General features: G+C 71.3%; 57 protein-coding genes and 4 pseudogenes (2 of these 61 cut by a window edge). 17 read left to right on the plus strand and 44 right to left on the minus strand.

All coding sequences use genetic code 11. From position 1 onward, the window contains the following. Positions 1-898, plus strand: partial view of a wax ester/triacylglycerol synthase family O-acyltransferase gene (locus tag AB0F52_RS38650; RefSeq protein WP_360181841.1) — the 3' portion only. The gene continues 533 nt to the left of window position 1, outside the view; the window shows 898 of its 1,431 coding nt (coding positions 534-1,431); its start codon lies off the left edge, out of view; it ends in the stop codon at positions 896-898. Between the two features lie 12 nt (positions 899-910). On the opposite strand, the pseudogene AB0F52_RS38655 reads toward AB0F52_RS38650, so the two are convergent. The 7 genes and pseudogenes from AB0F52_RS38655 to AB0F52_RS38685 all read right to left on the minus strand — a co-directional run. Beyond that, positions 911-1,942: pseudogene (locus AB0F52_RS38655) on the minus strand (CocE/NonD family hydrolase); the annotation flags it as partial. A gap of 118 nt (positions 1,943-2,060) precedes the next feature. Further along, entirely contained in the window at positions 2,061-2,615 is a 555-nt protein-coding gene (locus tag AB0F52_RS38660) for a CocE/NonD family hydrolase (RefSeq protein ID WP_360181844.1), read from the minus strand. 26 nt (positions 2,616-2,641) lie between these two features. Further along, a complete protein-coding gene (locus tag AB0F52_RS38665; RefSeq protein WP_360181847.1) occupies positions 2,642-3,760 on the minus strand; it encodes a hypothetical protein in 1,119 nt (372 codons plus the stop codon). Between the two features lie 69 nt (positions 3,761-3,829). Further along, a pseudogene (locus AB0F52_RS38670) lies at positions 3,830-4,184 on the minus strand (hypothetical protein). Then, positions 4,153-4,974, minus strand: a complete 822-nt coding sequence (locus tag AB0F52_RS38675; RefSeq protein ID WP_360181850.1) for a DUF4158 domain-containing protein — start codon at positions 4,972-4,974, stop codon at positions 4,153-4,155. Before AB0F52_RS38675 ends, AB0F52_RS38670 begins: the two are co-directional and overlap by 32 nt. A 467-nt stretch (positions 4,975-5,441) precedes the next feature. Then, positions 5,442-6,965: a WS/DGAT domain-containing protein gene (locus AB0F52_RS38680; protein WP_360181853.1), complete on the minus strand. Its 1,524-nt coding sequence runs from the start codon at positions 6,963-6,965 to the stop codon at positions 5,442-5,444. A gap of 164 nt (positions 6,966-7,129) precedes the next feature. Beyond that, positions 7,130-8,074: a hypothetical protein gene (locus AB0F52_RS38685; RefSeq protein WP_360181856.1), complete on the minus strand. Its 945-nt coding sequence runs from the start codon at positions 8,072-8,074 to the stop codon at positions 7,130-7,132. On the opposite strand from AB0F52_RS38685, the gene AB0F52_RS38690 reads away from it, so the two are divergent. Together AB0F52_RS38690 and gap are read left to right on the plus strand one after the other, a co-directional pair. After that, on the plus strand, positions 8,064-8,315 hold the full coding sequence (locus AB0F52_RS38690) for a hypothetical protein (RefSeq protein WP_360181859.1): 252 nt from the start codon (positions 8,064-8,066) through the stop codon (positions 8,313-8,315). The two genes, AB0F52_RS38685 and AB0F52_RS38690, sit on opposite strands and share 11 nt — an antisense overlap. Positions 8,316-8,524: 209 nt before the next feature. After that, on the plus strand, positions 8,525-9,535 hold the full coding sequence (gene gap / locus AB0F52_RS38695; RefSeq protein WP_360181862.1) for a type I glyceraldehyde-3-phosphate dehydrogenase: 1,011 nt from the start codon (positions 8,525-8,527) through the stop codon (positions 9,533-9,535). Between the two features lie 54 nt (positions 9,536-9,589). Here the strand turns inward: gap and AB0F52_RS38700 are convergent, their stop codons facing one another. From AB0F52_RS38700 to AB0F52_RS38720, 5 genes are all read right to left on the minus strand, one after another. Beyond that, complete coding sequence (locus AB0F52_RS38700; RefSeq protein WP_360181865.1) at positions 9,590-9,949, minus strand: group 1 truncated hemoglobin; 360 nt, start codon at positions 9,947-9,949, stop codon at positions 9,590-9,592. Between the two features lie 110 nt (positions 9,950-10,059). Next, positions 10,060-10,410, minus strand: coding sequence for a hypothetical protein (locus tag AB0F52_RS38705; protein ID WP_360181868.1), 351 nt, complete (start codon positions 10,408-10,410; stop codon positions 10,060-10,062). Continuing rightward, complete coding sequence (locus AB0F52_RS38710) at positions 10,407-11,306, minus strand: FAD/NAD(P)-binding oxidoreductase (protein WP_360181871.1); 900 nt, start codon at positions 11,304-11,306, stop codon at positions 10,407-10,409. Before AB0F52_RS38710 ends, AB0F52_RS38705 begins: the two co-directional genes overlap by 4 nt. A 25-nt stretch (positions 11,307-11,331) precedes the next feature. Beyond that, on the minus strand, positions 11,332-11,457 hold the full coding sequence (locus AB0F52_RS38715; protein WP_360181874.1) for a hypothetical protein: 126 nt from the start codon (positions 11,455-11,457) through the stop codon (positions 11,332-11,334). Next, the gene (locus AB0F52_RS38720) at positions 11,454-11,813 is read right to left on the minus strand and encodes a CBS domain-containing protein (RefSeq protein WP_360181877.1); all 360 of its coding nucleotides are present in this window, start codon (positions 11,811-11,813) and stop codon (positions 11,454-11,456) included. Before AB0F52_RS38720 ends, AB0F52_RS38715 begins: the two co-directional genes overlap by 4 nt. A gap of 237 nt (positions 11,814-12,050) precedes the next feature. Here AB0F52_RS38720 and AB0F52_RS38725 point away from each other — a divergent pair, with 237 nt between their 5' ends. Next, on the plus strand, positions 12,051-12,227 hold the full coding sequence (locus AB0F52_RS38725; RefSeq protein WP_360181880.1) for a PLDc N-terminal domain-containing protein: 177 nt from the start codon (positions 12,051-12,053) through the stop codon (positions 12,225-12,227). On the opposite strand, the gene AB0F52_RS38730 is transcribed toward AB0F52_RS38725, so the two are convergent. Further along, complete coding sequence (locus tag AB0F52_RS38730) at positions 12,173-13,066, minus strand: universal stress protein (protein WP_360181883.1); 894 nt, start codon at positions 13,064-13,066, stop codon at positions 12,173-12,175. The two genes, AB0F52_RS38725 and AB0F52_RS38730, sit on opposite strands and share 55 nt — an antisense overlap. 216 nt (positions 13,067-13,282) lie before the next feature. On the opposite strand from AB0F52_RS38730, the gene AB0F52_RS38735 reads away from it, so the two are divergent. Together AB0F52_RS38735 and AB0F52_RS38740 are read left to right on the plus strand one after the other, a co-directional pair. After that, on the plus strand, positions 13,283-13,891 hold the full coding sequence (locus AB0F52_RS38735) for a DoxX family membrane protein (RefSeq protein WP_360181886.1): 609 nt from the start codon (positions 13,283-13,285) through the stop codon (positions 13,889-13,891). Positions 13,892-13,961: 70 nt separating this feature from the next. Next, positions 13,962-14,999: a zinc-dependent alcohol dehydrogenase family protein gene (locus AB0F52_RS38740; RefSeq protein WP_360181889.1), complete on the plus strand. Its 1,038-nt coding sequence runs from the start codon at positions 13,962-13,964 to the stop codon at positions 14,997-14,999. Positions 15,000-15,054: 55 nt separating this feature from the next. On the opposite strand, the gene AB0F52_RS38745 is transcribed toward AB0F52_RS38740, so the two are convergent. The 3 genes from AB0F52_RS38745 to AB0F52_RS38755 are packed head-to-tail and all read right to left on the minus strand — an operon-like array spanning position 15,055 to position 16,901. Further along, on the minus strand, positions 15,055-15,723 hold the full coding sequence (locus AB0F52_RS38745) for a CBS domain-containing protein (protein ID WP_360181892.1): 669 nt from the start codon (positions 15,721-15,723) through the stop codon (positions 15,055-15,057). A 41-nt stretch (positions 15,724-15,764) separates the two neighbouring features. Then, on the minus strand, positions 15,765-16,277 hold the full coding sequence (locus AB0F52_RS38750) for a universal stress protein (protein ID WP_360181895.1): 513 nt from the start codon (positions 16,275-16,277) through the stop codon (positions 15,765-15,767). A gap of 24 nt (positions 16,278-16,301) precedes the next feature. After that, positions 16,302-16,901: a hypothetical protein gene (locus tag AB0F52_RS38755; protein ID WP_360181898.1), complete on the minus strand. Its 600-nt coding sequence runs from the start codon at positions 16,899-16,901 to the stop codon at positions 16,302-16,304. 207 nt (positions 16,902-17,108) lie between these two features. Between AB0F52_RS38755 and AB0F52_RS38760 the strand changes: the two genes are divergently transcribed. After that, a complete protein-coding gene (locus AB0F52_RS38760; protein WP_360181901.1) occupies positions 17,109-17,510 on the plus strand; it encodes a CBS domain-containing protein in 402 nt (133 codons plus the stop codon). Between the two features lie 3 nt (positions 17,511-17,513). Here AB0F52_RS38760 and AB0F52_RS38765 read toward each other — a convergent pair whose 3' ends face one another. Together AB0F52_RS38765 and AB0F52_RS38770 are read right to left on the minus strand one after the other, a co-directional pair. Then, complete coding sequence (locus tag AB0F52_RS38765) at positions 17,514-17,822, minus strand: hypothetical protein (protein WP_360181904.1); 309 nt, start codon at positions 17,820-17,822, stop codon at positions 17,514-17,516. A 45-nt stretch (positions 17,823-17,867) separates the two neighbouring features. Then, complete coding sequence (locus AB0F52_RS38770; protein ID WP_360181907.1) at positions 17,868-18,302, minus strand: hypothetical protein; 435 nt, start codon at positions 18,300-18,302, stop codon at positions 17,868-17,870. Positions 18,303-18,483: 181 nt separating this feature from the next. On the opposite strand from AB0F52_RS38770, the gene AB0F52_RS38775 reads away from it, so the two are divergent. After that, positions 18,484-18,996: a DinB family protein gene (locus AB0F52_RS38775; RefSeq protein WP_360181910.1), complete on the plus strand. Its 513-nt coding sequence runs from the start codon at positions 18,484-18,486 to the stop codon at positions 18,994-18,996. Position 18,997: 1 nt separating this feature from the next. On the opposite strand, the gene AB0F52_RS38780 is transcribed toward AB0F52_RS38775, so the two are convergent. The 4 genes from AB0F52_RS38780 to AB0F52_RS38795 are packed head-to-tail and all read right to left on the minus strand — an operon-like array spanning position 18,998 to position 23,912. Further along, positions 18,998-20,419 carry an MBL fold metallo-hydrolase gene (locus AB0F52_RS38780; protein WP_360181913.1) on the minus strand — a complete coding sequence of 474 codons (1,422 nt, stop codon included), beginning with the start codon at positions 20,417-20,419 and terminating at the stop codon, positions 18,998-19,000. Positions 20,420-20,434: 15 nt separating this feature from the next. Further along, on the minus strand, positions 20,435-22,027 hold the full coding sequence (locus AB0F52_RS38785) for an ABC transporter permease (RefSeq protein ID WP_360181916.1): 1,593 nt from the start codon (positions 22,025-22,027) through the stop codon (positions 20,435-20,437). Next, positions 22,024-22,926, minus strand: coding sequence for an ABC transporter ATP-binding protein (locus tag AB0F52_RS38790; RefSeq protein ID WP_360181919.1), 903 nt, complete (start codon positions 22,924-22,926; stop codon positions 22,024-22,026). Before AB0F52_RS38790 ends, AB0F52_RS38785 begins: the two co-directional genes overlap by 4 nt. Next, complete coding sequence (locus AB0F52_RS38795) at positions 22,923-23,912, minus strand: nitroreductase (protein ID WP_360181922.1); 990 nt, start codon at positions 23,910-23,912, stop codon at positions 22,923-22,925. The genes AB0F52_RS38790 and AB0F52_RS38795 overlap by 4 nt, the downstream gene beginning before the upstream one ends. 170 nt (positions 23,913-24,082) lie before the next feature. Here AB0F52_RS38795 and AB0F52_RS38800 point away from each other — a divergent pair, with 170 nt between their 5' ends. Then, on the plus strand, positions 24,083-24,538 hold the full coding sequence (locus AB0F52_RS38800; RefSeq protein ID WP_360181925.1) for a universal stress protein: 456 nt from the start codon (positions 24,083-24,085) through the stop codon (positions 24,536-24,538). Positions 24,539-24,548: 10 nt separating this feature from the next. Here AB0F52_RS38800 and AB0F52_RS38805 read toward each other — a convergent pair whose 3' ends face one another. The 8 genes and pseudogenes from AB0F52_RS38805 to AB0F52_RS38840 form a co-directional block, all read right to left on the minus strand. After that, a complete protein-coding gene (locus AB0F52_RS38805; protein ID WP_360181927.1) occupies positions 24,549-24,701 on the minus strand; it encodes a hypothetical protein in 153 nt (50 codons plus the stop codon). Positions 24,702-24,774: 73 nt separating this feature from the next. Next, positions 24,775-24,882 (minus strand): annotated as a pseudogene (locus AB0F52_RS38810) (hypothetical protein); the annotation flags it as partial. After that, entirely contained in the window at positions 24,879-25,616 is a 738-nt protein-coding gene (locus AB0F52_RS38815; protein WP_360181930.1) for a hypothetical protein, read from the minus strand. The gene AB0F52_RS38815 and the pseudogene AB0F52_RS38810, both read right to left, overlap by 4 nt. Beyond that, entirely contained in the window at positions 25,613-26,002 is a 390-nt protein-coding gene (locus AB0F52_RS38820) for a hypothetical protein (RefSeq protein ID WP_360181933.1), read from the minus strand. The genes AB0F52_RS38815 and AB0F52_RS38820 overlap by 4 nt, the downstream gene beginning before the upstream one ends. A gap of 4 nt (positions 26,003-26,006) precedes the next feature. After that, positions 26,007-27,001 (minus strand): annotated as a pseudogene (locus AB0F52_RS38825) (acetate kinase). Between the two features lie 15 nt (positions 27,002-27,016). After that, positions 27,017-29,647 (minus strand): GNAT family N-acetyltransferase, encoded by a 2,631-nt coding sequence (locus AB0F52_RS38830; RefSeq protein WP_360181936.1) that lies wholly within the window; start codon positions 29,645-29,647, stop codon positions 27,017-27,019. 68 nt (positions 29,648-29,715) lie between these two features. Next, positions 29,716-30,123 (minus strand): Hsp20/alpha crystallin family protein, encoded by a 408-nt coding sequence (locus AB0F52_RS38835; protein ID WP_360181939.1) that lies wholly within the window; start codon positions 30,121-30,123, stop codon positions 29,716-29,718. 388 nt (positions 30,124-30,511) lie between these two features. Continuing rightward, entirely contained in the window at positions 30,512-32,206 is a 1,695-nt protein-coding gene (locus AB0F52_RS38840) for a GAF domain-containing protein (protein WP_360182257.1), read from the minus strand. 194 nt (positions 32,207-32,400) lie between these two features. On the opposite strand from AB0F52_RS38840, the gene AB0F52_RS38845 reads away from it, so the two are divergent. Further along, positions 32,401-33,390 (plus strand): nitroreductase family protein, encoded by a 990-nt coding sequence (locus tag AB0F52_RS38845; protein ID WP_360181942.1) that lies wholly within the window; start codon positions 32,401-32,403, stop codon positions 33,388-33,390. 123 nt (positions 33,391-33,513) lie between these two features. On the opposite strand, the gene AB0F52_RS38850 is transcribed toward AB0F52_RS38845, so the two are convergent. Together AB0F52_RS38850 and AB0F52_RS38855 are read right to left on the minus strand one after the other, a co-directional pair. Next, complete coding sequence (locus AB0F52_RS38850) at positions 33,514-34,551, minus strand: DUF3644 domain-containing protein (protein ID WP_360181945.1); 1,038 nt, start codon at positions 34,549-34,551, stop codon at positions 33,514-33,516. A gap of 77 nt (positions 34,552-34,628) precedes the next feature. Further along, on the minus strand, positions 34,629-35,267 hold the full coding sequence (locus tag AB0F52_RS38855; protein ID WP_360181948.1) for a response regulator transcription factor: 639 nt from the start codon (positions 35,265-35,267) through the stop codon (positions 34,629-34,631). A gap of 167 nt (positions 35,268-35,434) precedes the next feature. Between AB0F52_RS38855 and AB0F52_RS38860 the strand changes: the two genes are divergently transcribed. The 4 genes from AB0F52_RS38860 (at position 35,435) to AB0F52_RS38875 (ending at position 42,275) form a co-directional block, all read left to right on the plus strand. Beyond that, complete coding sequence (locus tag AB0F52_RS38860; RefSeq protein ID WP_360181951.1) at positions 35,435-36,832, plus strand: cytochrome ubiquinol oxidase subunit I; 1,398 nt, start codon at positions 35,435-35,437, stop codon at positions 36,830-36,832. 12 nt (positions 36,833-36,844) lie between these two features. Beyond that, the gene (gene cydB / locus AB0F52_RS38865) at positions 36,845-37,864 is read left to right on the plus strand and encodes a cytochrome d ubiquinol oxidase subunit II (protein WP_360181954.1); all 1,020 of its coding nucleotides are present in this window, start codon (positions 36,845-36,847) and stop codon (positions 37,862-37,864) included. Beyond that, positions 37,861-41,259: a thiol reductant ABC exporter subunit CydD gene (cydD, locus tag AB0F52_RS38870; RefSeq protein ID WP_360181957.1), complete on the plus strand. Its 3,399-nt coding sequence runs from the start codon at positions 37,861-37,863 to the stop codon at positions 41,257-41,259. Before cydB ends, cydD begins: the two co-directional genes overlap by 4 nt. Before the next feature lie 185 nt (positions 41,260-41,444). Beyond that, a complete protein-coding gene (locus tag AB0F52_RS38875; RefSeq protein ID WP_360181960.1) occupies positions 41,445-42,275 on the plus strand; it encodes a MerR family transcriptional regulator in 831 nt (276 codons plus the stop codon). Between the two features lie 152 nt (positions 42,276-42,427). Here AB0F52_RS38875 and AB0F52_RS38880 read toward each other — a convergent pair whose 3' ends face one another. From AB0F52_RS38880 to AB0F52_RS38925, 10 genes are all read right to left on the minus strand, one after another. Further along, complete coding sequence (locus AB0F52_RS38880) at positions 42,428-44,788, minus strand: phosphoketolase family protein (RefSeq protein ID WP_360181963.1); 2,361 nt, start codon at positions 44,786-44,788, stop codon at positions 42,428-42,430. After that, a complete protein-coding gene (locus tag AB0F52_RS38885) occupies positions 44,785-45,687 on the minus strand; it encodes a universal stress protein (protein ID WP_360181966.1) in 903 nt (300 codons plus the stop codon). The genes AB0F52_RS38880 and AB0F52_RS38885 overlap by 4 nt, the downstream gene beginning before the upstream one ends. Then, entirely contained in the window at positions 45,684-46,295 is a 612-nt protein-coding gene (locus tag AB0F52_RS38890) for a CBS domain-containing protein (protein WP_360181969.1), read from the minus strand. Before AB0F52_RS38890 ends, AB0F52_RS38885 begins: the two co-directional genes overlap by 4 nt. Positions 46,296-46,360: 65 nt before the next feature. Continuing rightward, positions 46,361-46,831 (minus strand): hypothetical protein, encoded by a 471-nt coding sequence (locus AB0F52_RS38895; protein WP_360181972.1) that lies wholly within the window; start codon positions 46,829-46,831, stop codon positions 46,361-46,363. Then, a complete protein-coding gene (locus AB0F52_RS38900) occupies positions 46,828-47,739 on the minus strand; it encodes a universal stress protein (protein ID WP_360181975.1) in 912 nt (303 codons plus the stop codon). Before AB0F52_RS38900 ends, AB0F52_RS38895 begins: the two co-directional genes overlap by 4 nt. Then, on the minus strand, positions 47,723-48,001 hold the full coding sequence (locus AB0F52_RS38905) for a DUF1918 domain-containing protein (RefSeq protein WP_360181978.1): 279 nt from the start codon (positions 47,999-48,001) through the stop codon (positions 47,723-47,725). The genes AB0F52_RS38900 and AB0F52_RS38905 overlap by 17 nt, the downstream gene beginning before the upstream one ends. 13 nt (positions 48,002-48,014) lie before the next feature. Continuing rightward, positions 48,015-49,412 carry a DUF4389 domain-containing protein gene (locus AB0F52_RS38910; RefSeq protein ID WP_360181981.1) on the minus strand — a complete coding sequence of 466 codons (1,398 nt, stop codon included), beginning with the start codon at positions 49,410-49,412 and terminating at the stop codon, positions 48,015-48,017. Then, on the minus strand, positions 49,409-49,696 hold the full coding sequence (locus AB0F52_RS38915; protein WP_360181984.1) for a hypothetical protein: 288 nt from the start codon (positions 49,694-49,696) through the stop codon (positions 49,409-49,411). Before AB0F52_RS38915 ends, AB0F52_RS38910 begins: the two co-directional genes overlap by 4 nt. Before the next feature lie 22 nt (positions 49,697-49,718). Then, on the minus strand, positions 49,719-50,303 hold the full coding sequence (locus AB0F52_RS38920) for a CBS domain-containing protein (RefSeq protein WP_360181987.1): 585 nt from the start codon (positions 50,301-50,303) through the stop codon (positions 49,719-49,721). Between the two features lie 20 nt (positions 50,304-50,323). Further along, entirely contained in the window at positions 50,324-51,166 is an 843-nt protein-coding gene (locus AB0F52_RS38925) for a universal stress protein (RefSeq protein ID WP_360181990.1), read from the minus strand. A 126-nt stretch (positions 51,167-51,292) separates the two neighbouring features. On the opposite strand from AB0F52_RS38925, the gene AB0F52_RS38930 reads away from it, so the two are divergent. Next, entirely contained in the window at positions 51,293-51,910 is a 618-nt protein-coding gene (locus AB0F52_RS38930) for a hypothetical protein (RefSeq protein ID WP_360181993.1), read from the plus strand. On the opposite strand, the gene AB0F52_RS38935 is transcribed toward AB0F52_RS38930, so the two are convergent. Both AB0F52_RS38935 and ppk2 read right to left on the minus strand, forming a co-directional pair. Further along, the gene (locus tag AB0F52_RS38935; protein ID WP_360181996.1) at positions 51,901-52,092 is read right to left on the minus strand and encodes a hypothetical protein; all 192 of its coding nucleotides are present in this window, start codon (positions 52,090-52,092) and stop codon (positions 51,901-51,903) included. The genes AB0F52_RS38930 and AB0F52_RS38935 overlap by 10 nt on opposite strands. Positions 52,093-52,110: 18 nt before the next feature. After that, the gene (ppk2, locus tag AB0F52_RS38940; protein WP_360181999.1) at positions 52,111-52,923 is read right to left on the minus strand and encodes a polyphosphate kinase 2; all 813 of its coding nucleotides are present in this window, start codon (positions 52,921-52,923) and stop codon (positions 52,111-52,113) included. Positions 52,924-53,053: 130 nt separating this feature from the next. Here ppk2 and AB0F52_RS38945 point away from each other — a divergent pair, with 130 nt between their 5' ends. Continuing rightward, positions 53,054-54,196, plus strand: a complete 1,143-nt coding sequence (locus tag AB0F52_RS38945) for a site-2 protease family protein (protein ID WP_360182001.1) — start codon at positions 53,054-53,056, stop codon at positions 54,194-54,196. Positions 54,197-54,222: 26 nt separating this feature from the next. Continuing rightward, positions 54,223-54,692, plus strand: partial view of a hypothetical protein gene (locus AB0F52_RS38950; RefSeq protein ID WP_360182004.1) — the 5' portion only. Its footprint extends 556 nt past the window's final position; only the first 470 of its 1,026 coding nucleotides appear in the window; its start codon is at positions 54,223-54,225; its stop codon lies off the right edge, out of view.

Raw genomic sequence — 54,692 nt, forward strand, 5'->3', positions numbered from 1 at the left:
GGGTTCGCTGCTGCGCACGCCGTGGGACCAGGCGCGCCTGGTCGGCCGGGAACTGCTGCACCCGAATCGGCTGGCCCGCCGCGTGAGCGACGCCGCCCGCGGTCTCGCCGCGATGACGTCGGCGCTGCTGCCCGCGTCGCCGACCCCGCTGACCGGACCGCTGGGGCGGGACCGCCGGTACGCCACCGCGTCGGTGGCACTGGCCGACGTGAAGGCCGTGGCGAAGGCACACGACGTGACGGTGAACGACGTCCTGCTGGCCGCCGTCACCGGCGGGTTCCGGGAACTCCTGCTGCACCGCGGCGAGACTCCGGCCGCGGACAACGTGCGGTCCCTGGTGCCGGTGTCCGTGCGGACCGGGACCGCCCTGGACAACGAAGTCTCGCTTCTGCTGCCGCTGCTGCCGGTCGACTTGGCCGACCCGGTGCAGCGCCTCATCCGCGTGCACCGCCGCTTGGACGCGCTCAAGGCGGGCAAGGAAGCCGACGCCGGCGCCCTGGTCACCGCGACCGCCGCGCACGAGCCGTTCGCGCCGGTCGCCTGGGCGATCCGGGCCGCCGCGCACTTGCCGCAGCGGAACATCGTCACGGTGACGACCAACGTGCGCGGCCCGGCCGAACCACTGTCCGCGCTCGGCCGCCGGATCGTCGAGATCTACCCGTACGTCCCGATCGCGCTGCGCGTCCGGACCGGCGTGGCAATGCTCAGCTACGCCGGTCGGGTCACCTTCGGGATCACCTCCGACGCCGACACAATCCCTGAAACGGACCTGCTGGCCAAGGCGATCGAACGGGAGGTCCAGGCCCTGCGCGCGACGGCCCCTGAGTCCGTCACGTCCCGGGGGTGGGGTCACCGGGACGACGACCCGGGAGATCGCCAGGTCGATCGTCCGGTGTGACGGCCGCCTCTCCGTCGCCGTAGCGGGGTCGTCGCCGGTTCCGAGGTTGCGCTCCCAGCGCGGATGCGCCCCGCCCGCGACGATCAGCCGGATCCGGTTACCCGGCGCGAACCGGTGCGCGGTGGCGTCGAGCTCCACCCGGACCACGCCCGGCGGCGTCGACGGAGCGAGCCGGACGAACCCGTCGGCAACGTTGCGTGAACGGCCTCGGGTGTCCACTTCGGACAGGCGGACGAACAAGTCGGCGAAAGGGTTGTCGGCCGTGTGACCCAGTTCGACAACCGGGCTGCCGAGGACCTCGAGCTCCTCGGTCAACGGGCCCGATGTGAAGGCCAGCACGTCGGCACGCGAAGCGAGCACACTGTCGTCCGTGTAGCCCGCGGTCACCCCCGGCGAAACCTGCGTGACGAACGCGCCACCGCAGGTAGGAGTCGGGTCGGCCGGGTCGTAGGTGAACTCGCTCGTTTCCCCCGGGTCGGCCGGTCGAGCGGCCAGGAGCCCGCCGGAGCGGGGATGAAGGATGTGCTCGGCCGTGGCCGGCGGCCAGGCGGGGAGGTCGCGCCACTCCTGGCCCGGACCGCTGACGAACACCTTGACCGGCATGGCGCGGCGCCGGTCGCCGGCCAGGTGCTCGTCGAACCAGGCGAGGGCGTCCGGAAGCAGGACGCGGGTACCCGCGGCACCTCCCTGCGCATGCGTCCACGGGCCCATCGTGAGCCCAACGTCGACACCCCGGCCGGCCAGCCGCGCGTACGCGGCCAGCGTCTGCCGGAGGAATCCGTCCTGCCAGCCACCCTGAAGCAGCACAGGGACGTTCACCCGGTCCAGCGCTTCGGTCAGGTCGGCGCGCCTCCACCACGGATCGCCCAGATCCCGCCGGCTGATCCACTCGCGGAACCAGGGCGCCTCCTCGCCCATCACCTCTTCCGCGGCGTCAGCCAGCGGAAGCGCGGTCAGGGCCTTCGCGATCCGGCGCCGGGCGGACAAAACCGCGGCAATGCGCGGCACGATGGGCTTTCCTGCTTCGTCGCGACGAACGACCATTCGAACATCGTGCTGAGCAGAAACGCCCCGCCGGTGTAGACGAACGCTCCGAAGTCGTGCGGCGCGCACACGATGACCGCGGTGACCAGCTCCGGCGGGGGTCCATCAGCAACGCCCACTAGGTGAAGCCGAGATAGGAGTAGCCGTGGGTGGCGAAGCGCCCGTCGAACCACGGCTGCTCGCGCATCCACGCGACGATGTCGGCCGCGTCGTCGGCTTCCCGCATGAACGGTTCGAAGGTTCCGCCCGAGCCGAACGTGCCGCGGCACCGGACGAGCAGGACGCGGTAACCGCGGCCGGCGAACATTCCGCCGGTCATGGCCGCGCCGTAGAGGTTCCAGCCGTACGGCGAGGTGACGAGAATCGTTCCGAGGCCGGTCCCTCCGGCTCGAAGAGGTCCGCGAGCAGCTCGACGCTGTCTCCCATCGGGATCCGCAGGCCGCGGGTCACGGCGTAGGCGCAGGACGAGCTCGACGAGGCGCTCGGCGAGCTGGAGGAGGTCCTGGCCCGTGGGGACGGCCCGGTCCGGCTGGACGAGGCGGGGGATCTGGGTGATCTCGCCGCTGTCGGCCGAGGACATCCCGGCTGGGGCCACGGCGTTGTAGGTGGAACTCACGGAGATGCTGCCGTTCGCGCCGACCGTGGCACTGCTGATCGAGCTGGACAAGCGCACCGGCTACCTCGACTGTTTCACCCACGTCACTCGAGGGCCTCGGCATCCTCGAACTCGTCCTCGCTATCGGTGAAGGCTTCCTGGTCCATGACGTCGCTGTCGGACAGGACGTCACTGTCGGGCAGACTGGACGCGCGCGCCGATGGCCCGTCGTCGTGGGACCGGGCGCCGGCCAGCGCTTCGGCCTTCGCGAGCTCTCTGGCTTTCGCGGCGCGGCGCTTCATCATCGTCTTCGTCTCCAGCGAGGGCTTCCTCTTGCCCTTCACTTTGGGCACGCCCTTGACCTGGCCGAGACCGTTGGCGCGCACCCAGGCCAGTGCCGCCTTCCGGTCGCCCTTGAACTTTCCCTTGATCAGCCTGGCAAAGGTGACGTACCCGTTGTACTCATCGCGGGCGGCCCTGAGTTCGGCGGTTCGTGCCTCGATGGCGCGTGCACGCTCCGCGTCGGCTTCCTTGATCCTCTTTTCGACCTCCGCGGCGTCCAAGCCGCCGGCTTTCAGGCCGGCCAGAATGGTCGGCACGTGCTGGGCTTGAACCGATGGGAACCAGGCCTCGGCGACATAGACGTACCGTTGCGATGTCGTCCATCCACCTGCCTTTCCCAGGATGTGATACCGATCCGAGGTAACGTCGATGAGGGCCTGCTTCAATGGGCTATCGCTCAGAGTGATGACGATGTCGGGAAGCGATGCCCCGCCCATTCCCTCGGCGAACTGGGGCACCCAGGTCAGGATCATGTCCGTGCCGCGCATCAGCGTGTAAACGCGTTCCTCGATCGCATTGCCCGCCCAGGCCAGAGCGACCGATTTGCCCTGTTGCAGCAGATTCACGAAGGTGTTGATCTTTTCGCCCTGCCATCCCGCGACATCGCCGGCCAGCAGCTGTCGGTGGGCTTCGTCGACGAAACCGCTGACTTTCCGGGCGAATGCCTGGCACGCCGCAAGCTCGTCCGGAGTCGGTGTGCCCCCGTGCTTGAATCCTTCATCCAGAACGCGCTGTGCGGGTCTCTTGCCGAGCAGACTGGACACGGCGGTGTTGCCTGCCAGCCGTTGGAGCCGCAGGACCTCGCCGTCACGGGCCACCACTCCCGCAGGTGCCTGGTGCCGCTTCGGTGACCCGGCTTCGCGATCCTGGTGCGCGCGCATGTCAACCAGTATTCCGGCGGCGCACCACCCGGTCACCCGCCACGCGGACTGTCCTTTCGGGCGAACGGGTTAGCGCAGCCGCTCCAGGTCCCGGGCGGTGTGCGCCAGTTCGCGGGCCGTCCGGCGAGTTCTTCGGCCTCGGCGGCGGTGACCACGTCCTCGGCGGCGCAGCGCAGTTGGAAGAGCCGGTCCAGCAACATGGCGATCTCGGTGTCGGAGAGCACGACGGCGTCTTCCGGCGGGCCCGTGCGCTGGAGCGCGCCTCGCCGTTCGTAGGCACGTTGGCGGCAGGACTGGCCGCAGTACCGGCGCCGCCGCCCCACCGTGGTCCCTGCTCCAGCCTCCGGCCACACCACCCGCAGTGTCTTGCCACCGCGTCCGGGATACCGGGGTCAGCGACGATGGCCAGGATCGCGTCCAACAGCGGCCAGCCGGTCCTTACCGGCCTTCCCGCGCTCGGCCAGCGCGTCGCGCATCTTGTGCACGGCCTTGCTCTCCCGCGCCGAGACGGCCTGGTCGAACAACTGCACGACCTCGTCCAGCACGTCGGTCGCCGACTGCGCCAGCAACGTGAGCAGGATCGGGTACCGGCGTTGCGGTTCGCGGCGTTGCAGCGCCTGCGACGTCAGGCGCCGGCCGACCGTGGCCAGGAACCGGCGCCGGTCCGCCGGCAGCACCGGCAGATCCAGCGTGTGCGCGTCCACCCCGCGCAGGAACGTCAGCTTCGCCACCTCGGCCTTCACCGCCGGCGACGCCTCGACCGGCCCCTGGCCCAACCACCGCAGCCGGGTCATCCCGATCTCCGGGTCGACCGCCGACAGGCTATCGAGCCCAGTGCACCTCTGCTCGGTGAACTCGTGCGCCAGCCGGTCGAACGTCTCCCGCCACGCCTCCTCCCGGCGCGCGACCCGCTCCACCACCGTCACCGGTGCCGGCCGGATCACCCGCGCCGAGATCAGGTACTCGCACGCCGGCCGGAACAACAGCAACGGCGATTCATGCTCCAACGCGCGGGCCAACAGGAACTCGTCCAGCTCCTTCAGCTCCAACGTCTTCGGCGCCCGCCACCCCAGATACGCGGCCGCCAGCCGAAGATGCTGAGTCCGCGTCTTGGCCCGGCGCCCGTAGGACCGGATCGCATCCGGGTCGACCCGGAGCTGCTCCGCCAGCCGCACCACCGCCACCCTGTGCGCAGCCGCGACGTCGTCTGGCACGAACCCCAGCCACGGTAACTGCAAGCCCGAGCCGGTCTGCGGGGCCTCGGCCCCGGCCGGGATCAATGAACGCCACGTCCGCCGAGGTCAACGTGAAGAACCGGAACAGCTCGTCCCGGCCGATCTCCGGGACCTCCGCAGCGCCTCCAGTTCCTGGTCCGCGAACACCTGTGTCGCCAACCAGCACCTCCCGCGAGAGCTCCGAAGATTCCCAGCTCAGGAGCCTACCGACGCATATCCGCCCGTTTTTCGGCGATTGCAACGGCTACCCCGGTCGCACCAGCATCTGTGATCGTGTCGTCCTCAAGGTTGGCGTGTTCACTCGTCGATGAGGGCGCCCAGGCTGGATCGCAAGCGGGCTGATCAGGACCGGCGTGGCTGCGACGAGCCACTTTTCGCTGTCGACGCGGCGCCGCTCTCCGGTGGGTGGCACTGCGAACACGGCAAACCGCAGACCCGCCCTGACGTCAGGCGGACGCCGTCGCGAACTCGGCGGCCAGCCCGGCGACCAGCACCTCCGGATCGGGGATGAGCTTCCGGTCCGTACCGAACCCGAACCGCACCTGGCCGGCGTAGCTGAAGATGCAGATCGTGATCGCCTGCCGTCCGCTGCACGGCGCCCAGCCCACGATGCCCTCGACCTCCGCGCCGGCCAGCGTCATCGGCGCGCGGGGGCCCGGCACGTTCGTCAGGACCCCCACGGCCTTGCCGGCGAAGAACCGGCTCATCGCCAGGCCGAGCGGGGCCGGGCTCTGCGCGATCGCGTACTGGACGCCGAAAGTCAGTACGGGCTCGTAGGAGTCGCGGATCCGGGCGACCCGCCGGTGCACCTCCGCGAGGCGCTCGGCGAACGTCCGGCGCCCGAGCGGCAGCTGGGCCAGCACGAGCGAGAAGTGGTTGCCCAGGGTGGCCGGCAGCTCGTCGTCGAACGAGGACAGGCTCACCGGGATCAGCCAGCCGAGATCGGACGGGTCGGGCCGGGTGGTGCCGTGGGCGGTGAAGTACCGGTCGAGCGCCCCCGCGACGAGCGCCGTGCAGACGTCGTTGACCGTCGTCCCGGTTTCGTGGCCGATCCGGGCGAGCTCGGCCAGCGGGATCGGCGCGCCCCAAGCCGCGGTCTTCTCGATCCCCGGCTCGCCGTCCCACAGCCCGGTCGCGGTGGACGGGCCGAGCAGGTCCGCGGCGCCGGTGGCGCTGTGCCAGATCGTCGTCGCGGCTCCGGCGAGCGCGTCGACCACGTGGCGTGGGCCGCCGTCCAACGCCGAAGCCAGGAACCCGGCGACGGCACCGGTGGCGCCCACCGCCGCGGTCGCGCCCAGCACCGGCATGGCCACGGCGGTTTCCAGCACGGGGTGCACCCGGGCCGCCTGCTGCTGCGCCTTCGCACCGGTGTCACCGAGCGTGCGCAGGACGGCCGCACCCAGCCTGACCACCGGCTGCGCCACGACCTCCCGGTGCGGTGCGGCGCCGCCGACCTTCGCGTGCGGAGCGGGACCACCACCGTCGGCCGGGTCGAGGAGGCTGAACAGCACCTGCGTCAGCCGGATCCCGTCGGCCATCGCGTGATGGGTGCGGCAGACGAACGCGCTGCCGCCGCGGTACCCCTGCAGCAGATCAACGGTCCACAATGGACGTCCGGGATCCAGTGGACTGCTGCGCCGCGCGGCGACGAACTCCTCCAGCGCGGCCTGATCCGCCGGTGCGGGGAGATCCTGCTCGACCAGGTGCCTGCCGAGGTCGAAGCCGCGATCGGTCTCCCAGGCGATCGAGGGCGCCGGGCCGCCATGGCGGACGGCTCGCTGCAGGTACACCGGATACCGCGCGAGCAGCCGATCCGACACGATCGAGCGCAGTCGCGCCACGTCCACGGGCGTCCTCGTCCACAGCACGGAGGTGACCACCATGAGGTTCTCCGGCCGGTCCAGGTGCAGCCACAAGCTGTCCTGAGCGGGTACCCGCCGATGCGGCCCGACCAGTTTCCGCGTAACCATCTCCACCACTCCCGTCGCGCCGGTGCACCATCGACTCTGCGCCCCCGCGGGACCACGGAAAAGGGCCGGAAGTCGCCCCGGGGCACGGCCGAGTGCTCTGACCCCGGCACCCGGCTCCCGGCATCGTGGGGACCCTCTGCCATCCACCGGAGCATCGGAGGAATTCATGTCCCCCCACCACGTCGTCGTGCTCGGCAGCGGGTTCGCCGGTCTGGAAACCGCGTTCGCGCTGCGCGCACCTGCCCTTCGGCGCGGCGGAGGCGCCACTGCACGTTCAGCTGGCCAAAGCGTTGAGCAGAAGGGAAATCGGCTCCCACATCGCGACCGCCGAAGGCATCGACACCGGCCGTGGGGTCGTGCACACGTCTCGCGGGCCGGTGCCCTAAGACCAGCTCGTGATCGTCACCGGCGCTGCCATGCGCCCGGAGGAGGTGCCCGGCCTCGCCGAGCACGCCCACACGGTCTGGTCCCCCGGCCGGCTGCACGCGCTGGGCGAACAGCTGCAGTGGGTGGTCCAGCACGCCGCGCACGGCCAGCTGCAGTGAGTCCTGTTCCTCGTTCCGCCGGGGAACAAGTGCGTCGGCCCCCTGTACGAGATCGCCCTGATGCTCGACAGCTGGTTGCGGCGACGTGAGGTCCGCGACAACGTCCAGCTCGCGTTCACGACGTCCGAGCAGAGTTACGTCCAGGCGTTCGGCCCCAAGCTGCATGACGTCGTCGCCTCGGAGTTCTCGAAGCGTGGCATCGAAGGCCGCACCGGCGCCACTCCCGACAAGGTCGGCGAGCTCGAGATCGCCTACACCGACGGCAGCACGCAGGAGTTCGATCTCCTGGTCGCGTTCCCGCCGTACGTCGCGGCACAGCGGTTCGAGGGGCTGCCCACCGACGACCGTGGTTTCCTCACCTGTGAGGCGAGCACACGTGAGGTGCTCGGCCATCCCGACGTCTACGCCCCTGGCGATGCCGGCGACTTCCCAGTGAAGCAGGCGTTCCTCGCGCTGTTGCAGGCGCAGGCTGTCGCAGGCCAGATCGCCGCCGACACCGGTGCGCACCTGCCGAAAGGCCGCTTCGAACCGACCAGCATGTGCGTGCTGGGAGATGTTCGACAAGGCGACCTTCGCGCAGGTTCCGCTGTCGGTCACCGGCGACGCCGCGCAGCCGGTGGTCGTCGACCCGGCGGCCGGCGACGCCTATCGCGTGGGCACCTCGGCCACCTGGCGGCTGGGCAAGAAGGCGCTGGGCGCGTACGTGCCGGGACGGTTCCGCGCCGGATTGCCGGTGCACGCCGGCACTGGCTGGGACGTCATGGCCTTCGGACTGCGCGGTGCGACCCGCTGGCTGACGCGGTGAAAGCAGTGATGGCCTCCTTGCCGGCCATCGGCTCCCCTTTCGCCGTATCCAGGGAAGCGGCTCAGGTGCGCCGTCCCCTAGAGCCGAAGGTCACCGGTTCCGCCGTTTCCGGGGGCGTTCGGCCCTCGCCTCGGGGAACTTGGGCTCTACGGACATGTCCGCGCGTGCCGAACCATCGAGGAGGAACGAACGACGACAGGGAGAAGAAGATGACAGTACGGCTCGGAATCAACGGGTTCGGCCGGATCGGGCGGGACATCCTCCGGTGCGTGCTGGAAACCCCGGACAGCCCGGTCGAAGTGGTCGCGGTCAACGACATCACATCCCCGGAGATGCTGGCGCACCTGCTCGTGCACGACTCCACCTACGGCAGGTTGCGCATCCCCGTCGAGGTGGTCGGCGGCGAGGCGCTGCGCGTCGGAGACCACTTCATCCAGGTGACCGCGAAGGCCGACCCCGCGGAACTGCCGTGGGGCGAATACGGTGTGGACGTCGTCGTCGAGTCGACCGGCAAGTTCCGCACCCGCGAAGCCGCCGGCGCGCACCTGGCCGCGGGCGCGCAGAAGGTCGTGATCTCCGCGCCCGGCAAGGACGTCGACGCGACGATCGTGCTCGGGGTCAACGAAGGCGACTACGACCCGGCGAAGCACCACATCATCTCGAACGCCTCCTGCACGACGAACTGCCTCGCGCCGATGGTCAAGGTGCTGCACTCCGCGTTCGGCATCCGCCGCGGGATGCTCACCACGATCCACAGCTACACCGGCGACCAGGCACTGCTGGACCGCCCGCACAAGGACCCGCGCCGCGCCCGCTCCGCGGCGGTCAACATGGTGCCCACCAGCACCGGCGCCGCGAAGGCGATCGGCCTGGTGCTGCCCGAGCTGGCCGGCAAACTCGACGGCGTCGCCGTTCGCGTCCCGGTCGAGGACGGCTCGCTCACCGACCTGACGGTCGAGCTCGAGCACCAGGTGACGGTCGAGCAGGTCAACCACGCGTTCGCCGAGGCCTCGGATGGCAGCCTCAAGGGCATCCTGCGCCACACCGAAGCGCCGGTCGTGTCCCGCGACATCATCGGCGACCCGGCGTCGTGCGTGTTCGACTCGCAGCTGACCAAGGCGGACTCGCACCTGGCGAAGGTGTTCGGCTGGTACGACAACGAGTGGGGCTACGCGACCCGCACGGTCGAGCTGGTGGAGCTGGTCGGGCGATCGCTGTAGCGAGCCGGCGCCACGGGTGCCCGCCGGTGATCCGACCCGGCGGGCACCCGTTCCTCATCCCGGTGTGACTATTTCCTCCGACAACGGCGCGATGGCGCCGATGATGGTTGCCGTCGTTTCCTCCGGCACCCCGGCGGCCAGGAGGGAGTCCGTGAGGTACTTCGCCACGAGGTCGAAGTGGTGCTGGGCGATGCCACGGCCGCGGTGGACGTCCTTCATGGTCCGCCCGCGGTACTCGTCAGGTCCGCCGAGGGCCGCCGCGAAAAACTCGACCTGCATCCCCTTCAGGCGAGGCATGCTCGTCCCGGCGAAGAACGGGGCCAGCTCCGCGTCGGCCAGGACCCGTTCGTAGAAGTCGTCCACCACGGCCACCAGCGCTTCCTGGCCACCGATCTGCTCGTAGATGCTTGTCACGTCGCCTCCCGGTCGGGGTGATCACCGTGGTGATCAGGGAACCGCCGGAAGGTTTCTCACGCGTAAGATCACGATCAACCGCAGGTTAGATGGTTCTCACCGCGGAGCTCCTATCGCTCGATCGGGACCAGGAACTGCTTGCCCGCGCGTGGCATCGCGCTCGACAGCCCGGGGAGATCCCGGCCGGGCAGCATGGTGTGCCAGTAGAGCCAGGGAAACATCAGCTTCGCGAGATGATTGAGCCGGGACTCCTCGAGCAACGGCAGGCCGGCGTCCGCGGGATAGCGCCCGGGCAGCGGCTCAGTGTCGTAGCTGAAGTCGATGAGCAGGGCTTTGCCGAACCCGGTCTCGACGAAGCAGTTCGAGTGCCCGTCGAAGCTCGCGTCGAGCTCGCGGCCGTCGAGGAACTGGCCGACGTTGCGGGTCAGCACCTCCCCCGCGAAGTGGGTCGCGGAGCTCACCTTGGAAGTGGGCAGCGAGGCGGCGTCCCCCAGGACGAAGATGTTGTCCCGCGCCGCGGAGCGCAAGGTGTGCTCGTCGGCGCGGAGCGCAAGGTGTGCTCGTCCCCCAGTCCCGGCGATCGATCCACATAGGACGCACCACCGTGCAGCGGGACGACCACCGCCTGGTCGAAGGCGACTTCACGGCCATCGTAGGACACGAGCCGGTTGCGGGTGCCGTCGACTTCGCCGGTGTTGAACCCGGTCACCAGCTCCACGCCTTTGGCTTCGAGCAGCCCGGCCAGCGTCCGCGCGGCGACCGGTTTGGTGAACGCGGCGTCGAGAGGCGTGACGTAGGCCAGCTCGACCCGGTCGCGGACTCCCCGCACAGTGAAGTACCAATCGGCGAGGAAGCAGAACTCCAGCGGCGCGAGCGGGCTCTTGACCGGCAGGCCGATCACGTTCACCACCAGCCGGCCGCCGTGGAAGGCTTCGAGAGCCGACGCCAGTCCGACGGCGCCGTCGAGGTCGTAGAACGTGTCGACGTGCGAACGCCAGCCCGGACCGGTCAGCCCGTCGGTCTCCTCCGGCAGCAGCCGCGCGCCGGTGGCGATCACCAGGACGTCGTAGCCGAGGGTCGTGCCGTCCACCAGGTGGACCCGGCCGGTGTCGATGTCCACACGCCCGACTTGTCCGCGGTGGTAGTGGACTCCGCCGGCCAGCTGCCTGGGACGCGACCGGACGAGGTCATCGGCGTCGGCCATGCGGAAGGGCACGAACAGTAGCCCCGGCTGGTACACGTGGGCGTCGTCCTGGTCCACGACCGTGATCTCCGCACCTTCGCCGAAGTCACGGCGAAGGCGGTTCGCCGCCAGGGTTCCGCCGGTGCCGCCGCCCAGGATCACGATGCGCTTCATCGCCGGCTCCGTTCGTCGAGGGTCCTCAGCGGGGCTGGGCGGCCGTCCCGTCGTCCTGCAGGTACTTCAAGCGGTTGCGTACCGCGATCACGCCCGGCACCGCGCCGGTGAGCAACTCCGCGCGCTCAACCTCGCTACGCCGGTCGATCACGCCGCTGAGCCGGCGCCGTTCACGACGTAGAGGCAGCGCAGGTTCGCCTCGACCAGCCGTCGGGCCGCGCCCGCCACGGGGTCGTCCTTCGCCACGGTCGGCACGCGTCGGGTCATGAGCTCGCGCGCGGTCAGGCCTTGGGCCTTGGTCCACACCCGCAGCCGCCCGAGCCCGCGTCGGGCGTCCCGGCCGTGCCGAACCAGCAAATCCGCCTCACTGACGACGCCTATCGGGCGCTGATGGTCGTCGACCACCGGAATCGCCGCGATGCCGCGCTCGGCCAGCAGGGCGGCCAGTTCCTTGAACGACGCCCCGGGACCTGCCGACACGACCGGCCGGCTCATCAGGTCGGACACCAGCGGACCACGCATTGACGCCACCTCCGTCGAAAATCCTGCTCCGGCCAAGCTAGAAGCCGGCCCGTGCTTCGCGCGGCTGGCTACGGTCCCCGGCCGAGAGGCCTTTCGCCCCTTTGCGCGCGGATCCCGATGCCGTTGCCTGGAAGCCCGAAGAGAGGAGAACCCCATGGGAAGCACAAGCGGTGGCGTGACCTGACCACTCGGCAGCGCAGAGGGATCAGCGCCGCGGCGAGCGTGCAGCTCTTGCTCGCCGCGGCGGCTTGGTGGGACCTCGCCCGGCGGCCCGCCGACCGCGTCCGCGGGCCGAAGTGGCTGTGGACCCTGGTGATCGCCGTGAACTACGTCGGGCCGGTGGTCTACTTCGCGTGCTCGCGGGTCCCGCGGGCGACGACGACCGGGCAGAGCGCGTAGGACATCAGCGACTGGCTCGTCGAGCCCAGGGCCAGGCCGCTGAACCCGCCCCGCCCGCGGCTGCCGACCACGATCAGCTGCGCCCGGTCGGCGAGGTCGAGCAGCCGCTCGGCCGGGCGTCCGGCCTGCACGACGCGGTCAACGACCACGTCCGGGTACTTCTCCTGCCAGCCGGCCAGCCGCTGGGCGAGCAGTTCGTGTTCGTGCTCCTCCATCGCCGTGCTGTCCATCGTCCACCGGCCTTCTTCGAAGACGGCGGCCAGGAACGCTTCGTGCCAGCAGTGGACCGCGACGAGCCGCGCATTCCGCCAGGACGCCTCCTCGAACGCGACCGCGATGGCCTCCTCGCCCGCCGGGGTTCCGTCGACGCCCACGACGACCGGCCCTTCGGCCGGCGGCTCGTCCTCTCCGGCGTGCGGCCGGATCAGAGCGACCGGGCACGGCGCGTGGGCGGCCAGCGCCACCGAGACCGACCCGAGCAGCACCCGGCCGAGCGGCCGCAGGCCCGGCGTCCCGAGCACGATCATCGCCGCGCCTTCCGCTTCGGAAAGCAACGCCTCGGCGGGCCGTTCCGAGCGCACCACGGTCTCGGCGCCGGTACCGGACGCGACGGCACGGGCCTCGGCGAGCATGCGCTCGCCTCGCGCACCAACCGCCTGCTGGATCTGCTCGAACGTCGGGTCGCCCCGCGGGTAGGGCGGGGGCAGTTCGGGCAGCGCGTGGACCAGGCGAAGACCGAGGTTGCGTTCCTGCGCGACGCGCGCCGCCCAACGGACCGCCGTGAGCGCGCCCGCCGAGCCGTCGACGCCGACCACCAGTGCTGAAGCCGAGCCAGTCATTCGCTTTCCTTTCACGTCAGTGCATACGCGGAAAAGTCAACCGGCCGAAGCCGCGCCTGGCGCGGGGCTTCCGCCCTTGTTCCGCAGGACTTTGGTCCATTCAGGGCGGTCCCTGCGAACGGGCACCAAGGGCCTCCCGGCTGGGGACCTTCGACCCCAGACCACGCCGCCGCGACGGCAGAAACTGATGGCAACACCAAGGAACGGAGGTTTCCCATGTCCATCCGACCGGATGAAAAGAAGACCACCTCGAGCCGCGTCCCGACCCAGCGGGCCACCGCGCCGACGACGGTCCCCGACTTCGTCGCCGAACCGACGTTCGCCGGGAAGTCCCTGGCCGTCCTCCGGTTCGCCACCGGATTCGTGTTCCTGTGGGCGTTCCTGGACAAGCTGTTCGGCTTCGGCTACGCAACCCCGGCCAAGGGCGCCTGGATCAATGGCGGCTCGCCGACCAAGGGCTTCCTCAGCAGCGTCCACGTCGGCCCGTTCGAGTCGTTGTTCCACGCCTGGGCCGGCACCTGGTGGGCCAACTGGCTGTTCATGCTCGGCCTCGCCGCCGTCGGCATCGCCGTGATCGCGGGCATCGGCCTGCGGCTGAGCGCGATCGCGGGCTCGCTGATGATGCTCATGATGTGGGCCGCCGAATGGCCGTTCGCGCTGAGCACCAGCACCGGCGAAGCGACGCACTCCACCAACCCCGTCATCGAGTACCACATCATCTACGCACTGGTCCTCATCGTGCTGGCCGCCGCCGCGGCCGGGAACACCTGGGGACTCGGCCACCGTTGGGCCGCCCTCACCGGCGACCGCAAGTGGCTGCGGTGAATCGATTGCCCGCCATGGGCGCCCGCCGACCGGCGGGCGCCCATTCCCGCTGTCCGGACAAGGAGAAGAAATGAAGGCACTCGTGTACGACGGCCCCGGCCGGCGCAGCTGGACCGACCACGCCGACCCCGAATTGACCGCACCCACCGACGCGATCGTCCGCGTCGACGCGGTCACCATCTGCGGCACCGACCTGCACATCCTCAAAGGCGACGTGCCCGAGGTCGAACGCGGCCGGATCCTCGGCCACGAAGCGGTCGGCACGATCACCGAGATCGGCTCCGCCGTGACCACGGTGAAGCCCGGCGACAAGGTCCTGGTTTCCTGCATCTCAGCCTGCGGCCGGTGCGAATACTGCCGGTCCGCGGCTTACGGCCAGTGCCTCGGCGGCGGAGGCTGGATCCTCGGCCACACCACCGACGGCGTCCAGGCCGAATACGCGCGCGTCCCGTTCGCCGACACCTCGACCTATGTGTTGCCGTCCGGGGTGAGCGACGAGTCGGCGCTGATGCTGGCCGACATCGTCCCGACCTCCTACGAAGTCGGCGTCCGCAACGGCGGCGTCAAACCCGGTGACACGCTCGTGATCGTCGGTGCCGGGCCGATCGGGCTGGCTGCCATCACCAACGCCCAGCTCTTCTCGCCCAGCACGATCATCGTGGTGGACAAGGAACCGGCCCGTCTCGATGCAGCGAAGTCCTTCGGCGCGGACCTGATGGTCCGGCCGGACGAAGCGGCGGCCGCGGTAGCCGAAGCGAGCGGCGGGCTCGGCGCGGACGTCGCCATCGAGGCGGTGGGCGTCCCCGAGACGTTCGAGCTGTGCACTCGCCTCGTCCGCCCCGGTGGACATGTGGCGAACGTCGGCGTGCACGGCGCCCCGGCGACGCTGCACCTCGAGGAGCTGTGGATCAAGAACGTCACCATCACGACGGGGCTGGTCGACACGTCCAGCACGCCGATGCTGCTGCGGATGCTCGCGGCGGGCCGGCTGGACACCAGCCGGTTCATCACCCACCGCTTCGGGCTCGACGAGATGGACGAGGCCTACGACGTCTTCGCCCACCCGCAGGACAGCAACGCCTTGAAGGTCGCCCTGTTCCGCAGCTGACCCGAACCACGAAGGGGCCACCGTCCGGTGTGGACGGTGGCCCCTTCGTGGTTCTTCAGTTGTGCGGTCTTTGCGAGCTCAGGATTCCGACCTCGCCCGGCGGAACCGGGGACACGTCCCGGTCATCGAAGTGGGCCTTCAGGCTCTGCCGCACCTCGACAACACCGTCGACCCTGCGGACCAGCGCCGTGATCACCGGGATCATGCTCGTCCGCTCGACGGTGCCGTTGAGCGTCACGATGCCGTTGTGCACCGCGACGTACAAGGAGGACGGGTCCAGGGCCATCTCACGCAGGAGCACCTCGTCGCGGACCTCGTCACGGATCTCCTGGTCGGTGCGCAGGAACACCCGCAGCAGGTCCGAGCGGGACACGACACCGACGAGCTTCCCCGTGTCGTCGACCACCGGCAAGCGGTGGAAGTGATGCTGCTCCAGTAGTTTCGCGGCAACGGCGACGTCGTCGTCCGCCTGGACCGTCACCGCGGGCGCGGTCATCAGGTCGGCGACGAACGCGGCGCCGGCCTTCCGTTTCGCCTGCCGGGAACCGGGCTCGAGCAGGCCGTGCGGGGCCTCGCGCTCGAGCAGATCGCCCTGCGAGACGACCCCGAGCACCAACCCGTCGTCGTCGACCACGGGCGCCCCGCTGATGTTCCACGAGGCCAGCAGGACGGCGACGGCCTTGAACGGCGTGTCCGGCCCGACAGTGGTGACTTCGGTCGTCATGACCGAACCCACCCTGCGGCGACTGGGCATCACGATCTCCTTCACAGCAGCGGTCCGGGGTAGTACGCGGCTGCCGGTTCCGCCACGGGCTCGGCTTCTTTCTCCGGCTCGGGGACGGTGCGCGTCGGGATGACCACCACGGGGCAGCTCGCCTCGCGCAGGCAGTGCTCGGCGACCGAGCCGACCAGCAGCTTCAGCAGCCGGCCGCGGCCGTGACTGCCGAGCACCAGCATCGCCGCGGTCTTCGACGCCTCCTCCAGCGCCACCGCGGCCGAGTGCTCGACCAGTTCGGCCCGCACGGCCACGCCCGGGTGCTCGGCCCGGATCTCGCCGACGACCTCCTCGAGCTGCTGCCGCTCCCGGTCGGCGACCGTCTGCGGTGTGCCGGCGACCGCCGCGCCGAGGTCGTAGACCGGTTCGAACGTCCACGCGCGCAGTGCGACGACCTGCCGGCCGCTCACCGCCGCTTCCGAAACCGCCCAGCGCAGCGCGGCCACGCTCACCGCCGAATGGTCCACGCCGACGACGATGTCGCCCTGGTTTGCCGTGGTCATGGGAATTTCACCTTCTCTTCGTTGTCAGGAACGGGTCTTGCGGTCCTGCTGCTGGAACCACTCCTGCTGCCATCGGGCGAGGCGGGAGCGGTCGAGGGAGAACACCGTGAGCCGGTACCAGGCGGCCAGCAGCGCCAGCGCACCCAGCCACAGGCCGAGCCCGACGGCGACGGCGCCGATGACCACGCCGGCGTTGCTCAGCGGCGGATCCACCGGGTTGCCCTTCCGGTCCACCCAGATCGTCAGCGTTTCGCCCTTGAGCGTGCCCCGGGCGGCGACCACGTGGCCGATCCGCCGAGTTCCGTCGGCGAGCACCCAGGTCGCGTCGGTGGGTTCACCGTTGCCGGCGACGCCGGCCCGCGAGTTGATGGCGATGTCCGGTCCGTCGGCGAGCAGGGTCGCGGTCACCTGGGTCCGCTCCCCCAGCTGCTGCTCGGACTGCGACTGTTGCCGGGCGTACGTTTCCGAGCCGAAGCTGGCGGCGATCGGCAGCGCGGCGAGTGCGAGCAGCACCACGGAAACCAGCAGCCCGGCCTGGAACCGGTCCGAGGTCCGCGCCACCGAATCGCGGCGGGGCAGGATGGTGCGCCACATCCGCGCGATCGGGTTCGACGACGTGCTCATGATCCTGGCCCTCCGGTCGGAAATCGTCGGTACCACCAGGATCATCGATTTCCCGGCCCGTTCGAAGAGGCCTTGGTCCCCGGTGCGCCGGGACTCGTCCGGTTCGCTGGGGAGGTCCTCCGACAGTGCTCTGAGGACTTAGGGCCCTTTGCCGGCGCGGGATGGTCGGGGATGGTCGGGAAACCCGACCCGAACGGAGCTCGAACCATGCGCGCACGCGAGATCATGACCACGCTGACGTTCGCCCTGACGCCGTCCGCGACGCTCGAGGAAGCCGCCGAGATGATGACTCGCCACGGGTTCACCACGATGCCGGTTGTCGACACGGACGGGAAGCTGCTCGGCCTGGTGTCCGAAACCGACATCCTGCGGGTCCCGGTTCCGCCCGGCGACCCCGACACCGGCGTGATGCTCGACGGCGGTCCGCGCACGGCGGGCTCGGTGATGCGCCAGTCCGGTCTCGCCGTGGCGGGCGACATCGAGGTGCGCGAGCTGGCGCGGATGATGACCGACGCCGACGTGCGCTCGGCACCGGTCGTCGAGGGCGGGCACGTGGTCGGCATGGTGACCTTCCGGGACGTGCTGCGCGCGACCGCCGGCCGTGCCTGAGTCTCATTCCGCCGGGACGTCCGGGCCGGTGCGGTGGGTCAGCACGTCCTCGACCGGCCGGCGGCTCGTGAGCCGCGTCGGGTAGCCGTAGCCGATGCGCAGCAGGGTGTGTGGCTGCCCGAGGCCGGCGAAGAGGCGGTCGAGCGACGCCCGCAGCGAGACGACGCCGTGGCCGTGCGGGGGCGGCCCGGACGCGATCTTCGGGACGCCGTCGGGGCTGTCGGCTTCGCGGTGAGTCCAGTAGGCGGCTTCGGCCCGGAACGCCGAGTCCTCCGCCTGCAGCGCCTCGGCCTGCCGGACCAGCGACGCCACCGGCGTGTAGCGGCCGGACGCGTCGAAGTATTCGACCTGGCCGCCTTACTGCAGCGCCGCGGACTTGAGCGCGGACCGCACCACGGCCGGCACCTCCTTGTCCAGCAGCGGACGGCGGTTGGTGTGCCGGCGGAAGACCGCTTCGGCGAGCTTGCGCTCGACGGCGGTGGTCTTCTGGTTGCCGTCCAGCCGGATCACCGCGGCCAGGTCAGGCTCGCCCGGATCGGGCAGTATCCGCACCTTCACCGCGAGCCCGTTGGCGCGCAGGCAGATGCCCAGGTTGAACGCGGCGGCACCGCACGCCAGCCGCGACTCCCGCCCGTTCGGGTCCGCCACGGTGAGCAGGCGCTCCCGGTCCAGCCACACCTCGATCACGTCTTTCTCGACGACGAACCGCCAGGGCTGGGTGTGGTGCGGCGACGGCGCGCGCACGGCCGAGGCGAGGGCCTGGTCGAACACGCCGGGCAGTGGTCGGCTCATCGTCGGGCTCCGGTTCCTGGGAGACGAACACCCCCAGCATCAACGGCGGCGGCGTTCACCCGCGACGGCAAGGCGTCACCGGCCGAAAGGACCAAAGACCTCCCGCGGGCACGGGGGCTGAGACGGGTTTCAGTCGATCCGTGCGATGCTCGACCGGAGCCGCGCCCCGGAGGGCTGGACCATGGATCGCCAAGCAGTGCACGAGCAGTGGGAGGACGACCGCGCCACGTTCCACGCACTCGTGACGGCAGCCACCGCCACGGGGCTTCGCCGCCGGTCGCGAGGTACCCGGTGGACCAACCGGCAGCTGCTGTTCCACCTGGTGTTCGGTTACCAGATCGTGCGTGCCCTGCTGATCCTGGTCCGCTTCTTCGGCCGCCTGCCGGATCCCGTGAGCCGCGGGTTCGCTGCCTTGCTGAACGGGGCCACGCCCGCGTTCCATGTGATCAACTACCTCGGGTCCTGCGGCGGCGGCCTGCTCGGCCCGCGGCTCGCGGCCGCCTGGCTCGACCGCATCATCGCCTCTCTCCACCGCAGCCTCGACCGGGCCACCGAAGCCGACCTCGACCGCGGCATGCACTACCCGACCCGGTGGGACCCGTTCTTCCAGCCGTACATGACGCTGGCCGACGTCTTCCGCTACCCGGCCCGGCATTTCGCCTTCCACCTCCAGCAGCTCACCCTTGATCAGTAAGTCAGCACAGCACACGCTCCCCGTCCTCGGGGACCACCGCGCACCACCCCGCTTCGGCGCGCAACGCCTTCGCGAACGCGTGCGCCGGCACCGGCTCGCCCTCGACGACGAAGGCCGTCTCCGGCGCCGGCGTCGCGCTCGCCCAGGCCAGCGCCTCCCCCGGACCGGCGAATTCGCCGGTGGCGCCCAGCGCCGTCACCTCGGCCCGGACCGGCACGTAGTGCCCGTGGATCTTGAGCTGCCGGACCCCGTCCGCGAGCTGCGCGGCGCGGGTCCCGGGCTCCGGGTGTCCCAGCACCACGACTCCGTTGCGCGGGTCCGGCAGCATCCTGGTGAGGTGTCCCAGCACCCGGCCGGAGTCCGCCGTCGCCAACCCGGCCACGATGATCGACGGCCGATCCGGAACCTGCTCGATCAGCCGGTCGGGCAGCCCCACCCGGCCGTCTTGGCGCAGCTCGGGCCACCGCTCGGCCAGCGCCCGCCGGTGGACTTCGATTCCGGCCAGGCCCGCCGGGCTGTCCAGCAGGACCGGCAGCGGCGGGATCTGCTGAGCGTCCGTCAGGTCGCGCACCATCGTCAGCAGCAACTCGGCTCCGGCCGCGGCCGCGGGGACGACGACGGAGCCGCCTCGCCGGACCGCGCGGTGCACCGCGGCGGCGAACCGGCCGGGCAGGTGACTGTCGCCGGGCGGCTGCGGAGCGGCGAGGACCAGGACGTCGGAGCGCGGCCGCGGGTCCGGTGGGCGCAGCAGCGGATGACCGGCCGCGCCCAGCGGTCCGGCGAAGACGACCGAACGGCCACCCGCGCGGATCCGTACCCAAGCCGCCCCGAGCCGCCCGCCCGAGCGGCCGAACTCCAGCGCGGCGCCGTCGAGCTGCCGGAGCGTGCCGAATTCGACCGGTCGCACCAGGGCCACGGCCCGGGCGACGTCCTCGGCCCGGAACGGCGGGACGGCCGGGCCGGACGGGCACCACCGGGCCGAGTCTTCCTCGAACTGCTTCGCGGCGTCGGCCAACACGACCGGGAGCAGCGCGGCGGTCCCCGGCGTCGCGAACACCGGCCCGTGCCAGCCTTCGGCGACCAGTTGCGGCAGGAACCCCGCGTGCCCGAGGCCGGCGCTCGGCAGGACGACCGCGTCGAGCGCGTGCAGCTCGTCCGGGCCGGGTGAGAAGTTGCGGCGCCACAAGGCGTCCGGCCCGGCGAACAGGCCACACCCGACCAGGAGCTTCGAGGCCGGTGTTTCGAGCAGGCACCGGGCACAGCCTGCCCCGCCGAGGAAGGTCAGCACCGGGTCGGGGTACAACGCCGCCTGGTGGCCGGTCACGTGCAGCCTTCCGGGCCACGGGCTGGTGCGGTAGCGCACGGACGCCCGCCGGGCGGCGCTGAGCGCGGCGGGACGGGATCCTTGCTGCGCATCGGACATCGTCTTCTCCTCACCTCAGCCGGCGACGTCACGCCGCCGGAACCCGGCCACGCCCGCCACGACCAGCACCGCACCCAGCGCAGTGAGCCAGAGCAACGGGGCAGCCTGGACGGCCGGGCCGGGCAGCTTCGGCGAGTGGGTGAACGGCGACAGGTCCAGCACGCACTGGTCCAGTTTCAGCAGCGTGCCGAACTCGCCGAGCAGCAGGAACGTCGTCAGCGCGACCCAGGCGAACGCGACCGCCCGCGCCAGCAAGCCGAACAGCGCCGCCGCGATCCCGGCGAGCACCCAGACCGCGGGCAGCTGGGCCAGCCCGGCGCCGGCCAGCCGGGCGACCTCGGTGCCGGGCGTGCCGAGGCGGACGCCATAGGCCAGTCCGGCCGTGACGCCCAAGGACGTCAACAGCACGACGGGGGCGCCCGCCGCGAGCAGCAGGTACCCCGTCAACAGGCGGCGTCGGTCGAGCGCGGTGGCCAGCAGCGGTTCTACGCGCAGCGCCCGCTCCTCGCTCCGGAAGCGGACCAGGACGGTGATCGCGTACGCCGAGGTGATGACGGCTGCCATCGAGAACTCGGCGGCGAGGAAGGCGTCCTCCATCGCCTGTTCGCCGCCCAGGGCGGCGATCAGCGCCCGGGCTCCCGCGCTGTCGAGCATCTTCCCGACGTTGCCCGCGAGACCGCCCAGGACCAGTCCCAGCAGGATGTACCCGGCGAGCCAGGCACCCAGGTTCGCCCGGTTGAGGCGCCACACCAGGCCCCACGCACCGGTCAGCGAGCGACCGGCGTGGGCCGGGCCCGCCCGGTCCGGCAGCAGCCCGGCGTCGAGGTCGCGGGCCCGGGCCGCCGCGACGGCGACCACGACCAGCGCGGCCGCGACGAGCAGCGGGAGGGCCAAAACCCACCAGACGTCGCCCGCGAAGGGCCGGACGTGCTGGGTCCACCCGATCGGCGAGCCCCAGGACAGCCAGCGCGGACCGGCGGAGTCGCCCACCGCCCGCAGGAAGTACGCGGCGAGCAGGGCGACGACGGCGAGCCCCGACGCCGCTCGCGCGCTCTTGGTCAGTTGAGCGGTCACCGCGGCGAGCCCGCCGAAGACGAGCCCGGAGCCCGCCCAGCCGAGGCCGAACGCCAGCGAGCCGGCCACCGGCAGCCCCGCCACCGCGAGCCCAGCGCCGCTGAAGAGACCGATGACCAGGCTCGACACTGTCGTCACCACAACTGCCGCCGCCAACCCGGCGAAGCGGCCGACCACGGCGGACCCGAGCAGCTCCCGCCGTCCGGCTTCCTCCTCGGCCCTGGTGTGCCGGACCGCGGTGAAGATCATCAGCAGCGCGATCAGGGCCGCGCCGAACGCGGTCAGCTTGAACACCGACGTCGCGCCGAGGGTCGGTTCGTACACGGGGCCGTAGAGCGCCACCAGGGCCGGGACCGAGTTGATGCTGTCGGCCGCGCCCCGTTGGTCGCCGGCGGCCGGGTAGATCGCCGCGGTCGCCGCCGCCGAGGACGCCGCCACGGCGGCGAACACCGCGGTCCACACCGGCAGCCGGACCCGGTCCCGGCGCAGCGCCAGCCGGACCAGGGCGCCGGTGCCGGTGAGCGTGCCGCTCATACCGGCACCACCTCCGGTTCGCTCCGGTAGTGCCGGAGGAACAGCTCTTCCAGGGTCGGCGGATTGCTGGTCAGGCTTCGGACCCCGCTGTGGCTCAGCAGGCCGAGCACCGTGGCCAGTTCGGTGTTGTCGACGGTCAGCCGCACGTGGTCACCCTCGGCGGTGAAGTCGTGCACCCCCGGCAGGTGTGCCAGACCGTCCGCGGCGCCGGAAATGCGCGCGGTGACGGTGGTCCGGCTGAGGTGCCGCAGCTCGTCGAGGCTGCCGGAATCGACCAGGCGGCCGGCGCGGATGATGCTGACCCGGTCGCACAGGGCCTCCGCCTCGGACAGGATGTGGCTGGAGAGCAGGATCGTCCGGCCTCGCTCCCGTTCCTCTCGCACGCACTCGCGGAAAATCTGCTCCATCAAGGGGTCCAGCCCGCTGGTGGGCTCGTCGAGCAGCAGCAGTTCGACGTCGGACGCGAGAGCGGCGACCACCGCCACCTTCTGCCGGTTGCCCTTCGAGTACGCCCGCCCCTTGGTGCGCGGGTCCAGCTCGAACAGGTCGAGATACCGCTTGCGGCGCTTCGGGTCCAGCCCGCCGCGCAGGCGGCCGAGCAGGTCGATGACCTCCCCGCCGGTGAGGTTCGGCCACAGCGACACCTCGCCGGGGACGTAGGCCAGCCGCCGGTGCAACGCCACGGCGTCCCGCCACGGGTCGCCACCCAGCAGCCGCATTTCGCCGGCGTCGGCCCGCAACAGGCCCAGCAGCAGGCGCAGCGTCGTCGTCTTCCCGGCGCCGTTCGGGCCGAGGAATCCGTGCACCTCACCGGTCTCCACGGTCAGGTCGAGACCGTCGAGCGCCGTTGTCCGGCCGAACCGCTTGCGCATTCCGGCGATTTCGATCGCGGCGGTCATCGAAGTCCTCCTGTCGGTCCTTCTGGGAACATTTCGTCAAGGGCCAGCCGCGGTGACGGGGCCGCGGGAACGGCCGGGTATCCGTATCGGAAGATCGCCTGCGGCACGCCGGGCAGGGCCAGCTCCGACGCCAGTCGCGCCCGGAATCCGGTCAGGTGCAGCGGCTGGGTGATCACCGAACCGACGAGGGCTTTGGCCGTCGCGGTCAGCCAGACGCGCTGCAGGGTCACGCCGGCGGCGAGGTGGTCGGCCCGGGTATCGGTGTCGGTGCAGACGACCAGGAGGTTCTCCGCGGCCAGCCGGCCGGCGAGCACAACGTCGTCCGGCACCGGCGTAGCGGTGCGCACCAGGCCTGCCACCGGCAGGGCTTCGGGGCTCAGCGCGTCCTCGGGGACGCCGTCACCGATCGCGTTCCAGCCATGGGTGTGGGCGGTCCACAGCTCCAGCTCCCGCTGGTAGCCGCGGTCGTCACGGAGCACGCGGGTGGCGAAGCCGAGGAGCTCGGCCAGCTTGTCCAGGCGGCCGGGCTCGACGACGTGCACGCCGGTGGTCTCCCCGGCCGCGGCCACCGCGGTGCGGACGCCCTCGGGCACCCGGCTGTGGAAGAACGCGCGCCGGTGGCTGCGGCGCCGGGCGATGGCGTGGTACAGCGCGAAGTCACGGGCCGAGGCGGGGTGGGGGCGGCCGATCGTCACCGTCGCCACGACGTCTTCGTCGTCGCGGTACTCGACGTGGCAGTCCCGGCCGAGCGTGCGCACCGCGAGCTCCAAGTCGGTGAGCGCGGCACCGCACGACAGCAGCCGATCGCGGCCGAACGGGTCCTGCCTTCGCAGCTCGACCCCGTGCCGCATCAGGAGGTCCACCTCGGTGCCGCGGACGCGCAGCTGCCAGGGCTGGCTGTTGTGCACCGAAGGCGCGCGGCTCACCGCTCGCGCGAGGAACCCGATCTGCTCCGTGGTCAGGGCGGCCGGTGCGGCGGCGGTCATCGCGATCACTCCCGTCGCGGAGTCGGACGCTCCGCCGTTCTCATGGTCGCCGCGGCGACATGACCGGCACCGGAGCACAAAGTCACTCGGTCCGGCGGAATTCGTCCCCTACCGACGCACACCCGCCACGCCGCACGATCGAGGTGACACCGGAGGAAAGAAGGCAGATCATGGATTCACCTACTGGCCGCGTGATCATCGTCGGCATCGACGGCACGCCCCACGGCGACGCCGCCCTGCAGTGGGCGCTGGAGATCGGCGCGCACGCCGGCGACACGGTCCGCGCGATCCTCGTCCGGCCCCGCGACACGCTGCTGCCCGGGACGTCGTTCGCGATCCAGCCCCACGGTCGCCTACCGGAGGCCGGCTACTCGCTGGACGAGCACGTCGCCAAGCTGGCCGTCAACACCGCGGCACAGCTGGAGACCCGTACGGTGCACGGCGACCCGGCGACCGAGCTGGTCACCGCGTCGGCAGACGCGGACCTGCTGGTCCTCGGCACCCATCGCGGCGGCGCACTGGCGGACCTGGTGCTCGGCAGCGTCGGCAGAGAGTGCGTGCGCTTCTCCCGGTGCCCGGTCGTGATCATCACCCCGGAAGCCGCCCACCGGCTCGCGCCGGCGTAAGAACGTGGCGTCACCACGCCACCGGGTACCGGCCGCTGACGAGCAGGCCGTTGAGCAGGATGACGCCGACGATCGCGATCGCCGGGTTGGTGGTCCCGGCGACCCAGGCGAGCCCGCCCGCGACCCACAGCAGCAGAGCCGGCGGGGGGACCAGCTGCCGCACCAGATCGAATGGCCAGCGGCGGGCCACCGTGCGACGGCAGAGCATTGGGCCCCCTCACCTGGAGCCGGCGAGCGGCTTCCCGCGCCGTCAGCCCGGACGGGCCGGTGCGCAGGTCCCGCAGCAACCGCGCGACCGGTTCGCGGGTGTCGACCGGCGGCGCCTCCGCGTTGGCCGGTTTCATCCTGTGTTCATTCGCTTCGGGGTGGCGAGGCCGACCAGCAGCAGTCCTTGGGCGGTGTCGGGCAGCAGGGATTCTTCGACGTAGCGGACCCGTTCGGCGGCCGGCTGAATGAGCAGCGGGACCTCCCGGGAGGTGAAGCTGCGGACCGCCGCGGCCAACCGGGTCGCGTGCAGCGCGGCACCGGCCAGGACGCGGTGGCGGCGGCTGTCGCCCGGGGTGGTGATCAGCAGGGACGACTGGCCGGTGAGGTCGGCCCCGAGTTCCTTGAGCGTCGGTGCCCATTCCGGGCGGACAATCCGGACGTCGGTCTCCGGCCAGAAGCCGTCACCGGCCAGTGCACCCAGCACGGCGAGGCTGACCGGCCGCAGCGGCCGGCCGTGGCCGGACTCGTCCAGCTTGCGCAGCGCCGCGTAGCGCGCCCATTCGCCGCTGGTCGAAGGGCGCGGAGCGCCGGCCCGGACGACGGCCGCGACGTCGGGGCGGTCCGGGTCGTGCGGGAAGGCCACCACCGGCTCGCGGCCCAGCACCCGCATGACCGTCCAGATCGTCGACAGGGCCGCGCCGCATTCCAGCAGGGCGGCCCTCGCGGCCCGCTCGCGGCGGATCGGCGGCTCGGTCAGCACGATCTCGTCCGGCCGGACTTCCGCGACGCACCGGTTCGGGCCGAGCCGCACCAGGGCGTCGCCGAGGACGGCCCGGGACGACCGGTCCCACCGGAAGCCGAGCGAGGTCATCCGCCCACGCCGAGGTGTCTCGACGCGGCACGACAGGTGACCAGCAGGCCGTCGACGTCGATCACGGTGACCCGGTTCTCCAGGCCCGGCGGCACTTCCGCGCGGACGTCCGGGTCCGGGGAGACGAGCGCGACCGGCACGTGGTCGCGGACCGCGCAGACAACGCCGAACTCGCGCGCGGTCAGTTCGGCGCCTTGGCCGCGGACGTCGACGACCAGGTCCGGCTGGGCGAACGGTTCGTCGAGCGGGCAGCGGCCACCCGGCGCCAACGCCCGGCAGAGCCCGGCCCGGCCGTGGCACCGGCTGACCAGGCAGCCCGCGTCACGCAGGGGCTGCAGCAGGAAGTCGGAGTCGCCGAAGGAAGATTCGGTCAGGAGGACGTGCATGGCTTCACCTCACGGACACTCGGGCGAGCGCCTCTTCGGCGCCGCGGGCCAGCTCCAGGTCTTCCCGGGGCAGGACGATCAGGGCGGGCACCGGCGAGTCCGGTGCGGTGACGACCCGGTCGGTTTCGGTGTGCGGAACATCCCCGGCACGCAGACCGAGGACTTCGAGCCCGCCGACGACCGACGTGATCAGCGCGGGCTGGTGCTCGGCGACCCCGCCGGTGAACACCACCGCGTCCAGCCGCGACAGGCTCATCGCGGCCGCACCGATCTCCCGGCGGAGCCGGTGCTGGTAGACCTCCAGAGCGACCTCGGCATCCCGCTCGCCGCGGGCCGCGGCGGCCAGCACCAGGCGCAAGTCGCCGTTGGTGCCGGTCATCCCGGCGAGCCCGGACCGGTGGAACAGCGCGTCGGCCATCTCGGCCAGGCTCATCGACGTCGTCTGCAGCACGTGCAGCAGCAGGCCCGGGTCACCGACACCCCGGCTCCGACGTGGGCGCAAACCAGCTGCAGCTCCGCCGGTGCCCGGCCCAGCAGCTCACCGGCGCGACGCAAGGCGTATTGACACGACAGGCCGTGGAAACCGTAGCGGCGCAAGCGGTTCTGCGCGGTCCACGACCGCGGCAGCGGGTACCGCGCGGCAGCTTCCGGCATCCCCGCGTGAAAAGCGGTGTCGAAACAGGCGATGACCGGGACGTCCGGCAGCAGCCGCCGGACCTCGCGGGTCACCGACAGCGACAGCGGCTGGTGGTTCGGCGCCAGCGACGTGAGCCGTTCGAGGTTCGCCAGCAGGGCGTCGTCGACCCGCGCCGGTGCTTTCTGCGAGCCGCCGTGGACGAAGCGAACCGCGACCGCGTCCACTTCGGACCAGCGGTGGACCGCCTGGGCGACCACGCCGGGAACGGCCATGTCCCACGCGGCCCAGCCGACGCCGACACCGTCGGCGACCAGCGACACCTTCATGCTCGAGGAACCCGGGTTCAGGGTCAGGACACGCACGGCTCTCCTCCGGTTTCAGTCCCGCAAGCGGCGCAGGAAGGGGTCGGCGGACGCGGATCGTTCGAGCCGGGCGCGGACGTCGAGTGCCACGCAGCCGTCCGAACGGACGCGCACGGGGTTGAGGTCCAGTTCGGCCAGCTCGGGGACGAGCTCGGCGAGCCTGCTGACCTTCAGCAGCAGCTCCCGCACGGCCGCCCGGTCGAGCTGCCCGGAAGACCAGAGCGCCTTCGACGCGCGCAGGCCGTCGAGCAGCAGGTCGACGTCCGCCGCGGTGAGCGGGGCGAGCCTGGCGGCGTGGTCGGCGATCAGGTCGGTGTCGACGCCGCCGAGGCCGAACACGACCAGCGGCCCGAACACCGGGTCCGACCGCACGCCGACCAGCACCTCCCGGCCGGGTTCGGCCATCGGCTGGACGGTGACCCCGCGCAGGGCCGAGCCGAAGCGGGACCGCAGGATGCGGAACGCCTCCAGGATCCGATCGGCCCCGTGCACGTTCAGCAGGACACCGCCGGCCGTCTTGTGCAGCAGTCCCTCGGCGTCGGCCTTCAGTACGACCGGCGAGCCCAGGTCGGCGGCCGCGGCGGCCATCGAGTCGCTGGCTTGGACGTAGTGGGTCTCCACCATCGGGATGTCGGCGAGTCGCAGCAGTTCGACGGCGTCCGCGGCCGAAAGCCAGCCTTCGCGTCCGGCGGCGAACGTCCGCAGCGCGCCGGGGTTTTCCAGCGGAGCCACGGACTCGTCGGTCTCGGGCCGGTTCAGCCACTGCTCGTAGCGGACCAGCCGGGCCAGCACCGCGGCGGCCGCGGCCGGGTCGTCGTAGCAGGCGGTCACCCCGGTGCCCGGGACCAGCGGGGCAACGCGGGCGCGTTGCCCCGGCCGGACCGCGAAAACGGTCTTGTACTCGGGCGGCAGCACGGCCGCCAGCGACGTGCCCGGGTCGCCGACCGCGGTGGGCACGGTCGCGGCGATCACCGCATCGACACCGTCATCGGCCAGCACGGCACGCAAAGCGTCGGCGAACACCTCCGCGGAGACGGCCGCGGTCGTGTCGACCGGGTTGCGGACCGCGGCTTCGGCCGGGAGCACCTTCGCGAGGCGCTCGCGGGTCTCGTCCGACAACTCCGCCATCACCAGGCCTTCCCGCTCGCACGCGTCCGCGGCCAGCACCCCGGCACCACCGGCGTTGCTCACCACGGCCACCCGCGGACCGCCCGGCAGCAGCTGCCAGGACAGCCCGGCGAGGACATCGACCAGCTCCGCGACCGTGTCGACAGCGGTCACCCCGGCCTGCTCGAACAACGCGTCCCGGGTGACCGCGGGGGTCGCCGCCGCAGCCGTGTGCGAAGCGGCCGCGCGCTGGGCGGTGTCACCGCTGCCGGACCGGACCGCGAGCACCGGCCGCGTCCGCGCGAGCCGCCGGGCCAGTCGGCCGAATTTGCGCGGATTGCCGAACGACTCGAGGTACAGGACAGCCAGTTCCGTGCGGCGGTCGGCGGTCCACCACATCAGCAGGTCGTTGCCGCTGACGTCGTACTTGTCACCCGTCGAGACCAGGGTCGACATGCCGAGGCCGAGGTCGCCGAGGGACTCGGCGAGGGCGATGCCGACTCCGCCGGACTGGGTGACGACGCCGATGTTGCCGGGGTGCACACGGCTACCCAGGAAAGTCAGGTCGAAGGGACACGCCGGATCGGTCGAGAGGACGCCCAGGCAGTTCGGGCCGACCAGCCGCATGCCGTACTCGCGCACCGCCGTGTGCACCCGGTCGCCGTACACGGTGCCGGTCAGCCCCGAGGAGATGACGACGACCGCCCGGACGCCGAGCTTTCCGCATTCTTCGACCGCTTCGGCGGCGGCCGGTGCGGGCAGGCACACGACGGCGAGTTCGGGCGGGCGGCTCAACGCGGCCACGAACGGGACGCTCGGCACGCCGAGGATCTCTTCAGCGTGCGGGTTCACCGCCTCAACCGGACCTGTGAAGCCGGACGCGACCAGATTGGCCAGGACCGCGTGGCCCACCGAACCCGGCCGTCGTCCGGCGCCGATCACCGCGATCGAGGACGGCTTGAACAGGTGCTTCAGGCTGGCCGCGTCGGCGACCAAGTCCCGCTCCAGGACGGCATCGAGATAGGCGGCATCCTCGTCGAGGCGCATCACGACATCGCGCTCGGGACCGCCGACGCTCGCCTCGAACCGCAGGCCGAGATCCTTGAAGACGTGGAGCACCTTGGCGTTCTCGGCGAGCACCTCGGCGAGGAATCGCTTCAGGCCGGTCTTCCGGGCGTGGGAAACGAGGTGCTCCATCAGCAGTGTCGCGACGCCCAGCGTGCGCACGGAGGCGTCCACGACGAGCGCGACTTCGGCGTCGGTGCCGTCCTTGAGGACTTCGTAGTTCGCGACGCCGACGAGCTCGCCACGCCGGTAGCAACCCACAGCGTGGTGACCCGGACCCGGGTCGGCCGTCATCTCCGCCGCCAGTTTGTCCAATCCGGACGGACGGGCACCGAAGAACCGGAAGTAGGTGTCTTGCTGGGTGAGCCGGGCGTGCAGGGCGAGCACCTCGGCGGTGTCGGCCGGGTGCAACGGGCGCACGAGCACCACGTCGCCGTCCGCGAGCAGGGCCCGGGAGCCCGCCTCGACGCTCATCGTTTCTCCTCGCGGCATGAGGGCGGGCGCGGGCGACCAGGGGCCGCGCCCACCGCAGGGACGGTCACCTAGTTCTTGGTGACCTGGATCTTGACGTGCTTGTCACGCGGGTGCTCCGAAACCGGCATCGAGATCTCGAGGATGCCGTCGGTGTACGTCGCCTTGACCTTCGCCGGGTCGGCCCCGGCCGGCAGGCTGACCGTGCGGCTGAAGGTGCCGTAGAAGAATTCGCTACGGCCTTCGGCCTGCTCCTTCGCCTCACGTTCGGCGGAGATGGTCAGCAGCCCGTTGTGGGTGGTCACGGAGATGTGCTTCTCCGGGTCGAAGCCGGGCAGTTCCGCACGGACGAGGAACTTGCCGTCCTCAGTGGACTCCTCGATCCGCACGGGGTTGTGCTCGGCGAACGGCCAGGGGTTCTCCAGCCACGCCGCGATGCTCGGCAACGCCAGGCGTGAACCCGGCACCAAGGCAGTCATCGTGTTTCTCCTCTCCGCGACGACGGGCTTCGCACCACAAGGAGACCTCGGGCAGCGGGTGCCGCGACGCGGCCGGACTACCCGAACCGCGAGGACCTTCGTCACCGAATGCCCGCCCGCGGACCAATCGCGCCGTTACTCAGCCCGGCCGCATCGTCACCGTCGGCGGCAAGGGGAGAACGAGACCTCTCCGGGGTGGGCCCAGCTCACCCCGGAGAGTGCGGGAGCGCATTGCGCGCCATCTCGCGCTGAGCTGCGCGGTGTCGGCCGCGAACTGAGGCGGGCCGACGCGCCGAGGGGAGGAAGGGTGCCGGGCGGAGTCTTCCCCACTCCGCCCGACACCCACACAGAATAGAACACACGTTCGACTCGGGCAATCCGGGGCCACTCAGCCGACCGGGGCCGACCACTCCAGCTTGAGGCCGCCCGCCGGGACGGAATCGATGGAGAACTGCCCGCCCACGGCCGCCGCGCGGTCACCGAGGTTGCCGAGCCCGCTCGGCGAAACGTCCGTCGGCAGTCCTTTGCCGTCGTCGACCACCACGACGCGGATCATGTCGTCCTTCACCGCGATCGATACAGCCAACGTCGCGGCTTCGGCGTGCCGGACGGCGTTGCTGACCGCCTCGCGCACCACCGCCTCCACGTGCTCGGCCAGCTGGGTGGGCACGGTGTCGAGCGGACCGGACATGCTGACCGCCGGGTGCACCGGTGCGTCGTCGGTCAGCTCGGCGATCGCGTCGTGCAGCCGGTGCCGCAACCTCAGCCCGGTCTCGCCGGCCACGCCGCCGTGCAGGTCGAAGATCGCCGTGCGGATTTCCTGGACGATCTCGTGCATCTGCTCAATGCTGTCCCCGAGCCGTTTCTGCAGCTCCGGGGACTTGGTCCGCCGCTGGGTGCTCTGCATCGACAGACCGACGGCGAACAACCGCTGGATCACGTGGTCGTGCAGGTCGCGGGCGATCCGGTCGCGGTCGCCGAGCACGTCCAGCTCGCGGGCGGCCCGCTGCTGCGCCGCCAGCTGCAGTGCCAGCGCCGCCTGATCGGCGAAGGAGGCCACCACCGGCAGCTGCGTCGACTCGAACGACCCGGCCCCGTATTCCCGGATCGCGATGAGCACGCCGGTGGTCCGGTCCCCCGCGCGCAGCGGAACCACCAGCGCGGGCCCGAAGCGGTGCTTGCCCAGGTCAAGTTCGGGGACGCTGCGGGGCGTGCGGTCCCGGAACACCGCGCCCGGCACGCTGGCCTCGAGCTCGATGTGCAGACCCGACAGTTCCGCGGCCCGTGCACCGGCGCTGACGGTCACGGTCAGGTCGTCGACCTCGTCGCCCCAGTCCTCATCGACGTCCAAGCGCCCGGAGTTCGGCAAAGCGAGCATCGTGACGTCCGAGCCGGTCAGCTCCAACGCCCGGCTCGCGATGGTGGTCAGCGCCTCGGCCGGGTCGGTACCGCCCAGCAGCTCGGTGGTCACCTCGCTGGTCGCCGCGAGCCACTGCTGCCGCACGCGGGCCTGTTCGTAGAGGTGTGCGTTCTCGATCGCGATACCGGCCGCCGCGGCCAGCGCCTGGACGACGACCTCGTCGTCGTCGGTGAACGGCTCCCCGTTCTTCTTCTCCGTCAGGTACAGCCGTCCGAAGACCTCGTCACGGACGCGGACCGGGACCCCGAGGAACGAGTGCATCGGCGGGTGGTGGACCGGGAACCCGATCGACGCCGGATGGGCCGAGATCTCTTCCATCCGCAGTGGCTTGGCCTCGTCGATGACCACCCCCAGCACCCCGTGGCCGGTCGGCAGGTCCCCGATCAGCTGGCGGGTGTCGTCGTCGATGCCCAGGTAGATGAACTCCGACATGGAACCGTCGTCGGCGAGTACCCCGAGGGCGCCGTACTTCGCCTCGCCGAGTTCCATCGCGGCCTGCACGATCCGCCGCAGCGTGGTGTCCAGCTCCAGCCCGGACGCGACGGCCAAGACCGCGTCGAGCAGGCCGTCCATCTTGTCGCGGGTGCCGATCAGCAGTTCGATCCGGTCCTGCAGGTCGCGCAGCACTTCGCGCAGCCGCAGCCCGGACAGCGTCCCCGCCATCCGCCGCGGACCGGCCCCGTCCGCCGCCCGATTTCCGATCTCGTCCACCGACACCCTGTACCCAACCTCCGCATTTCCGGCTTCGGCAACACCGCTGGTGACTTTCTGCCCTTTCCCCGGGCCCACGCCCGGAGAGATCGTGGCGCTGAGCCATCCGTACGACAGTGTGCCTGTCCTGGCACCGAGGGGAAACCATGACATTGCCCATCACCTCGATCGGCCTGCTGGACCCCGATCAGGTGAAATCCGTGATCGGTGCCGCGACGCTCGCTCCGTCGACGCACAACACGCAGCCCTGGCGGTTCCGCTGCACTCCCGCGGGCATCGAGCTGCACGCCGATCCGGACCGCTCCCTGCCGGCTGCCGATGCCGACCAGCGAGAACTGCTCCTCTCGTGCGGGGCCGCGCTGTTCAACCTGCGCACCGCCATCCACGCACTCGGCGCGCACCCCGCGACGACGCTGCTTCCGCGACGTGACGACCCCACGTTGCTGGCCGTCGTGCGGCCGTACGCGGCCCGCAAGCCCGACCCGCGGCTCGTCCGGCTGGCCGACGCGATCCCCCGCCGCCACACCAACCGCACGCCGTTCAAGACGGCCGTCATCCCCGCCTCAGTCGTCGCCGAGCTGCGGCACGCCGCCGAGGTCGAACAAGCGTGGCTGCCCCGGTTGAGCACGCAGCAGCTGGAGGACTTGCGGGAGCTCGTGCACAAGAGCCACCTCGCCCAGCTCGCCGACCCCGCGTTCCTCGCCGAGTGGCAATACTGGACTGCACGCGACCGGAGCAGCCGAGACGGCGTCCCCGAATACGCGGCCGGGGCGATGCCCTCGGACAACGGCGGCTGGGTCCTGCGGGACTTCGGCTCGCAGCGGCGCGGCCGGACCGACGACACCGAGCCCCTGGTCGTCGTGATCGGCTCCTTCGACGACACACGCGTCGACCGAATCCGCGCTGGTCAGGCCATGCAGCGGGTGCTCTTGACGGCGACCGCCGCCGGGCTGGACGCGTCGTTCATTTCGCAGCCGGTGGAGGTCCCCGCGGTGCGGACCGAGCTGCGTCAGCTGCTGGGTGGTGGGCTGTGGCCACAGATAGTCCTGCGCCTCGGCCGCGGCGCGCCGGTGCCGTGGACTCCTCGCCGGTCCCTGGACGACGTCCTGCTGGAGCCCACTCAGCTCAGCGCGTGAGCAGGCCGGACGCGAGTCAGGCTGAGCGCATCGCGTTCGCCGTCGCGGAATGCTCCGCCGGCGGCTGCGGCCGCCTCCAGGGCGGTGTTGCGCCCGGCGGGGGTGGTCCCACCCAGTCGCCGGTCACCTTGTCTCGGGGAGCCGTCCCCAGCAACGCCCGGAAGCCGCTTCGCTCGCGCATCCCCGGACGAGCTTGTCGATGTAGGCCTGGGTGTAGCCGTAATCGTTGTGTCGCTCGTCGTACAGGCAGTACTTCTCGTCCGTCCTTTCGGGATGTGGGTCACCTACCAAGGGGCGGACGCCCAGCTTCTTCCAGGCGATGGTGAAAAGCGCTGTATTGAAACTGAACGGGATGCGGTCCTGGATCTTCCTCGCCGCCTGCGTCGGTTTCTGCAACCCATGGCCGACGACAGGTCGTTTGCGCTCTCGCACTACGACGTAGCCCTTCCTGCCGATCGCCTCGACGACCTGGCGTTGTTCTTCCGTCAAGTCGTCGTAGCGGGTGAACTGGACCGCGAGCGCGTCCGGATCCTTGGGCGCGAGTTCCTGGAGGACGCGCAGCCGGAAGTCGTAACGCGGGTCCCGGGCGACCGAATCGTCGAGGCCGGCGTCGTATTCGGCGATGAAGGTGCGCAATGGCGCCGGGAGTTGCGAGCGCAGCCGTCGTAGTGTGCGTTCACCGTCGTCGGTGAAGCTCCCGACGAAGACCGGAAACCGCAAGCGGCTGGCAAGGGACGAGCCCGGGCCAAGCTGACCGGTGAGTTCCTCTTCGTAGTTGAGCAGCAGGGCCTGGCTTTGGCCTCCCACCGCGGCGGTGAGAGCTTGCTGCTCGCGGGCGTACCGGTGTTCGATCTTGTTGCGCAACGCGATGAAGAACTCGAGGTTGGCCCGAGCCGGTTGCATGGTGTCGGGCCAACGGTGCCGGACGCAGGTGGCCAGGTCCCAGCGCTTCGGCTCACCGTCGATGCGTTCGAGGCGCCGAGTACGTCCTTGGGTACGCCAGTACCGGAAATCGACGCCGTCCCGCGTGAGCTCAGCGTGCAGAAGGTAGAGCCAGGCGAGGTGCATGTGGACGACGAAGCCCTCGAACGAGCGAATCTCCGAGGGGTCGTTGTACAAACGCACGGCCAACTGCGCCTCATCGCGAGAGGCATCGACCATGTGCATGAATCGTGGTCGCGGCGGCATACGATCAAGGTCGGGATCTCATGACCGGCCGTTACCGATGTGTCTGGAATTCACTCGCCCTGGTTGCGGAGTTCGGTGGCCAGGACCGCGGCCTGGGTACGGCGTTCCATTCCGAGCTTGGTCAGCAGGCGAGAGACGTAGTTCTTGACCGTCTTCTCCGCGAGGAACATCCGCTCGGAGATCTGGCGGTTGGTCAAACCTTCCCCGATCAGCTCCAGCAGCCTGCGTTCCTGGTCCGACAGATCGGCCAGCGGACCCTTCTTGGTCTGGCTGTCCCGCAGCTTGCTCATCAGGGCGGCGGCCGCGTGCGCGTCCAGGAGGGATCTCCCGGCGCCGACCTCGTGCACGGCCGAGACCAGGTCCATGCCCTTGATGTCCTTGATCACGAACCCGCTCGCCCCGGCCATCACCGCATCCAGCATCGCCTGCTCATCGGTGAACGAGGTCAGCATCAGAACCTTCAGCTCCGGCAGCTTCGACCGCAGCTCACGCGCCAACTCGATGCCGTTGCCGTCCGGCAGCCGCACGTCCAGCACCGCCACGTCCGGATTCAACGCCGGGATCCGGGCCAGCGCCTGCGACACGCTGCCGGCCTGCCCGATCACGGTGAGGTTTTCGTCCTCGTCCAGCAGGTCGGCGACGCCACGACGGACCACCTCGTGATCGTCGACGAGAAACACGCGGAGCATTCCGACCTCCCTGGTCTCGGACTGGACGCAGATCAGCCTACGACCGCCGGACCCCTGGCGGCAGGGACCGGTGACCATCCGGAAAGTGACCAAGGACCCTCTCGCCGGAGCGCCCACGAACCGGATGCTGCCGGGGACAACAGTGACAGCGCGAGCAGGAGAACCGGATGAGCACCCTGGACCTCGCCCGATGGCAGTTCGGGATCACCACCGTCTACCACTTCATCTTCGTCCCCTTGACCATCGGGCTGTCGTTCCTGGTCGCCGGGATGCAGACGGCCTGGGTGCGGACCGGGAACGACAAGTACCGCCGGATGACGAAGTTCTGGGGGAAGCTGTTCCTCATCAACTTCGCCATGGGCGTGGCGACCGGCATCGTGCAGGAGTTCCAGTTCGGGATGAACTGGTCGGACTACAGCACGTTCGTCGGCGACATCTTCGGCGCGCCGCTGGCCATCGAGGGCTTGCTCGCGTTCTTCCTCGAGTCGACGTTCCTCGGCCTGTGGATCTTCGGCTGGGACAAGCTGCCGAAGAAGCTGCACCTCGCGACGATCTGGATCGCCTCGATCGGCACCGTGCTCTCGGCGTACTTCATCCTCGCCGCCAACTCCTGGATGCAGCACCCGGTCGGCTCGATCGTGAACCCCACGACCGGCCGTGCGGAGTTGAAGGACTTCGGCGCCGTGCTCACCAACTCGACCGCGGTCGGGGCGTTCGCCCACACGATCACCGCGTGCTTCCTGACCGCCGGCATGTTCGTCGTCGGGATCAGTGCCTGGCAGCTTCGAAAAAACCGCAACGCCGACGTCTTCCGGCCGTCGATGAAGCTCGCCCTGGTCACCGTGCTGATCGCGAGCCTCGGCGTGATCGTCACCGGTGACCTGCAGGCCCGGCTGATGACCGAGCAGCAGCCGATGAAGATGGCCGCCGCCGAAGCCCTCTACGACACCGTCGCGCCCGCGTCGTTCTCGCTGTTCACCATCGGTTCGCTCGACGGCTCGCAGGAGAAGTTCAGCATCCGCGTCCCCGGCGTCCTCTCCTTCATGGCCACCGGCACCTTCGACGGCCGCGTCGAGGGCATCAACGACCTGCAGGCCGCCGAACAACAGGCCTACGGCCCCGGCGAGTACCGCCCGAACATCCCGGTCAGCTACTGGACGTTCCGCCTGATGATCGGCTTCGGCTTCCTCTGCCTGCTGATCTCCCTGGCCGGGCTCTGGCTGTTCCGCCGCGGCCGCACCCCGCGCGCCCGCTGGTTCTTCCCGGTCGCGACCGCCGGGCTCGCGTTGCCGTTCCTCGCCAACAGCGTCGGCTGGATCTTCACCGAGATGGGCCGCCAGCCGTGGTCGGTGTTCGGCGTGCTCAAGACCGCCGACTCGGTGTCGCCGACCGTCCCCGCGGGCAGCGTGCTGACCTCGCTGATCGTGTTCACCGTGCTCTACGGCGTCCTCGCGGTCGTCGACGGCGTCCTGATGGTCCGCTACGCCAAGGCCGGTCCCCCACCACCGGAGGCGCCCCACGAACCCGAATCCGACGAGCCGCGCCCCGCGGCCTTCGCCTACTGACGGAGCACCGCCATGGCCCTCACCGACATCTGGTTCCTGCTCATCGCGGTCCTCTGGACCGGCTACTTCGTCCTCGAAGGCTTCGACTTCGGCGTCGGCACCCTGCTGCGCGTCCTCGGCCGCGACGACACCGACCGCCGCGTGCTGATCAACACGATCGGCCCGGTCTGGGACGGCAACGAAGTCTGGCTGCTCGTCGCCGGCGGCGCCACCTTCGCTGCCTTCCCGCTCTGGTACTCGAGCCTGTTCTCCGGCTTCTACCTCGCCCTGCTGCTCGTGCTGGTCGCGCTGATCCTGCGCGGCGTCGCGTTCGAGTTCCGCGGCAAGCTCGACAGCCCGCGCTGGCGGAACGCCTGGGACTGGATCATCGTCTTCGGCTCCGCCGCCCCGGCGCTGCTGTGGGGCGTGGCGTTCGGCAACATCGTCCACGGCGTCCCCCTCGACGCGCAGCACCACTTCACCGGCACGTTCTTCACCCTCCTCAACCCCTACGCGCTGCTCGGCGGCCTGGCCACGCTCAGCCTGTTTTCCTTCCACGGCGCGGTTTTCCTCACCCTGAAGACGACCGACGCCCTGCGCGACCGGGCCCGCACGCTGAGCCGGGCACTGGGCGGCACGGCGATCGTGTTCGGTGGGGTCTTCCTCGCCTACACCGCCATCGAGCACGGCGGTTGGGCGTGGCTGAGCTCCGCGATCGCCGCGGCCCTGCTCGTTGCAGCGGTGCTGTTCGCCACTGGCGAGCGGGACGGCTTCGCCTTCGCGAGCACCGCGGGCGCGATCATCGCCGTCACCGTCACGCTGTTCTGGTCGCTCTACCCGAACGTGCTGCCCTCGACCACCGACCCGGCGTTCGGCCTGACCACGACGAACGCGTCCTCGACGCCCTACACGCTGCAGATCATGACCTGGGTCGCGGTCGCGTTCACCCCGATCGTGCTGGCCTACCAGGCCTGGACGTACTGGGTCTTCCGCAGGCGGATCAGCCGCACCTCGATCCCCGCCGGCGGCGGCCTGCCCACGGTCCGCCGGTGAAGCCCCTCGACCCGCGGCTGCTCCGCCACGCGAACGCGGTCCGGCCGTTCGTCCTCGCCTGCGCCGCCCTGGGCGTGCTCACCGCGATGCTGGTGCTCGCCCAGGCGGAGCTGCTGGCGAAGACGATCACGTGGGCGTTCCTCGACGGCTTCGCGCTGAAGAGCTTGCTGGTCCCGGTCGGCATGCTCGTGCTGGTGGTCCTCGCCCGGTCCGGCGTCGCGTGGCTGTCGGAGACGACCGCGCACCGCGCCGCCGCCCGGGCGCTCTCCCAGCTGCGGGAGACCGTGATCACGGCCGCCCTGCGGATCGGGCCCCGGCAGGCCGACCGCTCCCCCGCCGAAGTCGCCTCGCTGGCCACCCACGGCGTCGACCGCCTGGAAGGCTACTTTGCGCGCTACCTGCCGCAGCTGCTGATCGCCTCGGTCGTCCCCCTGGTGGTCGGCGCGCGGATCCTGCTCGCCGATTGGGTCGCGGCGGTCATCGTGGGCTTCACGGTGCCGCTGATCCCGATCTTCATGATCCTCATCGGCCTCTACACCCAGCGCGACGTCCGGCGGCAATGGAAGACACTTTCGCTGCTGGGCCACCACTTCCTCGACCTCGTCGCCGGGCTCGCCGAGCTGACCGCGTTCGGCCGCGCCCGTGCCCAGATCCGGTCGCTGCGGGAGATCACCGAGAAGTACCGCACCCAGACCCTGCGCACCCTGCGCGTCGCGTTCCTGTCCGCGCTGGCCCTGGAGCTGCTGGCGACCCTGTCGGTCGCGGTCGTCGCCGTGTCGATCGGGTTGCGGCTGCTGGCCGGCGAGCTGGACCTGGAGACCGCGCTCGTCGTGCTGATCCTCGCGCCGGAGGTCTACCTGCCGTTGCGGGCGGTCGGCGCCCGCTTCCACGACAGCGCCGAAGGCCTCGCCGCCGCCGAAGAGATCATCGCCCTCGCCGACACCCCCGCCGGCGACACCGGCACCCGAACGGTTCCCGACCTCACCCGCGTGGCACTGCGCTGCGAAGACGTCGCGGTCGAAGGACGGTCCGGGCCGATCCTCGACCGGTTCTGCCTCCGCGTCCCGGCCGGCGAAGTCGTCGGCGTGACCGGGCCCAGCGGAGCCGGGAAGTCGACGCTGCTCGACGTCCTGCTCGGCTGGCGGCGGCCCGACCGCGGCCGGGTCCTGCTCGGGGACGTGGATCTTGCCGACATCGGCCGCGCCACCTGGCACCGGCACCTCGCCTGGGTGCCGCAGCAGCCGCACCTCGTCGCCGGGACCGTGGCGGAGAACATCCGGCTCGGCTCCCCCGACGCCACCGATGACGCCGTGCTCGCCGCCGCCGACACCGCCGCGCTCGACGTCTCGCTGTCCACTGTGGTCGGCGAGCTCGGCGCCGGGCTGTCCACCGGCCAGCGCCGCCGTGTAGCGCTGGCCCGCGCGGTGCTGCTCGACCGACCGCTGATCCTGCTCGACGAACCCACCGAGGGCGTCGACGCGGAGACCGAGGCCGCCATCCTCGACCGGCTGCCGAAGGTGCTCGCCGGGCGGACCGCCGTGATCATCAGTCACCACCCCGCGGTGCTGGCCGGGTGCGACCGGGTCGTCGCCCTGGGCGCGCCGCTCACCGCGACGGCCGCGCCGCCCGCACCCGTCGCGGCACCTGCTGTGACTCGCCCTGCCGTGGCCGCACCGTCCACCGAAGCATCCAGGGTAGAGGGTTCGGGCTCGAAGTGGCGGCCGCTGCTGGACGCCGTGCGCCCGTACCGGTGGCGCCTGGCCCTGGCGTGCCTCGCCGCGACCGCCGCCCTGGGCTGCGGGGTGGCGCTGACCGCCACGTCGTCGTGGCTGATCGCCAGTGCCGCGCTGCACCCGCCGGTGCTGAGCCTGATGGTGGCGATCGTCGCCGTGCGCGCGTTCGGCCTGGCCAAGGGCATACTCCGCTACCTGGAACGCCTTTTGTCCCACGACGTCGCGCTGCGCGCGCTCACCGAACTGCGCGTGCGGGTCTGGGACCGGCTGGTCCGGATCGGCCCGGCCCGCACGTCCCGGCTGCGCCGCGGCGATCTGCTGCACCGCCTGGTGTCCGATGTGGACAGCCAGCAGGACGTCCTGGTCCGCGGCCTGGTCCCGGGGATCTCGACGTTCACCGTGCTCGCCGCGACCGCGGTCACGCTGGGCGTGATCCTGCCCGGCGCCGGGCTCGCGGCCGCCGTGGGTCTGCTCGCGGCCGGTGTGCTCGCCCCCCTGGTGGCCGCGCTCACGGCCCGCCGAGCCCAGCGCGAGACCGCCCGGTTGCGGACCGAGCTCGCCGCGGGCACCGTCGAGCTCCTCCAGGCGTCGGCCGACCTGATCGCCCACGACGCGGCGGTGCGCCGGCACTCCGGGCTGCGGGAACTCGACGCCGGACTGACCACCCTCGCCCGCCGGTCCGCGATCCGGCGCGGGCTCGGTTCCGGGATCGCGACCCTCGGCGTCGGCCTGACGTCGGTCGCCTGCCTCGTGCTGGGCATCCTGGCCGTCCGCGCGGGCACCATCCCCGGGCCGGCGCTGGCCGTACTGGCGCTGACGCCACTGGCGACCGCCGAACTGGTGGCAGGCTTGCCGGAGGCGGCGCAACGCCTCTTGGGCGCCGGGCACGCCGCAGGCCGGCTCGCGAACCTCGACGCCCTTCCGGCCGTGCAGTCCGCACCCGCGCCGCCCGCGCCCGCCGCGATGGAACTGGCGGCTGAGCGGCTAGCCGTCCGCTGGCCCGACACCCGACACGACGCTGTCCAAGACGTCACCCTGCGGCTCGGCCCCGGCCGGCGGCTCACGCTGACCGGCCGGTCCGGCGCGGGCAAGAGCACGGTGATCGCGGCGCTGATGCGCTACCTCGACCCGTCGACCGGCCACGTCCTGCTCGACGACGTCGACACCCGCACCTACGACGGCGACTCGGTGCGGAAGCAGATCGCCTGGTGCGGACCGGAGACACACCTGTTCGACAGCACGCTGCGAGAGAACCTCCGGCTGGCCCGGCCGTCCGCCACCGACGCCGAGCTGACGGCCGCCCTGGACCTGGCCCAGTTGGGCCTGTGGCTGAGCGCCCTGCCCGACGGCCTCGACACGGCGCTGGGCACCCACGGAACCACCGTTTCGGGTGGCGAACGTCAGCGCATCGGCGTGGCCCGCGCACTGCTGTCGGACCGCCCGATCCTGCTCCTCGACGAACCGACAGCCCACCTGGACGCCCCCACGGCGGCGGCCTTGGCGGCCGACGTGCTGACGGCGACCGAGGGCCGCCCGACCCTGGTCGTCACCCACCGCCCGGCGGAGTTCGCGACGCTGCCCGCGATCCACCTCGCCGATCGCGCTGCACTTCGTCCTGCGTCCCGGTCCACACCTTCGACGCATCGATCAACTCGGATTTGAACGCGTTGTGGTCTGGCCTCCGTCGTCTCGAAGCCTCCGAGCGGCGCCCGACGGGCGACACATGGCCACCGCGCTTGTCGCCAGTCTCAAGTCGACCCCGGTGTGGGGCGGCTGGTTGACCTTCACCTTCGGGGAAGCCGCAGAGTGGTCGTGACCGGGCACCCGCCCGGGACGAGGAGTCCACCATGAGCATGGTCGGTATCGGCGAGTTCTCGCGGCTGTCGCGGCTGTCGCCCAAGGCACTGCGGCTGTACGACGAACTCGGCTTGCTGGCGCCGGCCCACGTCGACGCGGGCAACAGCTATCGCTGGTACGCGGTCACGCAGCTGGACCAGGCACGTCTGGTGGCCTCGCTGCGCCGGGCCGGTGTCCCGCTGGCCCGGATCAGGGCCATCCTGGCGCTGGAGCCGGCCGCGGCCGCCGAGGAGATCCGCGGCTACTGGGCCGAGACCGAAGCCGAGCACGCCGCCCAGCGCGTGCTGGTGGGCCGCCTCGTCGATCACCTTCACGGGAGGAAGTCCGCCATGTACGAGGTCACTGTCCGCGATGTCCCGGAGCGACGGGTGCTCAGCGTGATCAGCAGGGTGAACCAGGACGAGCTGGAGCCCATGACCCGGGAGTTGTTCATCCACCGGTTGCGCCGGGGCGGTGTTCCGCAGGTCGAGGGGACGGCGGGTGCGCCGTTCATGATCTACCACGGGGAGGTGAGCGGGGACAGCGATGGCCCGGTCGAGTGGTGCTGGCCGGTGCCCGAGGACGGGGCCGCCGAGATCGCGGCCGGGTTCCCCGACCTGACCCTGCGCACGGAGCCCGCGCACCAGGAAGCGTTCGTCCGGCAGGAGACTCCCGGTCCGTGGAGCGCCGGAAGCCAGGTCGAGGTCGCGGTCGGGGCACTCTTCACGTGGGCCTCGGAACACCATCGCCCTGCGTCCGGCGGCGTGCGCGGCGTGCTGGTTCCGGACCCGGAGCACCGGGGTACCGGGCCGTACGTCGAGTTCGCGCTGCCGCTGCGCTGAACGACGCCCGAAGCGCCGATGACCACGGTGGTCCTCGGTGCCGGCGCGATGCTCGAGTGGCGAGGCGGGCACCGAGGAGCCGGCCTGCCGCGACCTCTCTCGGACGCGCCCGGCTAGCATGGCCGCCGCGGTGGGACCGCGGCGGCCACCTTTCAGCCCTCCCAGGCCCAGTTCTGGATCTCCGGCAGGTCCTCGCCGTGCTCGCGAATCCACCGGCCGTGCCGGCCCTGGGCCTCGGTCATCCGCTGCCGCAGGACACCCGCCGTCGCGACCAAGCCGGGTACCCGGTCGATCACGTCGATCACCAGCTGGAACCGGTCCATGTGGTTGAGCACCAGCATGTCGAACGGCGTGGTCGTCGTGCCGTGCTCGGTGTAGCCGCGCACGTGCATGTCATGGTGATTGGTCCGGCGGTAGGCCAGGCGGTGGATCAGCCACGGGTAACCGTGGTAGGCGAAGATCACCGGTCGGTCCGGGGTGAACAACGCGTCGAACTCCCGATCCGAAAGCCCGTGCGGGTGCTCGATCTCCGGTTGCAGACGCATCAGATCGACCACGTTCACCACGCGCACCGCCAGGTCCGGCAGCTCCGCGCGCAGGATCTTCGCGGCGGCCAGGATCTCCAGCGTCGGGGCGTCGCCGGCGCAGCCGAGGACGACGTCCGGCTCCCGGTCGGTGTGCGTGCTCGCCCACTCCCAGATACTCACGCCACGCGCGCAGTGCAACGCGGCCTGCTCCGCGTCGAGCCAATTCGGGCTGTCGTTCTTGCCCGCCACGACCACGTTCACGTAGTCCCGGCTGCGCAGGCAATGCGCCGCCACTTCGAGCAGCGTGTTGGTGTCCGGCGGGAAGTAGATCCGCACGACCTCGCTGCTCTTGTTGGCAACGTGGTCGACGAACCCCGGGTCCTGGTGGGAGAAGCCGTTGTGGTCCTGGCGCCACACGTGCGAGGTCAGCAGGTAGTTCAGCGACGCGACCGGGCGCCGCCACGGGATCTGCCGGTGCACTCGCAGCCACTTGATGTGCTGGTTCACCATCGAGTCGACGATGTGCACGAAGGCCTCGTAGCAGTTGAACAGCCCGTGCCGGCCGGTCAGCAGGTAGCCCTCGAGCCAGCCCTGGCACAGGTGCTCCGAAAGCGCCTCCAGCACGCGGCCGTCATGGGTCAGATGCTCGTCGACCGGCTCGACCGCCGCCTGCCACTGCTTGCCGGTGACGTCGTAGACCGCGTCGAGCCGGTTGGACGCCGTCTCGTCGGGGCCGAACAGCCGGAAGTTCGCCTTTCCGGCGTTGAGCGTGAACACGTCCCGCAGGAACCGGCCCAGCACGCGAGTCGGCTCGGCCACCGTCGTACCCGGCGCCGGGACGGCGACCGCGTGAGCCGCGACGTCCGGCAAAGTGAGCGGGCGCAGGAGCACGCCCCCGTTGGCGTTCGGGTTCGCGCCCATCCGGCGCTCCCCCGACGGAATCATCGCCGTGACGTCCGCGACCGGGCGGCCGCTCGAGTCGAACAGCTCCTCCGGCCGGTACGAACGCAGCCACTCTTCCAGCTGGCGCAGGTGTTCGGGATTGCGCCGGACCTCGGCCAGCGGCACCTGGTGGGAACGCCAGGTGCCCTCGACCGGCAAGCCGTCCACAACGGACGGACCGGTCCAGCCCTTGGGGCTGCGCAGCACGATCATCGGCCACGCCGGCCGTCCGTGGTGGCGGCGGATCACCGCGAGGTCGGCGACCGCCGAGTCGAGCGCGGCGGCCATCGCCTGGTGCATCGTCTCCGGGTCACTGCCTTCGACGTAGATCGGCTCGTAGCCGTACCCGCGCAGCAGCGCGTCCAGCTCGGCCGGGGCGATACGGGACAACACCGTCGGATTGGCGATCTTGTAGCCGTTGAGGTGCAGAATCGGCAGCACCGCGCCGTCACGGACCGGATCGAGGAACTTGTTCGCGTGCCACGACGTCGCCAGCGGACCGGTCTCGGCCTCACCGTCACCGACCACACACGCCACCACGAGACCGGGATTGTCGAACGCCGCCCCGAAGGCGTGCGCCAGCGAATAGCCCAGCTCCCCACCTTCGTGGATCGACCCGGGCACCTGCGGGGCGACGTGGCTCGGCACGCCCCCGGGGAAGGAGAACTGCTTGAACAGCTCCCGCATGCCTTCGGCATCCCGCGTGACCGCGGGCCACGCCTCGGTGTAGCTGCCCTCCAGCCACGTGTTGGCCAGCAGCGCCGGCCCACCGTGACCGGGTCCGGTGACCATCATCGCGTTCAGGTCGTGGGTGAGAATCGCCCGGTTGAGGTGGGCGTAGACGAAGTTCAGGCCCGGTGAGGTCCCCCAGTGCCCGAGCAGCCTCGGCTTGACCTGCTCGGGACGCAGCGGTTCGCGCAGCAGCGGGTTCGCCATCAGGTAGATCTGGCCCGCCGCAAGGTAGTTCGCGGCCCGCCAGAGCGCATCCACCTGGGCCAGTTCGGTGCTGCCGAGCACCGACGGCCGCGTTTCGACGGCGGTCATGCCTTCTTCTCCGGGCGGACGACGAGCACCGGGCAGGAGGCGTGGTTGATCAGCGCCTGGCTGGTCGAACCCAGCACCATCCCGGTGAAACCACCACGCCCGCGGCAACCGACGACCACCAGCTGCGCGGTCTCGCTCGCCTCCAGCAGGACGGTCCGCGGCCGGTCGCGGACCAGCTGCCGGCGGATCTCCACGTCGGGGTACTTCTCCTGCCAGCCCGCCAGCCGCTCGGTCAACAGCCGCTGCTCACCCTCCTCGAGGCTTTCCGGCTGGGTGAGGATGCGGGCAGTGCCGCGGGTGTCCTCGTAGGTGACGTCGTTCCAAGCGTGCACCGCGACCAACGGCACGCCGCGCAACGAGGCTTCCTCGAACGCGACGGCGACGGCCTGCTCGCTGTTCGGACTGCCGTCGACACCGACCACCACCGGCCCGGCTTCGGGGACGGTACCGTCGGCGCGGCCCCGGACGACCGCGACCGGGCCGTGCGCGTGGCTCGCGACCGAAGCCGCGGTTCCGCCAAGCAACATGCCGGCGAACCCACCGGTGCCGGTCCGGCCGACGACGAGCAGCCGCGCGTGCCGCGACTCGTCGATCAGCATCGGCACCGGCGGATCGTTGGGCAGCTCGGTGACGATGACCAGGTCCTTGTCGACCGACGCGGCCAGGGCGCGGGCGTCGGCGACGGCGCGTTCGCCGTCCGCCTGGACCGCCTCGAACAGCGTCGCGGCGCCGATTCCGGTCATGCCGCCGCCGTAGTAGAGGCCGGCGACCTGCAGCCCGTGCACGATCTTCAGCTGGAGGTGGCGCCGGGAAGCGATCTTCGCCGCCCAGGCGACAGCGGCGGTGCTGCCCGCCGAGCCGTCGACGCCGACGGTGATCCTCGGTTCGGTGGTGATCATCGGTTCTGCTCCTCACCCGCATAGGCGGTGTCGGCGGCGACGACGCCGGGCACGGCCAGCGCCAGCAGCCGGGCGACGTGCCGGTCGGTGTCGTCGTCGAACTGGTCGGTGATGTGGACGCAGCCGTCGCGGACGTCGATCTTCCAGCGGCCACCACCGCCGTAGATTTCCAAGCGGTGCTTGACGTCCCGGGCGATGTCGAGGTCCTCCCGCGCGAGCATGCGGACGACGTCGCCGCGGGTGACGATGCCGACGACGGCCGAGCCGTCGACGATTGGCATCGCCCGGATCCGGGCGTCCACCAGGGCCTGGCACAGGTCCGCGATGTCCGTGCCGGTGTCCATCGCGGTGGCGGGACTGGTCATCAGGTCCCCGACCGTCTTGCCCGCGGACGTGGCTTCGTGGTGCTCGTGGGCGTGCCGGGGATCCACGGGAATCCGGCCGCGGATCAGATCGGCTTCCGTGACGATGCCGATCAGCCCATCGTCGTCGTCGACGACGGGAAGGGCGGTGAAGCCGTGCATCGACAACAGCTCGGCCGCCTCCTTGGCGGACGTCCACGGGTGCACGGAGATCACTGGCGCGGTCATCAGGTCGCGTGCGCGCATCGGAGGCTCCTTTCGTGTCACTTCCCAACCTAGGAAAGCGGGACCCGGGTCACCGCTGGCGTCGGTCACCGGTAGGGAGGACTTACGTCCCTTCGCGAGCTACGCCCTTCCGGGTGGGCGCAGGGAATCACGGCCCTGTCCAGCCGGCGCTGGGCCAGAAGCGCCAGCCCGAGCAGCACGACCACCAATCCGGCGGTCACCCACTGGACGGGCGCGCGCACGCCGATCACGCCGAACTGGATCACGAGCCAGCCGGTGAGCACCCCACAGGCCGCCAAGGCCGCGAGCGGCGCGCGGAAATCGATCCGCCAGGCGAATACCGAAGCCCACGCCAGCGTGCCGCCGATGCCGAGCGCCAGCGCGATGCCGGGCAGCACCCAGCTGGTCAGCCCGAGCGGCGCCAGCCATTCGACGGGCATCGTGAACCCCGGTGCTCCGACCGCCAGGGAGATCCCGCCGTACACCGCGCTCGCGGCGAACACCGTCTCGAACGTGGCCAGCAAGCGCATCGTGGCCCGGGTTCGCAGGGCGCTCACGGTGTGTTCTCGGCCCGCGGGGGCCGCGCGACCGCGACCGGGCACGGCGAGTACGCGATCAGGGCCTGGCTGGTCGAGCCGAGCAGCATGCCGGTGAAGCCGCCGCGGCCCCGGCAGCCGACCACGATCAGCTGCGCGTGCTCGCCGCGTTCCAGCAGCGTCCGCACCGGGCGCCCGCGGATGACCTCGAGCTCGATCGTCAGGTCCGGGTACTTGCGCTGCCAGCCGATGACCTGTTCCGCGAGCTTGACGCGCTCCGCCGCCGCGATCTCGTCCGGGTTCTCCTCCATCGGGTGCGGCCGGAGCGTGCCGCCGGCGAGGACGTCGCTCCAGGTGTGCACCGCGACGAGCCCGGTGTCCCGGAGCCGCGCTTCCTCGCAGGCGAACGCGATCGCGGCTTCGCTGTCGGGCGAACCGTCGGTGCCGACGACGACCGATCCCGTAACCGGTGGCGGATCGTGTGGCTTCCGGCCGCGGACGACGACGATCGGGCAGTGCGTGTGGGCGGCCACCGCGACCGCGGTCGAGCCGACCAGCAGGCCGGTGAAGCCGCCCAGTCCCCGCGAGCCCAGCACCAGCAGTTCGGCGTGCTGCGACTCCTGGACCAAGGCGGTGACCGGGCTCCATTCCCGGGCGGCCGTGACGACGTCGAGGCCGGGGTGCTCGGCGAGCACCGCGGCCCGGGCGTCGGCGAGCCAACCTTCGGCGCGCTCGGCCAGGCCCGCCCGGACCTGCTCGTGAGTGCCGAACGCGACCGGCGCTTTGACTTGCGGCAGGGCGTAGACCTGGACCAGCCGCAGCGGACGGCCGCGGCGGCGGGCCTCGGCCCCGGCCCAGACCGCGGCCTGCACCGCGGAGCTCGAGCCGTCGATCCCGGCGACGACCGCGCCGTCAGTGAAGCCGGGCATGGCTGTCCCCCTCTTGGATCAGGTGCTGGACCCGGTCGTACCGGGTGCGGGCCTGTTCTTCGGCAGCCCGCTCCTCCGCGGCGGTGAGCACCATGGCGTCGGGCCCGGGGAATACCGTCGACACGTGGTCGTCGGCCGTCCAGCGAACGACGTACGGCGGGGTGCCGTCGGCGGAGTGGACCTCGAGGATCCGTCCGCGCTGGTCCGGCGCGTCGACCCGCGGGCCCTTGATGACGAGCCAATCGCCCGGCTTCGCGTGCATGGTCCCTCCCTTCTCAAACGTCCACAGTGGACGGCTCGGACGTGGTGGGCGTGCCCGGGTGCCGCGAGGCGCGGTGCGCCGCGGTCCCGATCAGGGCGGCACCACCGGCGAGCACCACGACTCCGGCGATCAGCAGGCCGAGCGCGATCCAGCCGATGGCGGGCGCGGTCGCGCCTGCTTCCGCGCGCACGGAGATTCCGCGCGAGCCATCGGCGTTCATCACGACGGCGGTCCACTGCCCGTCGAGCGCCGGCCAAGCGAGGCCCTGGGTGCCGGGGCCGGACGTGCTCGCCACCCACACCCCGGCGTCGCCGGGCAGGACGCCCGGAGCGCCACCGGGGTGGGTCCGGTCGCCGGTGCGGCGGTCGGCGAGGGTGCTGTACTCGGTGGTGGCCAAGTAGCCGGCGACGGCGTCCGAACGGCCGATGCCGACGAAGACCGGACGGCCGTCCGCGCTCGTGGCCCGGACCCGGACGTCACCGGCGAAGGCGGTGAATCCGGAGATGCCGTGCACCTGCACGGGGTCGGTCGTGACCGCGTAGCCGCTCGCGACCGCTGTGGTCGACGCGGACAGGTAGCCGTCGGCGTCGCGCTGGGTGCGGTCGGCCCACAACAGGGCTCCGCCGCCGGTGAGGAAACCCATCGAACCCAGCACCAGCACCGCGCCGGTCACCGCGGCGGCGATCCGCCCGCCGGTCCAGCCGGACGGCCCGGCCGGGTGCGCCTGCGGGTGCGGCGGCTCGTGGCCGGCTTCGGCGCCGCCCATGTCGAGCCGGAACGGCGGGTACTCGTCGGTCATCAGCGACACGTAGGCCGCGACCCGCAGCACCCAGCGGTCCATGCCGAGCACGAAGTCGAAGATCGGCCGCGGGTAGCGGCCGGTGAACAACAGCACCACCCCGGCGACGAGGACCAGGACGCCGACGAGCCCGCCGGCGGCCCAGGTGAAGTCATCGCTCCCGCCGCGGGCCGCGAACCAGCTGCCGCCGCCGACGAACACGCCGACGATGACGAGGTGCGGGATGGCCAGCAGCCACCACTTCACCAGCACCAGGCCTCGGGAAAGCCTTTCGGGGTAAGCGATTTCGAGGCGCGCCGGATAGTCCGGGACGTCGGCGAAGGTAAACGGCGGATACCGATCGGTTCCCAGCGCGGCGTAGGAGTAGTACTGCACCCGCCAGCTCCACCGCAGCACTCCGGAAGTGAACTCGAACAGCGGCCGCGGATAGCGTCCGGTGACGAGGATCGCGAAGAACGCGGCGATGGTGACGAACGGGTAGGCGAACCACAGGAACGCCAGTACGACATAGTGCGGGACGGCCAGCAGCCACTTCACCAGCCACAGCCCGCGGGACAGGGGTTCGTCCAGGGTCGCTTCGACCCGGACCGGATAGGTCTTCGGGGTGGTCATGACGTGCTCCTCGAAGCCTGGACCTGGGCCAGGCTCGAACCGATGTCCCGGCCCCAGGCCCGGATCGACGGCCAGTCCCGGTTGTCGCCGTCCGCAACGCGCAGGGCCGTCACGACGGCGCGTTCCGGGAAGTGCGGTGCGTGGCGGTCGATCTTCCCGCCGAACAGCCGGTGGCCACGGGCCCCGAGCCGCTCCACGAGATCCTCGACCACGACCACGACCGGCTCTTCGGCCGGCTTGTTCCGGTCGCCGACGGGACCGCTGGGGAAGAGCCAGACCGGCACGCGGCGAAGTTCGTCCGGATCTTCATCTCCTCACCGAGGCTTCTTCCCACAGCTCCACGCCGACGACGCCTTGGACCGTCTTCGCGAGTGCGGTCACGACGCGGCGCTCGGCCTCGTCGGTGAAGGCGCCCCGGATCGTCACCATGCCGCCGGTGACGGAGACCGCCCACCGGTCGCGATGACCGCAGTAGTCGGTCAGCAGGGCATTGAGGTGCGAGGCGACCGAGTCGTCCTGGCGCACCAGTGGGCTGAGCATGTCGCGGCGGCTGACGATGCCGACGAGCACGCCGTCGTCCACCACGGGGATGCTGCGCCGCCGGTCACCCAGCATGTGGCGGGCGATTTCGGTGACATCGGTGTCGAGCCCCACCGTCTCGGCAGGCGCGGTCATCACCGTGGCCACCAGCACCTCCGGCGACGGTCCTATTCCGGCGACGCCGCTGCGGAGCGCGTCCGCCTCGGTGAACACGCCGAGTACCGCGTCGTCCTCCCCCACCACCGGCAGCGCCGCGACGCATTGCTCGGTGAGCAGCACGATGGCCTCGCGCACCGGTGTTCCCGGGCCGACCCGCACGACCGGCCTCGTCATGATGTCGCGTGCCTTCATGGCGGTTCCTCTCCTGGAGTTCAGTGCACGACCACGACCGGGCAGGCCGCGTGCGCGAGCAGGGCGTTACCGGTCGACCCCAGGACCCCGCCGGCGACCGGCCCCCGGCCACGGGTGCCGACGACGATCAGCCGCGCGTCGGGTTCGGCGTTCAGCAGAGCGTGCGAGGCGATGCGGTCCCGGACGGCCCGTGCGGTGATGTCCAGCGCCGGGTACTTGCGGACCCAGCTCGCGAGATGGGCGTCCAGCTCGCGCTGTTCAGCGGCCCCGAGGTCCGCCAGCTCCAGCTCAGGGGCCAGCAGGCCGTCGTGCCAGGCGTGCACGACGTGCACCGGCGCCCGCACCGCGGCGGCTTCCTCGAGAGCGAACCGCAGAGCGTGCTCGCTGGAGCCCGACGGGTCGACGCCGACGACGATCGGGCCGACGAGCTCGGGCCGGTGCGCGGGCACGATCACGACCGGGCAGGCCGCCCCGGCCGCGACCCGCAGGGCCACCGAACCGATCAGGGCGCCGCGCAGGCCACCGAGACCGTGCGAACCGAGGACGACGAGCGCCGCGCCGCCGGACTCGGCGAGCAGCAGATCAACGGCCAGCCCGAGCCGGACCGAGGTCTCGACCCGCACCCCCGGCGCCTCCTCACGGGCGATCTCCGCGGCGCGGCGAAGGAAGCGGTGAGCGTGCTCGAGCAGCAACTCGGAGTTGTCGTGCGCTCGCGACGGGCCGCCTTCGAAGAGGCAGGCGTGTAGGAGCTGCAGCGTCGTCTCCCGCCGTCGAGCTTCCTTCGCGGCCCAGCGGACGGCGTCGAAGGACGCCGCCGAAGCATCCAACCCGGCGAGTACCGGACGGCTGGCGGTTGCGGTCATCAGTTCCTCCTGCGGGTTCTGGGGTCAGCATGGCCGCTCGCGTACTCACGGGTCAGAGCACGAAGTCCCTTTCACCGGGGACCAAATCCGCCTGTCCTGCGCGGTGTCCTCGCCGACCCTGGGGCGATGACCGGACCAGACCTGCTGATCGACCACTTCCTCCCGCACCCCCACTTCGAGCTGGTGCGCCACCTGATCGTGGACGCGCCGGTGAAGGACACGTACGCGGCGGCGCGTGAACTGGACTTCACCGAAGTCCGCGGTGGTGTCGTCACCGCGGCCGGCTGGCTGCGGATGCTGCCGGAGCGCTGGCACAACCGGCGGCACGGCCCGCCCCGGCGGCCGACCCGGCTCACGGCCGACGACCTGCACGCCGGATCGGATTGGACCCTCCTCGGCGACCGGCCGGGCAGTGAGTTCGCACTCGGCGTTGCCGGCAAGTTCTGGAAACCGGTGATCACCTGGCGCCGGGTGGAGGCCGGCGACTTCACCGCGTTCGAGGAACCCGGCTTCGGGAAGCTCGTCCTGGCCGTGTCGGTGGTCCCCTACGGGCCACACCGCACCCTGCTGACCGTGCACACGCGGGTCCGGCTGAGCGACCCGGAGAGCTGGCTGAAGTTCCGCCGGTGCTGGCGGATCTCCGGGCCGGCCATCGGGTCGGTGCACACCGCGCTGATCCGCACGGTGGCCGCGAAAGCCCGGGAGCGGGCCCTCGCGGCCTACGCACGCACCGATCAAGGCTGACGATCCCCCACCGGCCGCCGCGGGTCATCCACGGCGGCCGGGACGACGTCTTCCTCGTTCTCCTTGACCGCGTGGTGTTCGACCGCGTGCAGGTAGCGGCCCAGCTTCGGGCTCCGACGGCCCCGTTCCGCGACCTCACGGCGAGCCTCGGCTTCGATGGCAGCCTTTTCCTTGTCATCCATGGCTTCTCCTCCTTCGGTTCACCGCGGCAGCAGAGTGGCCGCGTGGTCGGGAACGTAGGTCTGCAACCGCCGGTCGGGCCGGAAGTAGCCGGTCGGCTCAGGCCGCGCCGGCAGCGAAACCGCCTGCCGGGACACCTCGTGGTACGGGACGGTGGAGAGCAGGTGCGCGATCATGTTCAGCCGCCCGCGCCGCTTCTCCTCGCTTTCCACCACGTGCCACGGTGACTCGGCAGTGTCGGTGTGCACGAACATGTCGTCCTTCGCCCGCGAGTAGTCTTCCCAGTGCGTCACGGACTGCAGGTCGATGGGCGAGAGCTTCCAGCGGCGCATCGGATCGTCGATCCGCGCGGCGAACCGGCGTTCCTGCTCGTCGAGGCTGACCGAGAACCAGTACTTGCGCAGGAGGATGCCGTCGTCGATGAGCAGGCGCTCGAAGATCGGGCACTGCTGCAGGAACCGCCGGTGCTCCTCCGGGGTGCAGAACCCCAACACCCGCTCGACCCCGGCCCGGTTGTACCAGCTCCGGTCGAACAGCACGATCTCCCCGGCCGCGGGCAGGTGCTCGATGTAGCGCTGGAAGTACCACTGCGTCCGCTCGCGCTCGGTCGGGCTGGGCAGCGCGGCGATCCGCACCACGCGCGGGTTGAGGTGCTCGGTGACGCGTTTGATCGTGCTGCCCTTCCCCGCGGCGTCGCGGCCCTCGAAGACCACGACCAGGCGCACGCCCTCGTGGCGCACCCACTCCTGGAGCTTCACGAGTTCGGCCTGCAGGCGCATCAGCTCTCGTTCGTACACCGCGCGCGGGATCCGCGAGTTCTTCCGTCCGGCCATACCCCGACGCTACGAATCCGGCCCGCACCGGGTCTGCGGCCGGACGTCGGCGACGCAGAGGTCTTTGGTCCCTCGCTCCGGGGCGGTGCGGCCCTCGCCCGCGCCCGCCCGCGGGGAGGATGGTCCGGGGATGCATGCCACGTTCCCGCTCGGGCGCCCCGCCGGAATCCGTGTCGGCGCGCACTGGTCCGTGCTCCTGATCATGGCGCTTCTGGCCGAGCTCCTGGCGCAGTCACTGTTGCCGGAAGCCGTTCCGGGGCAGCCCGCGCTCGTGTACTGGGCGACCGGGATCACCGGTGCCGTGGTGTTCCTCGCCTCGCTGCTGGTGCACGAGCTGAGCCACGCGCTCGTGGCGCGGCACCGCGGGCTCACCGTCGATCGCATCACGCTGTGGCTGCTCGGCGGCAGCACGGAAATGCCCGACGACCCGCCGACCCCGCGTGCCGCGTTTTCGGTCGCCCTTGCGGGCCCGCTCGCGAGCCTGCTGGCCGGCGCCGGCTTCCTCGGCCTCAGCCGGCTCCTCCCCGGCGCCGTGCCCGCCGTCGTGGTCGTCACGGTGGCCTGGCTGGGCTGGACGAACCTCGTCCTGGCGGTGTTCAACCTGCTGCCCGGCACCCCGCTGGACGGCGGCCGGATTCTCCAAGCCGTCGTCTGGGAGCTCACCGGCGACAAACGGCGAGCCCAGGCCGCGGCCGCCCGCTCGGGCCGGGTCCTCGGCCTGGCGCTCTCGGCCGCCGGCCTCGCGCAGCTGCTGTGGTTCGGCAGCTTCGCCGGGCTGTGGCTGGTGGGGATCGGCTGCTTCCTCGGCTTCAGTGCCCGCGCCGAGCTCACGGCCGGTCCGGCACGCGAGGTCCTCGGCCGGATCGCGGTCCGCGAGATCATGACGCCGGACCCGGTCACCGCGCCTGGCTGGTTCACCGTGCAGGGGTTCGTCGAGCAGGCCGCGTCCGGGCGTTTCCGCACCTATCCGGTGGTGGCGTTCGACGGCCGTCCGATCGGCGTGGTCAGCCTGTCCGCGCTGGCGCGAGTACCCGACGCGGCTCGCACTTCGACCCGCGTCGAGAACATCTGCGCGCGTCCGCCGGTGTGCCTCGTCGCCGCTCCCGACGTCCCGCTGACGACGGTCCTCGGCCGGACCGGGAACCGGCCCGGGCATGACCTCGCGCTGGTGGTCGAGGACGGCGTCCTGGTCGGCGTCGTCAGCCCGGGCGACATCGCGCGCACGCTCGAGCTGGCCGTGCTCGGCGCCGAAGCCCACCGTCCGGCCCACTGAGGACAACCGACGGCGAGGAGGAACCGATGGACCACACGATGCCCGATGCGTACACGGTGCGGGCGGCCATCGCCCTCGCGGCGCGTGCCCCGTCGGTGCACAACTCGCAGCCGTGGGACTGGCGATTCGCCGGCCGCACGGTCGAGCTGCGCACGGACCCACGCCGTCACCTGCGGAACACCGACCCCGACGGCCGCGACCTGCTCGTCAGCTGCGGCTGCGCGCTGCACCACTTCACTGTCGCCGCGGCGGCCACGGGCTGGGCCGCGCAGGTCCACCGGCTGCCCGACCCGGCCGAACCCGGACTCCTGGCCCGGATCGACCTGGTACCGCACGACACCCGTGACAGCGACATCGCCATGGCTGCGGCCATCCCCAGCCGCCGCTCGGACCGCCGCCGCTTCGCCAACCGTCCGTTGCTCGTGTGGGACGAGGTGTTCCTCCAGAAGAGTGCCGCCGACCAGGGCGCCGCGCTGCGCGTGGTCGCCGGAGCACC

The sequence above is a fragment of the Amycolatopsis sp. NPDC024027 genome (assembly GCF_040638975.1).
Classification (GTDB): Bacteria; Actinomycetota; Actinomycetes; order Mycobacteriales; family Pseudonocardiaceae; genus Amycolatopsis.

Coding starts and splice junctions, on each gene's coding strand:
- AB0F52_RS38945 (WP_360182001.1), top strand. CDS start 53,054: ATGCATGCCACGTTCCCGCTCGGGCGCCCCGCCGGAATCCGTGTCGGC.
- AB0F52_RS38680 (WP_360181853.1), bottom strand. CDS start 6,965: ATGGTTACGCGGAAACTGGTCGGGCCGCATCGGCGGGTACCCGCTCAG.
- AB0F52_RS38820 (WP_360181933.1), bottom strand. CDS start 26,002: ATGCACGTCCTCCTGACCGAATCTTCCTTCGGCGACTCCGACTTCCTG.
- AB0F52_RS38735 (WP_360181886.1), top strand. CDS start 13,283: ATGTCCATCCGACCGGATGAAAAGAAGACCACCTCGAGCCGCGTCCCG.
- AB0F52_RS38850 (WP_360181945.1), bottom strand. CDS start 34,551: ATGGTCGATGCCTCTCGCGATGAGGCGCAGTTGGCCGTGCGTTTGTAC.
- AB0F52_RS38860 (WP_360181951.1), top strand. CDS start 35,435: ATGAGCACCCTGGACCTCGCCCGATGGCAGTTCGGGATCACCACCGTC.
- AB0F52_RS38855 (WP_360181948.1), bottom strand. CDS start 35,267: ATGCTCCGCGTGTTTCTCGTCGACGATCACGAGGTGGTCCGTCGTGGC.
- AB0F52_RS38770 (WP_360181907.1), bottom strand. CDS start 18,302: ATGAGCCGACCACTGCCCGGCGTGTTCGACCAGGCCCTCGCCTCGGCC.
- AB0F52_RS38885 (WP_360181966.1), bottom strand. CDS start 45,687: ATGATCACCACCGAACCGAGGATCACCGTCGGCGTCGACGGCTCGGCG.
- AB0F52_RS38785 (WP_360181916.1), bottom strand. CDS start 22,027: ATGAGCGGCACGCTCACCGGCACCGGCGCCCTGGTCCGGCTGGCGCTG.
- AB0F52_RS38900 (WP_360181975.1), bottom strand. CDS start 47,739: ATGCCCGGCTTCACTGACGGCGCGGTCGTCGCCGGGATCGACGGCTCG.
- ppk2 (WP_360181999.1), bottom strand. CDS start 52,923: ATGGCCGGACGGAAGAACTCGCGGATCCCGCGCGCGGTGTACGAACGA.
- AB0F52_RS38930 (WP_360181993.1), top strand. CDS start 51,293: ATGACCGGACCAGACCTGCTGATCGACCACTTCCTCCCGCACCCCCAC.
- AB0F52_RS38925 (WP_360181990.1), bottom strand. CDS start 51,166: ATGACCGCAACCGCCAGCCGTCCGGTACTCGCCGGGTTGGATGCTTCG.
- AB0F52_RS38730 (WP_360181883.1), bottom strand. CDS start 13,066: ATGACTGGCTCGGCTTCAGCACTGGTGGTCGGCGTCGACGGCTCGGCG.
- AB0F52_RS38835 (WP_360181939.1), bottom strand. CDS start 30,123: ATGACTGCCTTGGTGCCGGGTTCACGCCTGGCGTTGCCGAGCATCGCG.
- AB0F52_RS38800 (WP_360181925.1), top strand. CDS start 24,083: ATGGATTCACCTACTGGCCGCGTGATCATCGTCGGCATCGACGGCACG.
- AB0F52_RS38665 (WP_360181847.1), bottom strand. CDS start 3,760: ATGCGCGCGCACCAGGATCGCGAAGCCGGGTCACCGAAGCGGCACCAG.
- AB0F52_RS38790 (WP_360181919.1), bottom strand. CDS start 22,926: ATGACCGCCGCGATCGAAATCGCCGGAATGCGCAAGCGGTTCGGCCGG.
- cydB (WP_360181954.1), top strand. CDS start 36,845: ATGGCCCTCACCGACATCTGGTTCCTGCTCATCGCGGTCCTCTGGACC.
- gap (WP_360181862.1), top strand. CDS start 8,525: ATGACAGTACGGCTCGGAATCAACGGGTTCGGCCGGATCGGGCGGGAC.
- AB0F52_RS38750 (WP_360181895.1), bottom strand. CDS start 16,277: ATGACCACGGCAAACCAGGGCGACATCGTCGTCGGCGTGGACCATTCG.
- AB0F52_RS38740 (WP_360181889.1), top strand. CDS start 13,962: ATGAAGGCACTCGTGTACGACGGCCCCGGCCGGCGCAGCTGGACCGAC.
- AB0F52_RS38905 (WP_360181978.1), bottom strand. CDS start 48,001: ATGCACGCGAAGCCGGGCGATTGGCTCGTCATCAAGGGCCCGCGGGTC.
- AB0F52_RS38690 (WP_360181859.1), top strand. CDS start 8,064: ATGTTCGACAAGGCGACCTTCGCGCAGGTTCCGCTGTCGGTCACCGGC.
- AB0F52_RS38910 (WP_360181981.1), bottom strand. CDS start 49,412: ATGACCACCCCGAAGACCTATCCGGTCCGGGTCGAAGCGACCCTGGAC.
- AB0F52_RS38920 (WP_360181987.1), bottom strand. CDS start 50,303: ATGAAGGCACGCGACATCATGACGAGGCCGGTCGTGCGGGTCGGCCCG.
- AB0F52_RS38935 (WP_360181996.1), bottom strand. CDS start 52,092: ATGGATGACAAGGAAAAGGCTGCCATCGAAGCCGAGGCTCGCCGTGAG.
- AB0F52_RS38875 (WP_360181960.1), top strand. CDS start 41,445: ATGAGCATGGTCGGTATCGGCGAGTTCTCGCGGCTGTCGCGGCTGTCG.
- AB0F52_RS38890 (WP_360181969.1), bottom strand. CDS start 46,295: ATGCGCGCACGCGACCTGATGACCGCGCCAGTGATCTCCGTGCACCCG.
- AB0F52_RS38830 (WP_360181936.1), bottom strand. CDS start 29,647: ATGAGCGTCGAGGCGGGCTCCCGGGCCCTGCTCGCGGACGGCGACGTG.
- AB0F52_RS38795 (WP_360181922.1), bottom strand. CDS start 23,912: ATGACCGCCGCCGCACCGGCCGCCCTGACCACGGAGCAGATCGGGTTC.
- AB0F52_RS38840 (WP_360182257.1), bottom strand. CDS start 32,206: ATGGCGGGGACGCTGTCCGGGCTGCGGCTGCGCGAAGTGCTGCGCGAC.
- AB0F52_RS38775 (WP_360181910.1), top strand. CDS start 18,484: ATGGATCGCCAAGCAGTGCACGAGCAGTGGGAGGACGACCGCGCCACG.
- AB0F52_RS38710 (WP_360181871.1), bottom strand. CDS start 11,306: ATGAAGCGCATCGTGATCCTGGGCGGCGGCACCGGCGGAACCCTGGCG.
- AB0F52_RS38755 (WP_360181898.1), bottom strand. CDS start 16,901: ATGAGCACGTCGTCGAACCCGATCGCGCGGATGTGGCGCACCATCCTG.
- AB0F52_RS38880 (WP_360181963.1), bottom strand. CDS start 44,788: ATGACCGCCGTCGAAACGCGGCCGTCGGTGCTCGGCAGCACCGAACTG.
- AB0F52_RS38845 (WP_360181942.1), top strand. CDS start 32,401: ATGACATTGCCCATCACCTCGATCGGCCTGCTGGACCCCGATCAGGTG.
- AB0F52_RS38760 (WP_360181901.1), top strand. CDS start 17,109: ATGCGCGCACGCGAGATCATGACCACGCTGACGTTCGCCCTGACGCCG.
- AB0F52_RS38780 (WP_360181913.1), bottom strand. CDS start 20,419: ATGTCCGATGCGCAGCAAGGATCCCGTCCCGCCGCGCTCAGCGCCGCC.
- AB0F52_RS38745 (WP_360181892.1), bottom strand. CDS start 15,723: ATGACGACCGAAGTCACCACTGTCGGGCCGGACACGCCGTTCAAGGCC.
- AB0F52_RS38815 (WP_360181930.1), bottom strand. CDS start 25,616: ATGACCTCGCTCGGCTTCCGGTGGGACCGGTCGTCCCGGGCCGTCCTC.